This is a genomic window from Streptomyces sp. NPDC043726, assembly GCF_056436565.1.
This window is the reverse complement of record NZ_JBWKCI010000027.1, coordinates 1-54460: the sequence shown is the minus strand read 5'-3', so window position 1 is coordinate 54460 and position 54460 is coordinate 1. Positions and strand designations below refer to the sequence as shown.

General features: G+C 67.5%; 50 protein-coding genes and 3 pseudogenes. 15 read left to right on the top strand and 38 right to left on the bottom strand.

Features of this window, described 5'->3' with window-relative positions; translation table 11 throughout:
• Positions 1 to 797: 797 nt before the first annotated feature.
• The 4 genes and pseudogenes from AC068Z_RS42060 to AC068Z_RS42045 all read right to left on the bottom strand — a co-directional run bounded on the left by AC068Z_RS42060 (position 798) and on the right by AC068Z_RS42045 (position 5039).
• Positions 798 to 1661: a trypsin-like peptidase domain-containing protein gene (locus tag AC068Z_RS42060; protein WP_478569022.1), complete on the bottom strand. Its 864-nt coding sequence runs from the start codon at positions 1659 to 1661 to the stop codon at positions 798 to 800.
• A gap of 106 nt (positions 1662 to 1767) precedes the next feature.
• Positions 1768 to 2295, bottom strand: coding sequence for a hypothetical protein (locus tag AC068Z_RS42055; RefSeq protein ID WP_478569019.1), 528 nt, complete (start codon positions 2293 to 2295; stop codon positions 1768 to 1770).
• 47 nt (positions 2296 to 2342) lie between these two features.
• Positions 2343 to 2644, bottom strand: a pseudogene (locus AC068Z_RS42050) (DUF6233 domain-containing protein).
• On the bottom strand, positions 2625 to 5039 hold the full coding sequence (locus AC068Z_RS42045; RefSeq protein WP_478569016.1) for a helix-turn-helix domain-containing protein: 2415 nt from the start codon (positions 5037 to 5039) through the stop codon (positions 2625 to 2627). The pseudogene AC068Z_RS42050 and the gene AC068Z_RS42045 overlap by 20 nt, the downstream one beginning before the upstream one ends.
• A gap of 121 nt (positions 5040 to 5160) precedes the next feature.
• On the opposite strand from AC068Z_RS42045, the gene AC068Z_RS42040 reads away from it, so the two are divergent.
• Positions 5161 to 5352, top strand: a complete 192-nt coding sequence (locus tag AC068Z_RS42040; protein ID WP_478569013.1) for a hypothetical protein — start codon at positions 5161 to 5163, stop codon at positions 5350 to 5352.
• Between the two features lie 574 nt (positions 5353 to 5926).
• Here the strand turns inward: AC068Z_RS42040 and AC068Z_RS42035 are convergent.
• The 5 genes from AC068Z_RS42035 to AC068Z_RS42015 form a co-directional block, all read right to left on the bottom strand.
• Positions 5927 to 6253 (bottom strand): hypothetical protein, encoded by a 327-nt coding sequence (locus AC068Z_RS42035; protein WP_478569010.1) that lies wholly within the window; start codon positions 6251 to 6253, stop codon positions 5927 to 5929.
• A 46-nt stretch (positions 6254 to 6299) separates the two neighbouring features.
• Positions 6300 to 6545 carry a hypothetical protein gene (locus tag AC068Z_RS42030; RefSeq protein ID WP_478569007.1) on the bottom strand — a complete coding sequence of 82 codons (246 nt, stop codon included), beginning with the start codon at positions 6543 to 6545 and terminating at the stop codon, positions 6300 to 6302.
• Between the two features lie 128 nt (positions 6546 to 6673).
• Positions 6674 to 7273 (bottom strand): hypothetical protein, encoded by a 600-nt coding sequence (locus AC068Z_RS42025; RefSeq protein ID WP_478569004.1) that lies wholly within the window; start codon positions 7271 to 7273, stop codon positions 6674 to 6676.
• A 45-nt stretch (positions 7274 to 7318) separates the two neighbouring features.
• Positions 7319 to 7654, bottom strand: coding sequence for a hypothetical protein (locus AC068Z_RS42020; protein ID WP_478569001.1), 336 nt, complete (start codon positions 7652 to 7654; stop codon positions 7319 to 7321).
• A gap of 101 nt (positions 7655 to 7755) precedes the next feature.
• Entirely contained in the window at positions 7756 to 7926 is a 171-nt protein-coding gene (locus tag AC068Z_RS42015; protein WP_478568998.1) for a hypothetical protein, read from the bottom strand.
• A gap of 167 nt (positions 7927 to 8093) precedes the next feature.
• Here AC068Z_RS42015 and AC068Z_RS42010 point away from each other — a divergent pair, with 167 nt between their 5' ends.
• The 3 genes from AC068Z_RS42010 (at position 8094) to AC068Z_RS42000 (ending at position 10310) form a co-directional block, all read left to right on the top strand.
• Positions 8094 to 8621 (top strand): hypothetical protein, encoded by a 528-nt coding sequence (locus tag AC068Z_RS42010; protein WP_478568995.1) that lies wholly within the window; start codon positions 8094 to 8096, stop codon positions 8619 to 8621.
• Positions 8618 to 9202 (top strand): hypothetical protein, encoded by a 585-nt coding sequence (locus AC068Z_RS42005; protein WP_478568992.1) that lies wholly within the window; start codon positions 8618 to 8620, stop codon positions 9200 to 9202. The genes AC068Z_RS42010 and AC068Z_RS42005 overlap by 4 nt, the downstream gene beginning before the upstream one ends.
• 487 nt (positions 9203 to 9689) lie before the next feature.
• Positions 9690 to 10310 carry a hypothetical protein gene (locus AC068Z_RS42000; protein ID WP_478568989.1) on the top strand — a complete coding sequence of 207 codons (621 nt, stop codon included), beginning with the start codon at positions 9690 to 9692 and terminating at the stop codon, positions 10308 to 10310.
• A 73-nt stretch (positions 10311 to 10383) separates the two neighbouring features.
• On the opposite strand, the gene AC068Z_RS41995 is transcribed toward AC068Z_RS42000, so the two are convergent.
• From AC068Z_RS41995 to AC068Z_RS41960, 8 genes and pseudogenes are all read right to left on the bottom strand, one after another.
• Complete coding sequence (locus AC068Z_RS41995; protein WP_478568986.1) at positions 10384 to 10617, bottom strand: hypothetical protein; 234 nt, start codon at positions 10615 to 10617, stop codon at positions 10384 to 10386.
• Positions 10618 to 10721: 104 nt separating this feature from the next.
• Positions 10722 to 11114 carry a hypothetical protein gene (locus AC068Z_RS41990; protein ID WP_478568983.1) on the bottom strand — a complete coding sequence of 131 codons (393 nt, stop codon included), beginning with the start codon at positions 11112 to 11114 and terminating at the stop codon, positions 10722 to 10724.
• Positions 11111 to 11533 carry a hypothetical protein gene (locus tag AC068Z_RS41985; RefSeq protein ID WP_478568980.1) on the bottom strand — a complete coding sequence of 141 codons (423 nt, stop codon included), beginning with the start codon at positions 11531 to 11533 and terminating at the stop codon, positions 11111 to 11113. Before AC068Z_RS41985 ends, AC068Z_RS41990 begins: the two co-directional genes overlap by 4 nt.
• 1253 nt (positions 11534 to 12786) lie before the next feature.
• Complete coding sequence (locus AC068Z_RS41980) at positions 12787 to 12924, bottom strand: hypothetical protein (RefSeq protein WP_478568977.1); 138 nt, start codon at positions 12922 to 12924, stop codon at positions 12787 to 12789.
• Between the two features lie 435 nt (positions 12925 to 13359).
• A complete protein-coding gene (locus AC068Z_RS41975) occupies positions 13360 to 14784 on the bottom strand; it encodes a lipase family alpha/beta hydrolase (RefSeq protein ID WP_478568974.1) in 1425 nt (474 codons plus the stop codon).
• 52 nt (positions 14785 to 14836) lie between these two features.
• Positions 14837 to 19276: an ATP-binding protein gene (locus AC068Z_RS41970; RefSeq protein WP_478568971.1), complete on the bottom strand. Its 4440-nt coding sequence runs from the start codon at positions 19274 to 19276 to the stop codon at positions 14837 to 14839.
• Positions 19277 to 19368: 92 nt separating this feature from the next.
• Positions 19369 to 19677, bottom strand: a complete 309-nt coding sequence (locus tag AC068Z_RS41965) for a hypothetical protein (protein ID WP_478568968.1) — start codon at positions 19675 to 19677, stop codon at positions 19369 to 19371.
• Positions 19678 to 20092: 415 nt separating this feature from the next.
• Positions 20093 to 20673 (bottom strand): annotated as a pseudogene (locus tag AC068Z_RS41960) (transposase); the annotation flags it as partial.
• A 615-nt stretch (positions 20674 to 21288) separates the two neighbouring features.
• On the opposite strand from AC068Z_RS41960, the gene AC068Z_RS41955 reads away from it, so the two are divergent.
• The 3 genes from AC068Z_RS41955 (at position 21289) to AC068Z_RS41945 (ending at position 24871) form a co-directional block, all read left to right on the top strand.
• The gene (locus AC068Z_RS41955; RefSeq protein ID WP_478568965.1) at positions 21289 to 23355 is read left to right on the top strand and encodes a hypothetical protein; all 2067 of its coding nucleotides are present in this window, start codon (positions 21289 to 21291) and stop codon (positions 23353 to 23355) included.
• Between the two features lie 711 nt (positions 23356 to 24066).
• Complete coding sequence (locus AC068Z_RS41950) at positions 24067 to 24549, top strand: hypothetical protein (RefSeq protein WP_478568962.1); 483 nt, start codon at positions 24067 to 24069, stop codon at positions 24547 to 24549.
• Positions 24536 to 24871, top strand: a complete 336-nt coding sequence (locus AC068Z_RS41945) for a hypothetical protein (RefSeq protein WP_478568959.1) — start codon at positions 24536 to 24538, stop codon at positions 24869 to 24871. The genes AC068Z_RS41950 and AC068Z_RS41945 overlap by 14 nt, the downstream gene beginning before the upstream one ends.
• On the opposite strand, the gene AC068Z_RS41940 is transcribed toward AC068Z_RS41945, so the two are convergent.
• From AC068Z_RS41940 to AC068Z_RS41865, 16 genes and pseudogenes are all read right to left on the bottom strand, one after another.
• Positions 24839 to 26440 (bottom strand): ISL3 family transposase, encoded by a 1602-nt coding sequence (locus tag AC068Z_RS41940; protein ID WP_478568956.1) that lies wholly within the window; start codon positions 26438 to 26440, stop codon positions 24839 to 24841. The genes AC068Z_RS41945 and AC068Z_RS41940 overlap by 33 nt on opposite strands.
• A 1533-nt stretch (positions 26441 to 27973) precedes the next feature.
• Positions 27974 to 28673: pseudogene (locus tag AC068Z_RS41935) on the bottom strand (DUF2637 domain-containing protein); the annotation flags it as partial.
• Between the two features lie 103 nt (positions 28674 to 28776).
• Complete coding sequence (locus AC068Z_RS41930) at positions 28777 to 32241, bottom strand: LysM peptidoglycan-binding domain-containing protein (protein WP_478568953.1); 3465 nt, start codon at positions 32239 to 32241, stop codon at positions 28777 to 28779.
• Positions 32241 to 32693 carry a TadE/TadG family type IV pilus assembly protein gene (locus AC068Z_RS41925; protein WP_478568950.1) on the bottom strand — a complete coding sequence of 151 codons (453 nt, stop codon included), beginning with the start codon at positions 32691 to 32693 and terminating at the stop codon, positions 32241 to 32243. Before AC068Z_RS41925 ends, AC068Z_RS41930 begins: the two co-directional genes overlap by 1 nt.
• The gene (locus AC068Z_RS41920) at positions 32690 to 33154 is read right to left on the bottom strand and encodes a TadE/TadG family type IV pilus assembly protein (protein ID WP_478568948.1); all 465 of its coding nucleotides are present in this window, start codon (positions 33152 to 33154) and stop codon (positions 32690 to 32692) included. The genes AC068Z_RS41925 and AC068Z_RS41920 overlap by 4 nt, the downstream gene beginning before the upstream one ends.
• A complete protein-coding gene (locus AC068Z_RS41915) occupies positions 33151 to 33576 on the bottom strand; it encodes a TadE/TadG family type IV pilus assembly protein (protein WP_478568945.1) in 426 nt (141 codons plus the stop codon). Before AC068Z_RS41915 ends, AC068Z_RS41920 begins: the two co-directional genes overlap by 4 nt.
• Positions 33576 to 33896 carry a hypothetical protein gene (locus tag AC068Z_RS41910; protein ID WP_478568942.1) on the bottom strand — a complete coding sequence of 107 codons (321 nt, stop codon included), beginning with the start codon at positions 33894 to 33896 and terminating at the stop codon, positions 33576 to 33578. The genes AC068Z_RS41915 and AC068Z_RS41910 overlap by 1 nt, the downstream gene beginning before the upstream one ends.
• Positions 33897 to 33936: 40 nt before the next feature.
• The gene (locus AC068Z_RS41905) at positions 33937 to 34821 is read right to left on the bottom strand and encodes a type II secretion system F family protein (protein WP_478568939.1); all 885 of its coding nucleotides are present in this window, start codon (positions 34819 to 34821) and stop codon (positions 33937 to 33939) included.
• Positions 34818 to 35768, bottom strand: a complete 951-nt coding sequence (locus tag AC068Z_RS41900) for a type II secretion system F family protein (RefSeq protein WP_478568936.1) — start codon at positions 35766 to 35768, stop codon at positions 34818 to 34820. The genes AC068Z_RS41905 and AC068Z_RS41900 overlap by 4 nt, the downstream gene beginning before the upstream one ends.
• Positions 35765 to 37252 (bottom strand): CpaF family protein, encoded by a 1488-nt coding sequence (locus tag AC068Z_RS41895; protein ID WP_478568933.1) that lies wholly within the window; start codon positions 37250 to 37252, stop codon positions 35765 to 35767. Before AC068Z_RS41895 ends, AC068Z_RS41900 begins: the two co-directional genes overlap by 4 nt.
• Positions 37242 to 38069 carry a CpaE/TadZ family protein gene (locus AC068Z_RS41890; protein ID WP_478568930.1) on the bottom strand — a complete coding sequence of 276 codons (828 nt, stop codon included), beginning with the start codon at positions 38067 to 38069 and terminating at the stop codon, positions 37242 to 37244. The genes AC068Z_RS41895 and AC068Z_RS41890 overlap by 11 nt, the downstream gene beginning before the upstream one ends.
• A complete protein-coding gene (locus AC068Z_RS41885; RefSeq protein WP_478568927.1) occupies positions 38069 to 38659 on the bottom strand; it encodes an SAF domain-containing protein in 591 nt (196 codons plus the stop codon). The genes AC068Z_RS41890 and AC068Z_RS41885 overlap by 1 nt, the downstream gene beginning before the upstream one ends.
• Positions 38660 to 38791: 132 nt before the next feature.
• Positions 38792 to 39355: an ATP/GTP-binding protein gene (locus AC068Z_RS41880; RefSeq protein WP_478568924.1), complete on the bottom strand. Its 564-nt coding sequence runs from the start codon at positions 39353 to 39355 to the stop codon at positions 38792 to 38794.
• Positions 39356 to 39645: 290 nt separating this feature from the next.
• Positions 39646 to 40248 carry a hypothetical protein gene (locus AC068Z_RS41875; RefSeq protein WP_478568921.1) on the bottom strand — a complete coding sequence of 201 codons (603 nt, stop codon included), beginning with the start codon at positions 40246 to 40248 and terminating at the stop codon, positions 39646 to 39648.
• 160 nt (positions 40249 to 40408) lie between these two features.
• A complete protein-coding gene (locus tag AC068Z_RS41870; protein WP_478568918.1) occupies positions 40409 to 41284 on the bottom strand; it encodes a DUF8094 domain-containing protein in 876 nt (291 codons plus the stop codon).
• 426 nt (positions 41285 to 41710) lie between these two features.
• Positions 41711 to 41989: a hypothetical protein gene (locus tag AC068Z_RS41865; protein WP_478568915.1), complete on the bottom strand. Its 279-nt coding sequence runs from the start codon at positions 41987 to 41989 to the stop codon at positions 41711 to 41713.
• A gap of 766 nt (positions 41990 to 42755) precedes the next feature.
• Here AC068Z_RS41865 and AC068Z_RS41860 point away from each other — a divergent pair.
• From AC068Z_RS41860 to AC068Z_RS41850, 3 genes are read left to right on the top strand one after another with little or no spacing between them, the layout of a single operon-like run.
• On the top strand, positions 42756 to 43601 hold the full coding sequence (locus AC068Z_RS41860; protein WP_478569025.1) for a helix-turn-helix domain-containing protein: 846 nt from the start codon (positions 42756 to 42758) through the stop codon (positions 43599 to 43601).
• Positions 43598 to 44392, top strand: a complete 795-nt coding sequence (locus AC068Z_RS41855) for an SAM-dependent methyltransferase (RefSeq protein WP_478568912.1) — start codon at positions 43598 to 43600, stop codon at positions 44390 to 44392. The genes AC068Z_RS41860 and AC068Z_RS41855 overlap by 4 nt, the downstream gene beginning before the upstream one ends.
• Positions 44393 to 44433: 41 nt before the next feature.
• The gene (locus AC068Z_RS41850) at positions 44434 to 45834 is read left to right on the top strand and encodes a helix-turn-helix domain-containing protein (protein WP_478568909.1); all 1401 of its coding nucleotides are present in this window, start codon (positions 44434 to 44436) and stop codon (positions 45832 to 45834) included.
• A 67-nt stretch (positions 45835 to 45901) separates the two neighbouring features.
• Here the strand turns inward: AC068Z_RS41850 and AC068Z_RS41845 are convergent, their stop codons facing one another.
• From AC068Z_RS41845 to AC068Z_RS41830, 4 genes are read right to left on the bottom strand one after another with little or no spacing between them, the layout of a single operon-like run.
• Positions 45902 to 46090 (bottom strand): DUF397 domain-containing protein, encoded by a 189-nt coding sequence (locus AC068Z_RS41845; RefSeq protein ID WP_478568906.1) that lies wholly within the window; start codon positions 46088 to 46090, stop codon positions 45902 to 45904.
• Positions 46091 to 46101: 11 nt separating this feature from the next.
• Positions 46102 to 46956 (bottom strand): helix-turn-helix domain-containing protein, encoded by an 855-nt coding sequence (locus AC068Z_RS41840; RefSeq protein WP_478568903.1) that lies wholly within the window; start codon positions 46954 to 46956, stop codon positions 46102 to 46104.
• A 7-nt stretch (positions 46957 to 46963) separates the two neighbouring features.
• Positions 46964 to 47488: a DUF6879 family protein gene (locus AC068Z_RS41835; RefSeq protein ID WP_478568900.1), complete on the bottom strand. Its 525-nt coding sequence runs from the start codon at positions 47486 to 47488 to the stop codon at positions 46964 to 46966.
• On the bottom strand, positions 47448 to 47867 hold the full coding sequence (locus AC068Z_RS41830; RefSeq protein ID WP_478568897.1) for a hypothetical protein: 420 nt from the start codon (positions 47865 to 47867) through the stop codon (positions 47448 to 47450). The genes AC068Z_RS41835 and AC068Z_RS41830 overlap by 41 nt, the downstream gene beginning before the upstream one ends.
• 1026 nt (positions 47868 to 48893) lie before the next feature.
• Between AC068Z_RS41830 and AC068Z_RS41825 the strand changes: the two genes are divergently transcribed.
• From AC068Z_RS41825 to AC068Z_RS41815, 3 genes are all read left to right on the top strand, one after another.
• Positions 48894 to 49727, top strand: coding sequence for an ATP-binding protein (locus AC068Z_RS41825; protein ID WP_478568894.1), 834 nt, complete (start codon positions 48894 to 48896; stop codon positions 49725 to 49727).
• 83 nt (positions 49728 to 49810) lie between these two features.
• The gene (locus tag AC068Z_RS41820) at positions 49811 to 50260 is read left to right on the top strand and encodes a hypothetical protein (protein WP_478568891.1); all 450 of its coding nucleotides are present in this window, start codon (positions 49811 to 49813) and stop codon (positions 50258 to 50260) included.
• A 238-nt stretch (positions 50261 to 50498) separates the two neighbouring features.
• Positions 50499 to 51884, top strand: a complete 1386-nt coding sequence (locus tag AC068Z_RS41815) for a UDP-N-acetylmuramoyl-tripeptide--D-alanyl-D-alanine ligase (protein ID WP_478568888.1) — start codon at positions 50499 to 50501, stop codon at positions 51882 to 51884.
• Here AC068Z_RS41815 and AC068Z_RS41810 read toward each other — a convergent pair.
• Positions 51881 to 53335, bottom strand: a complete 1455-nt coding sequence (locus AC068Z_RS41810) for a UDP-N-acetylmuramate--L-alanine ligase (protein WP_478568885.1) — start codon at positions 53333 to 53335, stop codon at positions 51881 to 51883. The genes AC068Z_RS41815 and AC068Z_RS41810 overlap by 4 nt on opposite strands.
• A 143-nt stretch (positions 53336 to 53478) precedes the next feature.
• On the opposite strand from AC068Z_RS41810, the gene AC068Z_RS41805 reads away from it, so the two are divergent.
• Together AC068Z_RS41805 and AC068Z_RS41800 are read left to right on the top strand one after the other, a co-directional pair.
• A complete protein-coding gene (locus tag AC068Z_RS41805) occupies positions 53479 to 53904 on the top strand; it encodes a hypothetical protein (protein WP_478568882.1) in 426 nt (141 codons plus the stop codon).
• 343 nt (positions 53905 to 54247) lie between these two features.
• On the top strand, positions 54248 to 54460 hold a 213-nt coding region (locus AC068Z_RS41800), incomplete at its 3' end, for a hypothetical protein (protein WP_478568879.1).

The window sequence follows — 54460 nt, the reverse complement described above, 5'->3', positions numbered from 1 at the left end:
GTTCACAAACCCCGCAAAACACCATCGACGAAGCAGCAAACGAAGAAGTCAACCACCCCACGACCACGCCGCACAGGTTAAAGATCAAGCTAGGCCCCTCCTTTTCACCGGTTGCGACCTTGACGCCGCTGATCAGTGTTCGGTTTGCCCCCCGCTGTACGGGGCGAGGGGCTGTGGCCGGGCGGTGCCCTAGCCGGTCCTCGCGTGGCGGTGGTGGAGCGGCCGCGGGGCTGCGGCGGCGCTCACGGCGGGAAGCCTGTCCCGCATGGACGGCCGAAGCTGGCCGAGCGCGCGATGCGCGGCGGCGTCGGCCGCAGGGTGAACGAGAGGCCGGGCGAGCTCGGCGATTTCCCCCAGTTAACGCCACGGCTCCGCGCGCTCATGCGGTCGCGTCGCTCGGTTAAAGAGAGTTAAGCGTCAGGCATTCCTCGCAGCGACAGAACTCGTGGTCGTGCCCCATCAGGTCGGACCAGTTGGCCAAGAAGCGGCGGATCGCCCCGGCCTTCAGTTCATGGGCAACTGTGGAGACGGAGACGGTCACTTGATCAGTGACTGCCTCACACTTGCGACAGTACCCGCGCACCCTTTTACCAATTTCAGGCATGTGGTCCCCCTTACTCACGCCTTTACTAAGGATGAGTCCATATGCCGCAAGATCGGTAGATACGCACGAGCGGAACACTGATACTGGTCGTGCCATGCGTTCACCCTCACGCCGGGGCGGGCCCGCGCGCGATGGGTCCTGATCGCAGCACCCGGCCCGCCGTCCGATGGACCGGCGGGCCGTGGTGTGCACGCTACGCCGCTGGCCCCAAGCGATCAGCCTCGCTACTCGGCAGAGGCTTGATCTCCTTTCCGCCAGTCTCGATCACGGCGGCAAGCGTCTCCCTGATCGCCTGAGCGTTAAACGCTACGCCCAAGTTCAACTCCTGCGCGATCTGGATGTGCGGCGCGTTGGCCACCAGGAGGGGGAACTCTGACTGCCGCGTCATCGTGCCAGCGATGATGCCCACCAAGGCGAAGCGTGTGCGGAACGTCAGTCCGTCAGGGACGCTCTGCAAGCCTTCCTTCATCACGAAGACAGGGCTGCCGCTGCTACCACCGAAGACTGAACCGTCGATCCAAAACACAGGCTGTCCGCCCATGTCCATGTCCAGCGGTGTCGCAGTGATGCCTCGACGAGCAATGGGCGTGAAGTGTTTGGGATCGCGCAGGCCACTCGGATAGCCAACGAACGTGATCTCCTCGATCGCGTCCGAGTCGAACCCCGTCACGTCAGTCGACAGGATCGACATGGGCAACGCCCTGGTGAAGCAGTGCTTCATGAGAGTCTCCCACCCAGGGCCAAGGGGGATGCCTGCGATGTCGACGTTGTCACTCGGGTGCCCAACCCATGAATCCGCTGCCAGGGTCACGGTCACTTCGTTACCGAGGTTGGGCTCGTCAGCGTCCGGCTTCTTCCGCACAAAGTGAACGGTCAAGCGTGCGGCTCCAGCCACCACGTGCTTGTTCGTGATCAGTACGGGGCAGAGGTCGCCGCCCTCAACGTCCCCCATCATGAGAAATCCAGTACCGGTGGGCTCGCCGCCACCGGATGCCAGCAGGTTGTCAATGCGGGCAGTGCAGAAGAGGAGTTGCCTGCCGATTGTGTTCAGGTTCACGGGGCGCAGCATCGCACTCGCGGGGCAAGATCGTGGGTGATGTCGGGAATCACCCATGGGTAGAGACGCAGGTCACGCCGCGTCGATCTCCAGCACGCTGCCTGGTCTACTGGGGTCGCCGTGATTGGACACGCCCTTTGGTCCGGACAGCCACCTTGAGGAACTCTGTGTCAGGAAGCGGCTCACCTCTGAGGTGGTGGCCCAAGCACTGCTGGGCCTCACCAGCCATCGCTGTCATGAGGAGCCTGCCAGCCCGCAGCCCGACAGCCTCCTGGAGGATCTCCTGGTGGCCAAACTCGAAAAGCCACGCGGCCTCAAGCATGTCCCGTAGGTCTGCGTCCGACAGGCGCAGCATCGACAGTCGCATGGGCTTGAGGATGCTTGCCATGCCTGCCACCCACTCTTGCCCTTCCGGTCCGGACTGATCCTCCGGCCGCTTCCAGGAATGTTCGCGAAGGGCTTCGAGCTCCGTGATCAGCGATTCAACAGCTGTCTCCGAGAGCGCGATGAGGCGCCTCTTGTCCTCCTGCTTCGCTTGAGACTTCTGTTGGTACACCACCCCGGCGAATGCTGCCCCCGCACCCAGGAGCGCTCCACCAAGGCCAATCAGGCCGACGAGGACTTCCGTGCTCATGGCGGCATCGTTCCACTGATCCACGGACAGCGTCTTTTACATGACGGCTAGTCCAAGATGCCCAGCTCGGTGTCCGGCCGGCAGTGCGGACAGGCGTCCACCCTGTTTGCGAGAGCCCTAACGCCTCATCCCGCGTGACGCAATGCGACCGCTTGCTTGCCATGTGACAGCCTCCGATGTGCACGTACACCGGCGGCACGTCCCTGCTCAGGCTGTGCTCGATCAGCCAGTCCGGCCGCGGCGGCCGTCGCAGGTGTTTCGTGGGCGTGCTCGAGCTTATGCGCGCCGTGACCAGCACCGGGCCAACGAACCGCGAAGTGACAGCATGCCTATGGCGATGCAGCGGCATAGGGTGCGAGTGGGCTGTACGGGATATCCATCGTCGGTTGCCAGGGAGCCGTCGGAGTGCCGTCCGGGTCCATACCGTGTGGCCATCGCATGCGGAGCATCGATGCCCAGGCCGTGTGTTCGTATTCGACAGAGGCTCCGCCGTAGTCGGCGACTTCCCTGGCCAGCATTGTCGCGTTCGCCCGGTCCCCGGCAGACTCCCGCATCTCAGCCAGTTGGCGCAGGACGTCGGTGTCGCCGTGATCGGCGGCTTGCTGGGCCAGGGTTTCCGCGCTTGCCCGGTCCCCGGCAGACTCCCGCATCACCGCCAGTTGGGACAGGGCGATGGTGTCGCCGCGGTCGGCGGCCTGCTGGCTCAGGACTTCGGCGCCATCCCGGTCTCCGGCTTTCTCCCGCATCATCGCCAACTGACGCAAGGCATCGGTGTCGCCGTGGTCGGCGGCTTGCCGGGCCAGGGTTTCCGCGCTTGCCCGGTCCCCGGCAGACTCCCGCATCAGCGCCAGCCGGCACAGGGCGATGGCATCACCGTAGACGACGGTCTTCCGGGCAAGGGCTTCGGCACCATCTCGGTCTCCGGCGAGTTCGTGTGTCACCGCGAGTTGGTGCAGGGCGTCGGTGTCGCCGAGGCTGGCGGCTTGGCGAAGCAGGGCTTCGGCACCATCCCGGTCCCCGGCTTCCTCCCGCATCCTCGCCAACTGGCGCAGGGCGTCGGTGTCGCCGAGGCTGGCGGCCTCCTGGGCCAGGGCTTCGGCGCCCTCCCGGTCCCCGGCTTCCTCCCGCATCTCGGCCAGTTGGCGCAGGGCGTCGGTGTCGCCGAGGCCAGCGGCCTGCCGGGCTAAGACTTCGGCGCCGCCCGGGTCCCCGGCCTCCGCGTGCATCACCGCTAGTAAGGCCAGGGCTACAGGGCTTCCGTGGGCGGCGGCTTGGTGGCGTAAGTGGTGAGCCCACTGCAGCCGAAGGCGTTTCTCGGCTTCATCCGCGATGCGGTTCAGGTCCTCGGGGTGAGCGAGATGGGTAAGGGCGGCATGCCAGAAAGATGCAGGTGGGCACAGGTGACGGCGGCTGGTGCGGCCGTGTTGCTCGAGGTAGTCGGCGAGCCGGAACTGAGGTCCTCTCCCGGCCTCTGCACCCGTGGTGGTGGCGGTGGCGGAGGCAGGGGCGGGCGGGCGCCGCACGGGGCGGGGGGAGGTCTGTCGTAAAGGAGCCTGTTTGCCGTGGACAGGCTTGGCGAGTTCGGCGTATGCCTGTTCTGCCCAACCGTCGGCGAGCTGGTCGTAGTCGCTCTGGCTGAGGTAGTCAGTGGCGGCATCAGTGAGGAAAGCCTGCGGGAGGTGCAAGCCCACGCCGAGGCGGCGCGCGTCCATCGCGGCCTGCAGCACTGCCTTGGCGGCTGGGCCGGCATGCTGGTAGCGGTTGAGGAGCTCGGGAGCACCGGCCAGGTCCTGGGTGATCCGGCCGTCGGCGTGTGCACGGGTGAGGGCGTCGGCCAGCAGCCAGTCGCCATCCTTGGCGAGAGCCCTGGCCGCAGCCAGGGCCGGGGCGTCAAAAGCATCGGGTACTGCCAAGACGTGGCCGGCGAGTAACTCTCGTACTCGACTGTGCCGATCCGGCTCGGTCGGCATGGGCAGAGCCGTGTATTGGGTGGCGTACTCGGGCCAGAGCGTGCCCAGCACCAGCACGGGCCCGCGCTCCCGGCTGACCAGTAGACGGTGCACGGCTGCTGCGATCTGCTCACCTACTGCCCGGTCGCCGAGGTAATGCTGGGCCTCGTTCAGCCACACCACCGTACGGGGCCCGACGCGGTGCAGCTGCTCCAACGCGGCCTGCGCCCTGGTCGGGTCGAAGGGATGCCACAACCGCCACCCCTGATCGGCAAGGGGTTGGACGGCCTCCCAGCACGCCCGTGTCTTGCCCGTCGAGGAGGCGCCCACCAGCACCATGATCCGACTGCGGCCGGCCACGGTGTCGTCGACTGCTTTGTCCAGCACCCGGTCATGCTCGCGGCGCACATAGGCGGGCCAAGCCCGCTCTGCAGACCGGTCGGAGCCCGCGGCCGTCGGGCCGGGTCCGGCCCGGTGGACCTCCAAGTCATGCGGCGCCCACTCTCCAATGGGGCGGCCCGGCCCCTCTGTCGTACTCGTGCCCGTTTGCTGCCCCGCGGTGCGCTGCAACGCCAGCATTTCTGTCTCGGGCAGCCGCAGTGCACGTGACAGCGCCGCCACCGTCTCCGCGGACGGCACCGGCTTCTGAGGAGAGAGCGCCTCCGAGACGGTGGTCCGTCCCAGACCCGCCCGCTGGGCCAGCTGGGTCTGGCTCAACCGGGCCCGGGCCAACCCGTCGGCCAGTCTCCCGCGCAGTTCGGTGAGTTGCGGGCTGTGGCCCTTCCGCTCGTCCATGCACCTTCCCTGAGGCCCCGATGTGTTCGCCAGTGTTCATTCTCGTCCCGGCGAACCCCGGCGAACACCGGTTCCATGACCTTCGACCACGTCAACGCCCCACCACTTACCGGGAGTCCTCGTGGCCGTCGTCCTTCTGACCACCGCGCTCGTGATCGTCGTCGCACTGCTGGCCGCCGCCTGCGCGGGCAAACTCGCCCGCATGGAGGGCGCCCCGTACCCCACCGCACTCACCCGGGCCGCCGCCGCCTTCACAGCGGTCCTCACTCTCGCCGCGACCGTGACCGCGGCCCTCGCAGAACTGTTCGCTTGAATCACCACCACGCCGTCAGATCTGCGGCAGCAGAGCGTAGGCGGCCGCCACCCGATTGAGGAACGACCACGTCGTCTCGCCCACCACGGGCACCACACGCAGGATTGCCTCCACCGAACCGCCGTCCGCTCGCACCCGAGCGGACGGCGTCCCGCAGTACGCACGGGGTGCCGGCCGCTGATACCGGTACCCGGCGAACGAGCGTCACCGGTGCTCGGTACCGCCCTGGCACGCAGACCTCGAGAACACCTCTTGGCCGAGCCACCGCAAGGGCTGCGATCGGGGCTGTGCTGAGCCCTGTCGGGCCAGCCAGAGAATGATCCGCGTATCAGACCGACACGGTAGCCGCGCAGGCGCGCTGGAGCACAGACGGTCTGTGCCAGGCACACCTCAGCTGCGGGAAGCAGGGCAGAGCCACGTCACATCGAACACATGCAACGCCCTCACATCCCGCACCATGGGCGCCTCACGACTTCGCCCGGTCCGGCTGCTGCGCCTGTGTCAAGGCGCAGGGTGAGGGCGATGTGTTCGTGGCAGCCGGGGCATTCGACCGTGGTCTTACCGAGGGCGGCCATCAGAGGCCGAAGGCCAGCAGCTTGAGTTCGGCGTTGTCGACGTCGACTTGGAGCTGGCTGCCGTAGTCGCCGGTCGGGAGCGGGCCGAAGCGGCGCGTGGCTGCGGCGGCAATGCTCACGCGGCGGGGGGTGACGGGCTGGCCGTCGACGACGCCCGGGAAGCGGAAGGTGACGGTACGGGAGACGGCACCGCCGTTCCGGCCCTCGAGGAACATCTTCCCGCTGTTCGCGACGGTGTGGTCGTTGGTCGCGTCGCCGTTGGTTTCGGTGGAGGCGGCGACGCCGGCGCGGGTGATCTGGGTGGCGGGTACGGCTACGCGGGGCATGGCGCCCTCCTGTGTGTGGGTGACGCAGTGCGGCGTGGGGTGGTGGTCAGCCGGCCAGTTGCTGGCGTACGGCGGCCGTATTCTGGCGGGCGAGGCGTTCGGCGGCGGCGATCTGCTGCTGGCTGTAGATGCGTCGGCCTTGTTCGTCGACTGCGGCCTGGGCGCGGTTGAGGTGGCCGCGACGTCCCCAGCTGTAGATCGTCTGGATTCCGCGGCCGGTGAAGGCTGCGGCCTTGCGGATGGTGAACCAGAGGCGGGCGTCGGCTTCGCGGGGCTGGCTGATGTGGGGCATGTGATCACCCCCTCGAAACGCGAAAACCCCCGCTCAGGCGGGGGCTTGTGTGACGTGTGGGCACAAGTGCGCTGCTGACATGCTGATCGCCAGGGTGTCCAGCAGCGTGATCTTCTTACTGGACGCTCCTATAGCCCGGTGGGGTCAGCTGGGCCCGCCCAGGTTCGGGACGGGGTGTTGCGAGCGAACTCTCCATCCAGGCGCTCCCTGGCCATCTGCAGGTCGGTCAAACCGCTGGCGCGGTCCGCCCGCAAGGCTGATTCGATCACGAAGTGCCGAGCCCAGTCGTAGTCCTCCGTCTTGAGCTGTCGCAGCGCCTCGCCCTCCACATATGTGGGGCCGGCAGAGAGGCCGAAGGTCCGGGGAACGAGGATCTGGAACCGTTGCAGGCTGGGCTGGTCGATGCCGAGGACGATTGTGCGCAGTGCGTTCTGGGTGGCTTCGGCGATGGAGCTGAGCTTGTCGATGCGTCCGTTGCGGGGTTCTCCATCGCTGAACCCGATCATTGGGCGGTCGGACGCGTGCAGGGTGGGCCCGAACGCGAAGGGTTCATTGACCCGAAAAGGGCTTCCGCGGTAGATGCGAAGGAGCGCCTCGAAGGCGAGGGAGAGCCCGGCGGCTGTTATGGAGTAGTCACCGATGTCAGCGTGAGTCTGGGCATCACGCAGGTACTGCGCGACCTCGGCCTGGGTGACCAGGTCGATCATGTCGATCTGGTCGAAGTCCATGCCGAAGACTTTCGGGGTGACGGTACGGAAGAAGTCCACCAGCGCCTAGCGGGTCTGCTCAATCTGGTGGTCAGACGGGAACGTTCCGTTGTGTTTGAGGGCGATCCAAGCGTCATTCAGCCGCTTCATGGGAGTTTTCCCAGGTAGCTCTATCTCCGGCTTGAGCGCCTCCCAGTACTGGAGGAACTCCATCCGCGGCTTGAGTTCGACGCCGAGCTGCTCGGCCGTGAGGCCAATGAAGTTCTCGACGGCGTCGTGAAACGAGGTGATGGCGCGCGCCCGCATTGGCGACGGCTGGCGGCTTTGGTCGATGCCCTCTTGGTACAGGTACCTGACGTATGCGAGGCGTTGCACGGTGAGCGGGGACAGCGGCGCGGTCATGTCGACTCCTGAGCATGCGGGTACTGAGGAGTCTGTCCGGTGCGCTGGCCCGGATGCACCTGGTTTCCCCTGCTCGGTGCGGAGTTGTCAGTGACCGAACCCTACTGGTGGCCTGGATAGGTGTAGCCGTCGGGGACGTGGGTGACTGTGACCCGGCGGCGCCGGGCGGCGAGGTACACGGGTGTCCATAGGCCGACCGTGAGGATGAGCATCGGCCAGTAGAAGCCGATGGCCATCAACCCCATCTTGCGGAGCGTCTTGATCTTGGCCATGTGGCCCCTCGTCCTGTGACCTGGCGGCCAGAGTCGCAGTTGCTCAGGGGAGCTGTGCGGCTTGTGACATTGCTGTGACTGATCGTTACTCGTGCGAGGGATGCCAGGGATGGCGCGGGGATCTACGGTTCGCCTGTGAGTGCTGTGAATTGGGGCGATGTGCCCACGTGGGTGACGGGATTTTCGCAGGTGCGGCCGCCTTGTTCGCCTATCAGGCCATCAAGAGCCAGCGAAAGCAGATTGGTGAGCAGCGGGCCTTCATTGCGGAGCAGTCGACGAATCTTCGGCTGGAGCGGGAGGCTGTGTATGCCGCAGCGGAAGAGCGGAAGATCTCGCAGGTGCGCGAGGTCAGCGTGAAGGTGAGCGCGCGGTGGGCAGGCAGGCACCAGGGTGAGACTGAGCCCACCCATGTGTGGACCATCCTTCTGACCAACAACAGCGTCGACGTCCTACGCGATGTAACGGTGGAGTTCGGCCCCGGGGTAGCGGTCCTGGACGGCGCCGAGGAGAAGGCGGGACGGGCGTGTCAGGTCCCTGTCGAGGCCGTTCTGCCCCGGGAAACCTTCGAGTTCCGGTCTGAGCGGTATCAGCTGTCGTGGGAGGAGCTATGCCCGGCTGCCTTGTTCACAGACGCTGGGGGAGTGCGCTGGCGGCTGAAGCCGAACGGCAACCGGCAGGAGGTCGCCCAACCATGAGTGCGGCTGACTGGGGAGACGTGCCCACCTGGCTAGGGACGAGCTTCGCAGCGCTGGCAGCTGCAGCAGCCGTGTGGACGCTTAAGAGCCAGCGTGACCAGATCGACGAACAGCGCGTCTTCATCGGCGAACAGTCGGCGACTCTCGCCCTCGAGCGCGCCGAGCTGCGCGCTCTGGCAGAGGACAGGAAGTGGGGCCAGGCCCGGCTGGTTTCCATGCAGTCTCATCGGGTCAGTGACGGATCTGGCGGCTCCTACTGGCTGGTGCAGGTTGTGAATGGGAGTGACGCGCCCATTCATGATCTACATCTGCGGTTCGGAGACGCTTACTTGCCCACCGAGACTCACGAGGTCCGAGAGATCGTTACGAACGTCCTGCAGTCCCGGGTCGGTGAGACGTGGTTGCATCCCCTTCACTCGCTGGGGCCGGGGCGGGCCGTGCGGTTCACGTCGCAGGCGTGGTCACCTCCCGTCGCCCACAACAGCCGTCCGTCCCTGAAGTTCGTGGACGACAACGGGATCCGGTGGGGGCTCGACTCCCATGGAACCCTGGCTGAGACTGCCGATGATCCCCAATCGTGAGGGGCTCCGCCACGACGGGAGTTGGCGCGGCGGTTCCGCTCGTTGCGGATAGCGGTCAGTCCCGGTAGTTCGGGGCGCCCCGTCGGTATCCGCGTCGGCCCTCGAGGGCCTGGGCAGCGGTGGCTCCGTACCAGCGGTTGACGCCGTCGGTGGTGTTGTCGGGTTCGGGCCAACGGCGGCGGGTGAGGTCGGCGCGGATGGTACCGGCGGTGATGCCGATGCCCGCGGCCTCGGGTGATCTTGCCTGGTGTGGGCATCTTCCCTGTCATGAGGCTGGGGGAAACGGAGCGACACCGGGGGAGTGTCGTCTGCGAGGGCTGGGGGGCGCGTGGCGGGCAACGGCGCAGATCGACGAATGAGGCTTCGACTGGCGCGGCAACGGCCAAGGCCCCGCGCAGTCCGCGCGCGTGAGAGGGACGAACCGCAATCGCAAGTACCCGAGCCGGGAAGATGGCGGCGGCTGAATTGGTGGGTGCAAGTGGGAGCGGTGCTGGCAGCGCTGGCGACCTTGCTGGGTGCGGTTGCAGCCGTGGGCGGCATCGTATTCACCGCCATCGCCACGTTCTACAGCGCACGGGTTGCCGAGGATCAGCTGCAACAGTCTAAGGAGGACGCAGCCAAGGAGACCCGCGCTCAGGCTTCGAGGATCACCTTTTACGGGGATACGAATGGGATGCATCGGCACGGCGAGAAATTTAGCGTCGTGAACCGCTCGGCTGATCCCATTACGGAGGTCACCGCGTTTCTTACGGCGGCTCCACAAACGAAATTTCCGGAGAACGTATTGGAGTGGCCGCTTCTTAAGATCTCTCTAGGCTACATCCCGCCATGTTCGCGCATCGTGCTAGAAAGCTCCACCCTGGGGAGATTCAACGGGAAAGGTGATGTTGAGGCGCTCCCTGGTGGGGAATTATTCGCCATCGAAAGCCTGGTGTTCATCGATAGTGATGGGCGAATGTGGGGACGGACACCGACTGAATTGAAGGAAGTGGTGCTGCCGCCGTTTTACTGGCTTGAGGATCCGAACGTAAAAGACCCTTATCCTCTCGTGCTGAGTGGAGATAAACCTGTCGCCCCTAAGGCGGTGGAGCCTTGCGAGGGGACTTAGGTCAGCCTTTCTCATATTCACTCGCCCCACATGCTCCTGATCCGTGCCGACGCAAAGACCCAACGAAGCACCACTACGTGCGGTGCTTGCGGCTGGCTCGCCTGAGCTTCCACTGATTCCAGCGGTAGCCCCATTCCGGGACGTAGTTCTCGTACAGCCAGGCGCAGATGCCTCCCACCACGAGCACCACGACGATCGCACCGACCAACACCGCGCCCTTGCTCGCGCCGTCCCAGGGCAACGGGGTCTCCTCGTAGAGCGCGGTCGCCAAACCAAACGCAAGGAGAAGCCCGGCCAGCGTGAGCATGCTGCCGCATCCGCCTCGTCTACCGGCCACACGCGCCTCCTCGTTGCGGAATGGGCTGCGAGGCCCCGCCCAGACAACTCCGGTGCGGGGCCACTTCACGCCTCTCAAGGCGACGGATACGCCGACTCCACCGCATCCCGCCACGAATCCTCAAACAGCTGCTCAGCCTCCGGACTGTCCCACCACTCCCCGATCACCTCACCCATCAACCGCTCCACCTTCGCCTCATCCAACCCCATGCAAGCCGGAGGAGGCGCAGGCGTCGGCGCGTCCCTCCCAGCAGCCATGGCATCGTGCAGGCCTTCCCTCATCGCCTCCCTGCAGGCAACCGGATCTGCGATCTCCCCACCATCGCCGTCGGATTGAGAGACGTACAGGCCGGCCCCCACAATCGCGGCGATCAGAGCGGCTGCCGTCCAGATGATGATGGCGTTTGTCCGCTTCGGGCTCTGCGGGGACGGCGGCCCCCACCTAGGCCCCTGCTGCATGCCGCTCACGGCGTCTCGGTCAACGAGTCGAGCATCTTGTTCTTGTCGAAGGTGCCCTCGCTGTCCGTCCACTCCAGACCGTCGATTGCCTTGGCCATGAGCACCGCCATGTACTCGTCCTCCGACAGCGGCCCGCACGCATCCGGCCGCTTCTTCTCGGCCGGCTTGGTCTTCGCTTCGAGCATGTCGAACGCGTCCTCGGCAACGGTCTGATAGCCGTCCTGGACCATGCCGGCGAGGGTGTCGTCGAGGGCGTCGACCCGCTCGGTGGCCTCGTCGAGGGTTGGCGTGTCGTCGGAGCTGCTGCCGGTTGGCTCGGTGAGTGCAGTGGCGCAGTCCTCCGCGTTATCGGAGTCCGAGTTCGAGCAGCCGACCGCGGCCCCGGCGAGCAGCAGGCAGGCAAGTACGGCGGTGGTGGTGCGGCGCATGGATCCCCCCCAGGGTTGGTGATGCCGCCGGATCGTAGCGCTGGCCGCCGACAACCGCCCCGGAAACGCGGGAGGCCCACCGCGACGGGGGAACGCGGTGGGCCAAGGGGGGCTTCCAGTGTGGCAGGCGGTCGGCTCTCGCGCTGGCCCTCCAGCGGTGCGCCCGGTACCGGCTTGTCCTCGGCAGGGAAGTGCCCGCCGCGGGAGGGCTGGTAGACGGTCTCGTGCCCGTCCAAGCGGGGGTCGTCCTCGCGGGGGTTGGTCTTCCATCCGAGTGCCATGATGGCGATCTCCTGTCTCGTGTTGCGGGATGGGTGGACCGGGGCGGACCGCGCTCTTCTTGGCGGTTGGGAGCGGCCCGCTCCGGGTTCTAACGGCCGCGCACCCGGTGGTTGCGGACGGTCTCTGACGGGTCGTGAACGACAGCCCTCGCCAGGCCAACGGGCTCTACACGAAACCCCTTCTCCGATGTGTGTGCCAGGGCGGCGTTGTTGTCGTCGTCGGCAGCCTGACCTGCGCCGACAACGTCCGGAGAGGGGTATGCCTGGGCCGGGGTAGGGGCCTCGTCCCAGCGCTGATGCGGATCTCTGAAAACGACCAGGGTCGCTCGTCGCCCCACTCGGCACGGAGTTCAACGGAGTGGGGAGTTTCAACGAGCGTCGCGCGTTGTCGGCCGGGGCCGCCCGCTCGTGGAGTGTGCGGGACGCGCCGGCCGGTCAAGGGCGCCTTCGGCGGCGCTCCGCGCTGGCCTTCGGCCACCCTGGACAGTCCGCCCGTCCCTGGACCTGGCTGGCTATCGGGCGGCCCCTCCCTTGTGGCGCCCGTCCGCAGGTCAGGTGGTCTGTGGGTGGGGAGATCCACTGAGCAGGTGTGGGGTAACCCCCGAGCAGGGGGTGGGGAGGTTCAAATATCCCCATCAGCGCAGCCCGGCCGAGGATGAACGGCTCCCATGCGGACGTCCTTCACGGCCCACCCATCTGCTGGGCAGCGGCGCGCACCGCATCAGTGGTCGCACTGAGGTGCTCCGCCAGTGGCGTCAACTGCGCGTGCGGGGGGCCGATATCGCGGACCGCGGCGACGAGTGCAACCGGGGAAACGCGCGGTGGGCTGGCGGGGGTGTGCTCGGCGACGGGCTCGGGCTGGCCCTCGTCGGCGGCCGGCTCCGGCTCGGTGGGACGCTGCTTCGGCTCCCAGCCGTCCCGGCCGCACCGGTTCGCCGCGCCCCCCCACACCCCGGCCGCACCCTACAGAAGTCAGGGCGCTCCACCGTCGGCGACCCGCTCGTACAGGCCGGCCGCGACCGCGCCAACGACCTTGCGCAGGAACGCGGCAGCACCCAGGAGCACGGCCACGCTTAAGCCGAGGCCGGCGCCTTCGGCGAGCCAGCCCATGGCCCAGCGCCACACTGCGCGTGCGTGATGTACGGCTCCGCGTGCGAGGTGGGTGGCGAGGTGGCCGGATCCGGTGACGGTCCGCTGTCCGGCCTGACGGAGCCACTGCATCGTCGAAGGGGCGCTCTTACGATCTCGCCCTTCGCGATGCCGTCGAGTGCCCATGCGCCGAGTCCGTTGACGCCCTCGGTACACAGGAGCCAGCCCCGCCTCATCCCTTCTGCAGGCTGGCGCAGCGTTCGCCGCCACTGAGACCCTGGCACTGGCTGCTCTCACCCTTGTCACAGTGCTATGAACAGATAGCTGTCCACCCCGGGCGTTGGCCGGCGCCACGGCTGTGGCCGTGGGATCGTGGGTCGCGCGGTGCGCTGCCGTCGCTTAGTGACGGCAGTGAGGGTTTTTGGGGAGGAAACCACCATGTCCTGCGCCCGAATGTCATAGGAGCCGCAGGCGCTGGAAGTCAGGCATGTTGCCTGAGTCGAGTTCCTTTTCGAGCTGGGCGATCCGGTCTGTGCTGGGGGGATCGAAGTCGAGGTAGCCGGGGTCGTCGGGGGTGCGTGGCGTGGGCAGTTGCGGTATGGCCAGGGCGTGGGGCTGGTCGCCGGCTTCGGCGAGGTGATGGTCAAGGGCGGCTGCTGAGCTGGTGGCCAGCTGGAGCGGTTTGTCGGCCAGGGCGCTCCAGACGTCGTTCTGGACGGCTGTGTCGTCGGGGAGTCTGCCGTGTTCGGTGTGGGTGTAGCGGAGGTCGCCGACGAACGGGAGCTGGGCGGAGGCGAGGGGAACTCGTCCGTCGCTCTCTCCGTGCGCATTGTGGGGAGTTCGCGCGGTGGTCCGTTCCATGTGGTGCCACAGAAAGCCCAGGCGCCGGTTGTAGGCGAGGCGGAAGAGCGTCTTGTAGCCGGTGCCTGCGATGACGGTCATGCGGTCGCGTTGGTTCTGGTCGAGTGCATGGTGCCAGTCGTCGAGGTCGCGGTGGTGCTGTGCGGCTGCGCTGAGGATGTCCTGGAGGGCGAGTTCCTGGCTGGTGGACAGGTTGAGGTGCCAGGCGTGTGCGTCGTAGAGGTCGAAGTTCGCGCAGGGGTGGTCGTATTCGGTTCCCGGCAGTCCTTCTTCGGTGCCGGGGTACACGCCGGCTGGTGCAGGGAGCAGGCTCATGACGCCGTGGAGGGAGCGGAAGGTGTCCCTGCTGAGGTAGCGGGCGAGGAGGATGAGTTTCTCGTAGCCCCACAGGTGGTTCTTGAGGTACCCGGCGATGGACGGGGACCCGTAGTGGGGAGTGCCCAGGAAGACGATTTTTCCGATGTGGTTCCACAGGTCCGGGTGCCGCATCAGGGCTGTGCGTATGACGAGGCCGCCCATGCTGTGTGCTACGAGGTGGATCGGCCGCCCTTCGTAGCCTTCAGTGCGGGTTTCGGTGACGCAGCTGTACAGATGGTCGGCGCTGACGTGCAGGGGCTTGCGCCAGTCGTAGGCGAAGGCGCGGTGACTGAGGTTGGGGCGGCGCATGGCCGCGGCCAGAAAGCCTGTGTAGGAAGGGGTGACGGTGACCGGTTCGATCTGGAAGCGGGAATCGATGTCGGTCAGCCCGTCTGGGGCGAGTGCCAGATCGTCGATGCGGCTGCGGCTGGGGTATTCGATCCACCACATGCCGCCCAGTGATGTACTGGCCAGGTAGCTGCCCATGACGCCTGGGACGAAGATGAGATTGACGGGCCCGTCGTCGGCAAGGTGATCGCCTTGCGCTGGGCCGGCGATCTCCTGCAGTTCCTCGAAGGCGGCTGTCCCCAGCAGCGTGCGCAGCGCGTCGGCGGCGGCGGGATCGCGTGCGAGGTCGAGGCGGGTTGCGGTGTCGCCGTGCATGAATCGAAGGGCGAAGCTGTCGTGGAATGACGGCGCTGTCATGGGCGGAGCCTTACGTGGCCGGGAGCAGGGAGACGGCGGGTGCTTGGTGCATGGCTTCGATTTCGGCGGGGCCGGCGACGAAGAGTTGGTAGTCGTTGACGTAGCTGTAGAACAGGCCGCCGATGCTGCGGTACTCGTCCCAGAAGAACTTGCGGCTCTGGCTCATGGCTTCGCCCGCGGAGGTGGGGGTGTCGGCTGAGATGCGGTTGTAGAGGAAGTGGAAGAAGACGGCTGCGAAACGGGCGGCGAAGGCTGTGGGGACCTTGCATTCGCCACCGACGTAGGCGCGGCTTCCGCGTTCCATGAAGCTGTGCTGCAGCGTGTTGCTGAAGGGGTGGTCGACGGCGGAACTTTCGCAGGCGTTGATGAAAACCAGTGGCTGGTCCTCCAGTGCGGAGACGCCCATGTCCGACAGGGCCAGGATGTCCTCGGGCTTGTTGGTGCGGCCGAAGCGCAGGGGTTTGTCCGCATCGTTGGTGCCCTGGCAGAAGATGTAAACGAGTGAGACCGGTGGCGGCTTGGGCGAACACAGGAACTGCGATAACTGCGCACGTCTGTTGTGCTCTCCTGACGGCAGGAAGAGCGGTGACCACGGGGACAGTTCCTTCTTGTGCTCGTCGACGGCTTCGGCCGTTCGGTCGCCCTGGCCCCAGTACAACAGGTGGGCTCGCGTGGCATTCCGGTCCAGCGCGCGTGAGGTCTCTCCGATGTTGTAGGTGAGGTTCGACAAACGCAGCCGCAGCCCGAGGAAGTTGTCGGCGTCGACGGTCTGCCCGAAGCCTGGCGGTTCATTCCGGTACAGCAAGCCCCAGGGCACGTGGAAGAGCTTCTGGTCCCGGCTGCGCCAGTCGACATGGAGTTTGGAGCCGGGCCGAAGATCCGTGATGAGCTGGTGCAGTTTGCTTCCTGGAGGAAACAGGGCGCGGAACAGCCTGTGGCCGGCGAAAGCAAGCTCTCGCATGGCTTCCTCTGCCGCCAGATTGATCCAGAAGGCTTCGTCGTGCTGCGAGAAGTGCTGCCCGTTGCCGTGCCAGTTTGCGCTGGGCGCGAACCGCTTGAGGCGGTCGGAGATGTCCGCCGAGGTGATGTCGTTGTAGCGCGGGCCGCACAACTGCCTCACCGCGTCCAAGGCGTGCTGGGCCTTGGTGACCCACTCTCCGGTCTCCGCTCCGGGTTGCCAGTCGCACCACTGGCTGGCATCGGGGCGACCGTTGGCCTCCAGGTGCCATTTGGCTTGGGGCGGCATGAGCGTGAGGGTCAGAATGCTGGGAGGGCGCTGCCAGGCGTGGGGGAGCGAGAGAGCCGTCTGGCCCAGCGGCAGATAGTCACGGGTCTTCGTGCGCAGCCCTCTCCGGGCAACTGCGGCCGGGCGGGTGCTGTCCGTGCCCTCGGCGGCGGTCTCGCTCTGTTGGACAGCGGGTCTCTGGCGTGGGAAATCGTTCGCAGGTGTGTCTGAGGCCGGGCTCTGTTGCGGCTCGGGTGGTGCGGCGGTCGGCCCCGAGTCGGGCGGGTCTTCCGCGCAGATTTCGATGCTCAACTGACGGTAGCGGTCCTGCCCGACGTACAGCTCCGCCGTGATCTGCACGTCGCCCTGCGCCTGAGGCGTGACGGTGATCAGCCGTTCCTCTGACTGCCCCACGGTCGGAATGACGAGGTCGAATTCCACGATCCACTGGGGCCGGTCACCTGCCTGCGTCGCGTACGCCTGGGCCAGGAAGCCGGCATCTGCGGGTACGGCCAGTGCCGCGGTAGTGGAGTGGACGACCCACCGGGTCGGCAGCCCTGAGGCCGGGATATCGCTGCTGGGCACAAAGCGTTCACCTACCGCGCGGTTTCGCGGGTCGTCGGCTCCCGCTTGGAAGCTTCCCTGATAGGAGCGGCCCACCTGTAGCGCCGTGTCGTCGCCTACCTCGGGATCGCTGAACCAGAAATTGAGGTGCTGTCCGGCCACAGCCTCCCGCTCCGCGGCGGACAGTACGCGTGCGCCGCCTTCTTGGCCGTCCGCGTCCTTCACCGTCTTCGGCTCGCCAGAGGTGCGCGAGTCCCGGCCGACGGGCTCTTCGTCGTTTTCGTCGAAGGGATCGGTGGGGCCGGCCGGAGGCCTTGGACCTCCGCCGCCCTCCCCAGAACCCTCTGCGGGGGTGCTGTCGGCGGGGGCAAGGGCGGCCGGATGATGCAGGACGGTGCCGGGCAACGTCACCCAGGTTGGCCCCCCGTATCCGGGCTGTTCCGAGACGGAGGAGGCGCGTTGTGCCGTGCTCAGCCGCTCGGACAGTTGCCGTAGCTGATCGGTCCAGTCCGCTGGCAACAGCTTCGTCACCGGGTCGGCCGGAGAGGCTGCCGCGTTGAGATACGCCACCTGGGCCCGTTCCAGCAGGGTCAACGCATCCCGCACGCGGCCTGCCGTCACCTGCACCGCGCCGGACTCGTACAGAGAGTTCGCCTCGTCCAAAACAGTGCCCAGCTCGCGGAAGAGCGAAGACGCCCGCGCCAGATGGCCCGCCGCCTCTTCGGTATGCCCTGCCAGATGATCAGCCAGCCCGAGCCCGTACAGGGCGCGTGCTTCACCGCCCCGCGTGCCCTGATCCCGGTGCAGGGCCAGTGCCCGGTTCATCCGTTCCTTGGCTGCATCAGGCTCGCCGGCCTCCACCGCCACCAGGCCCAGCTGGTAGTGGAACAACGCTTCCGCAGCGTGCTGGCCTTGGTCAGCCGCGTGCTGCGCCGACTGTGACAGAAGCTCACGTGCCTGCTCGAGGCCTTCGTTGCCCTCCCGCAGCAAGAAGGCGGTCAATAGTTCGGCGAGCGCTGCGGAGGCCTGTCCCGTTTCCACGCGTGCTGCCGCGGCCAGGTTTTCCGCCTCTAGCCGCAGCCAGGCGGCTGCGTCGGCTGCGTCTTGCAGGTGGGGCGCCTGATCCGGCATCGCCGCACCGGACTCGCCCGACCCAAGGGCGTAGGCTCTGGCAGCGGTCTCTCGGTAGAAGTGCACCAGCCGTTTCGTGGCTGCACGGTGTGCGTGATCGCCCTGGGCTGCCTCGGTCTGACGTTCAACGAACGCCTGGACCAACTCGTGCATCCTGAAGCGCCCCGGTGTCACCTCGGAGAGCAGACTGCGTACGTAGAGAGAGTTGAGGTGCTCACGCGCGTGGTCAACGCTGGTTTCAGCCAGCACTGCTGCCGCGTGCGGCTCGAGTTCGGTCCCCGGATGCAGAGACAGCCTTTGCAGGAATTCCTGCTGCTGCGGTTCAAGCCGCCGGTACGAGGTCCGGAAGACGGCTCCCACTGTTACGGGCCCTGCGCGCAAAGCCCCCAAAAAGCCTGAGGGGAGGGCCAGTTCACGCACCAGATCGGCGGCACGCCAGGTGGGATGCCTGAGCAGCTCGCTTGCTGCGGCGGTAATCGCCACGGGCAGGTGGCCACACAAGCGGGCCACTGTTCGTGCAGCCGACTTGTCCACCGTTGTTCTTTGCGAAGTGATCAAGAGCTCGAACATGTCCGCTGCCGGCTCCGGCTCAAGCGGTCCGAGATCAATGGAGCGGGATAACATGGGGGTATCGAGGCGAAGCCTGCTGGTGACGACCGTGAGTGAAGGGGAATCACCCGGCAACAAGGGTTCGACCTGTTCCAAGTCACCGGCATCGTCGAGAATCAGCAGCACCTTGCGTGACGAGAGCCAGCTGCGCCACATGGAAGCCCGCCCGTCGACGCTGTGCGGAAGGGCAGATCGCGGCACCCCGGCCGTCTTCAACAGCGTCGCCAGTACCAGGGAAGGTGCCAGCGCACCGTCCTGACGCAGGCTGTGCGCAGCCAGATTGATGAAGATCTGACCGTCGGGAACGTCGTCGATCAGCCGGTGCGCGACGTGCACGGCCAGCGCGGTCTTGCCTGAACCCGGCATGCCGTGCACCAGGCACACAGGTGCCCCAGGCGCACGCAGAACCGAGAGCAAGTCGGACAGCTCCCGGTCCCGTCCGGCCAGCGAGACGTCCCGGGGCAGTGTACGAGCACGCGCAAGTCGTGTTCCCGCCGGAAGTGCCTGAGCCGGTGAAGGAAGGTCGCTCGACGTGAGCGCTTCCGTCAGGCGTCCTGCGGCAAAGAGATCGGATTGCGGCGGCGGCAGGATCAGCTCCCCCGCTCGCATCTGACCACGTGCGCTCAGCAGGAGCCGAAAGATCAGCTCCTGCTGTGAAGGCGCGTCGAGTGTGTCGACCTTGCTGAGAACCGTGTGCAGACGGTTGAGCCAGCGAATGGTCAGTTCTTGTTCACGACGGCTGTCGCCGGCTGTCCGGGCGGCGATGACCTGATGCCGCGTCTGCTCCAGCTCCACCGCAACGCTCTGGGCCTGCTCCGGACGAACGCTACGCACCAGCGACACGACACTGTCACGGACCTGCCGCCACGCTTCTGTGGTGAGGGAAGACATCAATGACGAAGAGATGACCGCGAGAACCACTGGATCCATAGTTCCCCCACCCCATCGTCCAGCAGCTTCCACTGTACGAGCAACCAGGCCCCGCAGGGCCCGTGTTGACAGGTCGAACTCTTTCACAGGCCTGTCCAATCCCCCGTCTTCATACCCACAGACCGCCCTTCGTTCATCCTCCGTCCGGCGGTCACCCTCCGTGGTGGCCACACAACCAGCACGTCAACCATGGCCGCGCCCATGATGGTGAGCAAAAGACTACTGCGCGTAATGATCCCTTTCAGGCTGTTGCCGATGAACGACGCAATGTCACCGGAATGTGCTAATGCGATGCCGCCCTCCGACGGATCGCGGGTCTTTTCCTCTCGGTGTGCGAAGCGCGAGACGGGGTGCTGTACCGCGCCGTGGGTATTGACGATGTGGTCCAGCATGGCGACGACTGCAGCAGGGGCTTTGCCCTTCGCAAGCTCGGTCCGCGTGCTGTGTCCGTTGCCTGATAAGGCGTTTGGTGCTGTGGGCTGCGGCCAGGGTGAGCACGACCGCGAGGCTTCCCAGGTACTCGGCGGCAGCCGCGCTGAGGATGTTCACCGGCCGGCTTCCGGCAGGGGATCGGACGAGTTCGCCGGGGGAGTGTGGTGCCGTCCCAGCCTTTTGAGTTTACGGCTCACCCGAAGTCCGAATGCGTTCGGATCGTCGGCGCCTCCCAGCGCTGCGACCTGGGCCCATGTCATGCGCTGCGTGCTGTAGGCCATGGCTACGGCCTTCTCCGCGGGTGCCAGGTGGGCGAGCACGGCAAGGATGCGGGAGTTCTCGACCTCCCCGAGCAGTATGTCGTCCTCGGGGCGCCGGTGATCGGTGATCAGATCTCGCAGTGACGAGGATGTCCGCGTCGCCCGGCCGCCACTGCCCGACGTGCACAAGCCGGGTGACCACCTCGCGCAGCTGGGTGGCGGTCACCGCGGTGGCGTCGTCGGCCGACCCGAGCCGAACCGCGTCCACCACGGCCGTCCAGGACGTGCGTCCCGTCTCTAGCGCGGCGACAAGGAGTAGGGCCAGCCGGGGATGAACTGATCCGCGCTGCGGCCCCGCCCGTAGACGTGGCAGAACAGCAACTCCGGGCTGGTCGGGGCATCGGGACGCAGCCAGTTGCTCACATCCACCGCGAGCACGATCCGCCCGTCGGCGGCGCGCGGCAGCGGCGTGGAGGCCAGCAGTCTGCGCAGGCGGCGCGGCTCCAGCCAGCCGTGGTTGACCGCGTCGTACATCGCCCCGTGCCCCCGCCGGTGCTCGGCCGTGAGCGTCAGCTCGACCAGCGACGTCACCGGGCCGTCCGAGCACAGCACCGCGTCGGTGAGCTCGAAGAGCGCATCCGCCCGAGTGTAAAGGCAGTCGTAGAACTCGACACGAAAGTGGGACAGGACGCCCAACGCGGCGTCAGCGGGCTGTTCAGCGGCGAGACTCTTCACCAGCGGCCGTTCCTTCACGCGACGTTGCTCGACACCTCGAAGCGTGAAGAACGGCCGTCCTGCTGTCCCGAGAACGAACCAAGATCAGCGGGCCAGGTGAACGGCCGAGGTTAAACGCCAAGCTGACACTATGTCACTCCGCGGTAAGGTCGGCTGGTCAGGATGCCCCGCCCAGGTTGCCGAGTCGCAACGCCTTGGCCTTGAAGCCACTCGGTCGGGTGCCCGGGTGCCGCACCAGCGCGGTGCACACCTCGTACCGTTGTCGGCGTACTTACTTCTCTGGCCCTGGCAAGATTTCCGTGACGCCTGGCTGTGCCACCGTGCGCCGGTGACGCTCCGTCACCGGTAGCGGCATGGTCGACGAGTGCGACGACCTCGTACGAACTGTGTCTCCAGAGGAATGCCTCCGGTCTCTGGGGCGTGCCGGGCTAGCTCGGTGAGCGGGTCCCAGTTCTCATTCTGGGGTTTTCCCAGTATTGAGGGCCACGGTTAGAGCATTATCAGCGCATGCCGGATGGGGGAGGGCGGCGTGATCGCCGTCAGCGTTTAAGTGTCGCAGTGCTCACGTTCTGTACGGTGCTGGCGACCGTATGGGGCCTGGTGGTGGGGGTGAGCGCACGGCTTTCGATGCCTGACCTGGCCGCGGTTATTGGCGTGCCCGTCGGGTTCCTCGGACTTGTGCTGGCCGTATTGTCGCGCGGATCGACCGAGCCCGTGGAACAGTTGGTCGAGAACCTGGTGCCTGTATCTAAGGAGAGGTGGGCGCATCAGCGAGGCCAGTTGCTTGGCGGTAAGCTTCGAGCTCACCGCCCGATTAACCTCCGCTTCTCTGTTATTGATGCCCCACACCGAGTCCAGGCAGGTCCTAGCCAGGACGGTGAGATGGCAGGCATCGCCGCCTTCTACCGCGCTCGGCAGCCGCGCAGGCTGGTCATCACTGGCCTGCCCGGCGCCGGCAAGACCTTCATGGCCATCGACCTTGTCCTGGGCCTGCTGCGGGAGCGCGCTGCCGAGGATCCGGTGCCGATTCGGCTGACCCTCACTGACTGGGACACCGGCATCGACTTCAAGATGTGGCTGGCTAAACGCATCGCTGCCGAGTACGGCGTTTCCCTGCGCAGCGCTCGAGTGCTCGTTGCCCAGGACCGGATCATGCCGGTTCTGGACGGGCTCGATGAAATGGACGCAGGTGGCGACCCTCGTGCGGCCACGCTGCGCGCGGTGGCCGTGATCGACGCTCTCAACGCCCACGTCGACGGCGCACCCGCCGTTCTCACATGCCGTTCCTCTCGCTACAGCGCGCTGGTCGACTCCGGCCACCGCGTGATCGAGGCCACCCAGCTCCGGATCTCCCCAGTCACCGCTGGCCAGGCACGCACCTACCTGGAGCGAGATACTGCATCTCCCGATCGCTGTGCGTTCCTCCTGGACGCCATAGGGCAGATTGACGATGCTGCACCAGTGGTGTGGCTGTCCACACCATGGCGGTTGACCATGGTCGCCACCGTGCTCGCCGGTGGCAGAGACCCTTTGGAGCTCATCAGCCATGCCCGGCGTGGCACGGTCAATGAACATCTCCTTGGCCTCTATGTGCCGACGGCGGTGGACATGCACCCCTTCGACACGCGTGGCCGATACGGCCACCGTGATGCCGAGCGATGGCTTGGCGAATTGGCTCGGTACCTGCGCGACACCGGAAGGCAGTCGATCGTGCTCCACGAGCTGTGGGGCCTAGGGACGAGGCGGTCCGCCCAAGCGATCGCCGCAGTAGTGGGAACGATATTAGGGGCGTTGATGTTGGCGCCCAGCGTCTACGTCAACACACAGGCCGCCGACCCCTGGTTGACTGGGTCTCCCCTGTGGAATGTGCTCCTTAGCATCGGCGAAGGCACGTTGCTGGGAGCCTTCGTTGCTCTTGACGTGGCCGGGCCCCGTACTCTGCGCTTCGATCGCGTGGAGCGACACTCGGAGACCGTTGCCGAATTTAGTGCCACCCTTCGTGATTTCCTACAGGCACTGGCCTGGAGCATCGCTGCAGTGGGCGCCGCCATCCTAGTCCTGCATACTTGGCCAGACTTATATGACGCCGTGCGCCGAGCGGCCACCGACGAATCGCCACCGTTTTGGCCGGACGGGCTCTCCTTGGTGATTGCCGGTACGCTCATGATCTTGTCGGCAACGACGCTCATTCCGCGGTTCGCCAACACAATCGTGAGTGCCTGGGCCGTCGTGACCGACAGGCGGCTGCAACTCACCACTGCACACTCCCCTTCCTCAGTCCTTGGCGGCCCCCATGCACCGCTGCGCCGCGCTCTGCTGGCAGGGGTACCAGCCGGGTTTGCGTTGATCGCGCTCTACACGCTCCACGCCGGGCTCAGCCTTCACGGCTGGCCTGGCATCGTGACAGTGATGTTGACGTTGCTGTGCTACGTAGTCCTTGCGGAACCTGCTCGGTGGCTTGCTTGGTTTGTGGCCTTTCGCATCTGGACCCGTGGCCGGCTTCCCTGGCGAACCGGTGCATTTCTTGACTGGGCTTATGAAGCGGGCGTGCTGCGCATCTCGGGACCTGCCTACGAGTTCCGTCACCGCGAACTCCAGGAGTGGCTGATGACGCGACTGGCCCTCTCAGCATCCGCGGACTAGAGGGCGTCTGATAAGCTTTTTAGAGGTCGTTTTTTCCGAATCTGTTGTGTGGATTCCGCTGGTCAGGCGTGGGTTCGCAGGTGTTGCGGAAGTCTCGGTTCGTTGTTGGCCGAGATGTTGTGTGGGTGGCGGATGCCGTCGATGGGGGCGGTGTTGGAAGCCCGGCGGAAGGCCGCCGTGGTGCGGGTGGAGGACTCGAAGCCGAACTGGACTTAGCGGACGCGGAAGAGGTCCTCAGACGCCGGGTGATCGGTCTCGAGCAGTATCTGGAGGCGCTGGCCGAGGGCCCGGGCCAAGAACGACGAGGGTGGCAACCAAGCAGGCCAACGCCGCCCTGCACCGCCTCGTGTTCACCCGGCTGCGCTTCGAATCCCCGCAACCAGGGTCAATACGAACGCCGCACCCAGGAGGGCGAGACCCGCCGTGAGGTCATCCGATGCCTCAAGCGATATGCCGCCCGAGAGGTCTTCGACATGGAGAACGGCAACGGAGCAAGGCATCACCAGCTCACTACAGAAGAGCCGCACCCAACACCGAACGCGCGTTTTCCCTCATTGACATCAAGCAGGAGACGGACCCACCGACACGACGGGCAGGAACCGTGCCTGAAGGGCTGCTTGCGGTTGTAGTAGCTCGGGGCGAAGCAATCCGTCAGCTGCTGTGGCCGGAGATTTGGTCGATTGCGGGGATCCCTAGGAAGAGGGGGGAGTCGTGGCGTTTCTTTCGGGCATCAAGTTGCGTGATCTTCTCTTCCGCAGCCGCGAGGCTGACGCGGAGACCGTCGGCTTCGCCGAGCCAGCCTTCGCGTTCGGCTTCGGCAATCCGGTCGCGCAGGTTGTTCCGGATCTCTTCGAGACGAGGCCGTTCAGCCGGGTTCACAATGAGTACGGGACAGCGCACGCTTGCGTTCGTTGCTCGCTTCTCCGGCCGGACCCGGCCCAGCGCGGCCGGTTGGAGGAGATCCGCGACACTCTCGTCGCCCGCATCGCCGAGGCCGAGTGCGAGGGCTGGCTCGGGGAGGTCGAAGGGCTCAGGATCAGCCTGGCCGGCGCCGAAGACAAGCTCGTTCACATGGACCGACGAGCTTCCGGCGGTACGGCGATCGACCTCGGCATGCCACGCATAGCCCCAGCTCAAATTACACAGGTGGAGGGAACGGCTTCGCTGACACAATCACTGGATGACCAGCAATGACATCCGGTTCGACTGTCAGCACCGTGGCGACGGCGGCCCGTTCGTGATCGTCCCCCGCATCGACGGAACACCACTCACCGAGCTGATCGACGGGTTCGAGATCGCTGCCGGGATGCAGCCCGCAGGCGACGCCTACGGCGGTCTGATTCCGGAGTTCTTCTGGTTCGGCCCGATGCAGGATCACTTCCTCGGACGGTCCACCAATGTCGGCGTCGTGCGAAAAGTGGTTCTGGATCACTTTCCGTGCCGGGGCCACGGAGGGTCACCACGCCCGCGATCATGGACGGCCTCACGCCGCGAGGAGAACTCGCTTGCGGAGTAGGTCGAAGTTGGCGCGGCCGAACATCTGTCGCTTGAGCATCTTGATCTTGTTGTTGTGGCCTTCGACTGCGCCGGAGCTGTAGGGCAGGCTGAGTCCGGCGACGACGGCGTCGAGATCCTGGCCGAGGCCGGTGACGAAGGTGTGCAGGGCGGGCAAGGCATCAGCCTGGACGCGGTCGATCCATTGGTCCAGCTGCTGTCCTTGGCGGTTGTTCATCAACTCGGCGAAGGAACGTACGTGTTCGGCGGTGCGGTCGAGTTGAGGGCAGCGGGCGAGGATCGTCTTGAGTCGCTGAGCCTGGTCGTCGTCGAGGCGGTCGGGGCGGCGGGTGATCCAGCTGGTCACGTCTCGCACGGAAGGGTGCTTGCGGGGCGGATCGTCGTGCGGGAACGCTTCACGGAGCTGCTGCACGTATCTCTTCACGACGCTCTCGCCGCCGGGGTAGCCGCGCTGGCGCAGCTCCTCGAACAGGCGGCGGGCGACGGTGCAGCCCTCGGCCCACCGCTGATGCAGATAGGGCTTGTAGGGATCGAGGATGCTGCTGCGGCCGGTCCACTGTCCCACCAGCAGTTCGTCCGCGGTGGCCGCGCGGGCCAGGCGGCGCACGGTGTTGCGGGCGAGGCCGAGCCGACGGGCGATCGGCCGTAGCCCGAGTCCTTCGTCGAGCAGGGTGTGGACGGCTGCGTGCTGTTCGCGCACCCGGTCCGACAGGCGGCCGGAGTGTCGCGGTTCGCCCGATGGACGCCGTGCGAGCTCCGTGGTGTTCATGGGTGTGTTGAGGCGGACTGGGCTGGTCTCTTCTGGCTCGCGCAGCAGGGCACGGTGCTGGGTGACCGTCTTCTCGACGGCCTCGACGAGGTTTTTCCAGATGTGCCACCGGTCCGCGACGTGGACCGCCTCAGGGGCGCCGAGTCGTCCGGCCTCGGCGTATGCGGTAAAGCGGTCACGGCAGATCACCTCGACGCCGGGGTGGTCGGAGAGCCAGGCGGACACCGTGGCCGTGGTGCGGTCAGGCAGCAGATCAACCGGACGACGCGTGTCGATGTCCACCAGGATCGTGCCGTAGTTGTGTCCCTTGCGCAGGGCGAACTCATCCACTCCCAGCACCCGTGGCGTGTGCACTTCAGGCTCCGGCAGGCGGCGTATCAGCCGCAGCAGTGTCGACCGGCTCGCCCGGACCGCGAGTGTGTCCGCCAGGCGGGCGCTGGCCCGGCCCGCCAGCATCACGGCCACCTGTTGCAGCACCGTCTGCAGCCCGGTGCTTCGCCTCCCGTGCCGGAAGGTCAGACCCTCGACCTGCTCCGCGAACGTGGCCTGCCTGCAGCCGCGGTCGCGGCAGCGGAACCTCCGGACCTGTAACTCGATCACCACGGGACGCCCGGCGACCGCGGTGTCGGCGAGGCGGCGTACGTATCGGCTGTGTACCCGGCCCGACATCGTCCCGCAGGCATGACACGCGGCCTGGTCCGCCGATGCACGGGCCCGCACGAGTACCAACTCGCCATCGAGCACTGCCTTTTCGATCACAACGCCTTCGGCCTGGCGGAACCACAGGTCCTGGAGGAACACATCACCCACGGCCGTCCATGATCGCGGGCGTGGTGACCCTCCGTGGCCCCGGCACGGAAAGTGATCCAGAACCACGATTCACGCGTCGCCGACACTTCCTCATGTCGTGGCCCCTGGGTCGCCCTCGCCTCGGATCTGCCCTTTGCCTTCCGCACTGACTCGGTCAGGGGCGCCATGAGGCCCAGAACTCGGCCCGGCTGCTGTCAGTCCATGTCGGCGCTGGCGCACCGTCGATCAGGACATGGAGGAGCCGTCCGGACTTTCGGGTGGCTCTCCGGCACGCGATTCGAGAACCTTCCGGACGACATCACGGTGCCAACGTCAGTAGGGCCGGTTACCGCCGTCCGCCGGCGTGGTGACGGAGGAATGCCTGCCAGCGCCGCTCGAAATCGGCGGCCTGGTCGGCGAGGTAGTCGGTGTTGAGGGGTTTGTTGTATTGCGCGGTGATTCCCTGGGCTGCGCACTCCTGGGCAACGGCATCGAGCGACGGTGCATCGCTGCGCACTCGTTGTTCGGCCCAGATGCTGTACACGCGAAAGGGCAGGAGGTAGCGGCGCAGGGTGGCTGGGCTGACCGGTCTGTTGCTGCGGCCGCGTAATCCCTTGCTGGCCAGATAGGTGGAGAGTTCCTCGGCTTCCCGGGTCGAGGATTGCGGGCGGTCTCCGTTGTGTGTCTGGTACTCCATCCATGCCAGGTAGTAGTGGTCGACGGTGGTGAGGCCGGCGGGCCCGTCGGGTGATACCTCGTCGATGGCGGCTTTCACTCGCGGGGTGTGCTGCTCGTCGGCGGCCTGCGTGCCGGCGCCGGTGGTAGCTGCCTTGCGCTTCCCTTCCGGCATGGGTTGTGCAGCGGCACCCTCACTGGGAGCGGCGCGAGGTCGTGGCGACGGCTGGCCACCGGTCTCGTTCAAGGCCGGCTGGTGGCTGCCGTTTTCGTGCTCCTGGAAGCTCGCGACGAATGCTGCCAGATCATTGCCGGTGGGGGGACGGCTGCCGACTGCGGTGACGGAGTCTCGTTGGTTGATGTACTCGGCCAGGGCGGCTGGATCCGGGTACGCGCAGTGCTGCTGATGTGTACGCCAGGCACTGTGGAGGTAGTCGTACCACCGCCCGGCCGGTTCGGGTTCTTCGGTGACGGCGGACTCCTGTGGATCAGGCCCGTGGCGCGCCTGGAGGGCGTGGAGGAGCGGCTGCACGTGGCCCTCAAAGTCCGGGTCACTGGTTCCCGTCCAGATGCCGTGGGTGTCGCGGAGCCAGTGGGCCCACTGCGCCGGGGTCGGCTCAGCCTGGAAGCGGGTGAGGAAAGCCTGGTATGCCTCAGCGAAGCGCTCAGCGGCTTGTGCGGTCGGCTCGTGAGGATTGTGCGTCCGCTCGGTCCTCTCAGTCGGAGTGGGGAAGGGGGCTGGGACTGCTTCCGCTCCTGTGGTTTTCAGCTCGGCCGCTGGCTGCTTGTGCTGCGCCGCGGTGTCGAGTGCGGAGCCTTGCGGCGGTGCGGGGGCGGGGAGGCGTTCGACGTTCTGGCTCGGCGGTTCCTTGATACCAGTCGCGGCGAGGCCAGCAGGCGCGGTCTCCGTTAGGGGGACGCCGTACTTGGCCAGGCGCAGCGGCATCAGGGACTCCACCGGGGCCTTGCGGCGCCAGGACCGGCCGTAGCGGGAGCGCAGGCGGGCCTGGTAGACCAGGCGTTCCTGCTCCAGCTTGATGACCTGCTCGTAGGAGCGCAGCTCCCACAGCTTCATCCGGCGCCACAGCAGGAGCGTCGGCACCGGGCTCAGCAGCCAGCGGGTGAGGCGGACGCCCTCCATGTGCTTGTCCGCCGTGATGTCCGCGATACGGCCGATCGCGTGCCGGGCGGCTTCCACCGCCACCACGAACAGGACCGGGATCACCGCGTGCATGGCGACGCCCAGCGGGTCCGGCCAGGTGGCCGCGCCGTTGAAGGCGATGGTCGCCGCGGTGAGCAGCCATGCCGTCTGGCGCAGCAGGGGGAGGGGGATTGTGATCCAGGTCAGGAGCAGGTCCAGGGCGAGCAGGACGCAGATCCCTGCGTCGACGCCGATCGGGAAGACGTAACTGAAGTCCCCGAAGCCCTTTTTGATGGCCAGCTCGCGGACTGCCGCGTAGGAACCGGCGAAGCCGATACCGGCGATGATCACCGTGCCGAGCGCCACCACGCCGATGAGAACGCGGTGTGCTCGGGTCAGATGGGGTATCTCGCTCGTCCTCGCAGTCACGTTCCGCCCCCTGTGTGTCCCGCAACTGATCTGCTCTCCACGTCTGCAGCGTGACTGTCGTCAGCGCTGGTGCTCGTGCAGATTGCTCGGACGGTTCTCGTGATCATGCTGAGTGGGTGGTACCGAGGAGCTGGTGGATCAGTTGCTCGGTCTCGGGTTCAAGGGAGCAGTCGAGTGCCCGATTGACCTGCTGCACGCGACTGATCGCGGCATGCAGGCCGGCCCGATTCCCGGCTGCTTGTTCGATGCGCATCCAGTCCCGGTAAAGCAACTCGGAGGTTTCGTCAACGTCGTGACCGGTTGCGACGGCCTGGCGGGCTGCCATGAGGTCGTGGTGCGGGCCCGGCTCGCTCCGGTAGGTGGCTACGGTGTGGGCGACATCGATGATCCGGGTGATCATTTCTTGAGCGGAGGGCTCAGCCCAGGGCAGCGGCCGGCCGCCGAACGGTTTGCCCCGGACCAGAGCCAGTGCCTTCTCCAAGTCGGTCAAGCCGGACGTGCCCAGCGGCAGCGCGCGTTCGACGAGTTGGAGAAAACGGGTCCAATCGCAGCGCACGCCGGGAGCGAGCCGGTAGGGGTCCTCGCCGGCCTTGCGGCGCGGGACGTAGGGGTTGCCGACCGGGTCGCTGCCCAGGGAGCTACGCAGGCCCCGCATGCGGGCGTTGAGGGTGTTGGTCGACCACTGGCTGAGGGGATCCATGTCGGCGCACAGCACGTCCGCGCTGCGGCCGGGCCGGAAGTACAACAAGGCGGCCAGCTGGGCCATCCTGGGGCCGTGGCCGGTGCTCTCCACGCCCGTCACCTCCACCGGCCCCAGCACCCGGATCTCCGGGGCGTGTAGGTCCTGCGCCGCGCATTCTTCCCCCTCGCGCACCGCGGGCTCCTTGAGGGCGGCTCCCGGGGCCTGAGCTTTCCCGGCTTTCGCTGTGTCGGTGGAGTCCGCAGCGTCGGGGGATGCCGGGCCCGCAGACACTGCTGTTTTGGTGCCCGGTTCAGTTGCGTCGCGGGCTGGGGTCGGCGATGCGGTGGGGGAGGAGAGAGGGAGCCCGGAGGGATCGGCGGTGGCGGCGAGCAGGGCCGGGAACACCTCGCTGCCCATGTCCGTTGCCGCCGCTGGTGACGGGAGCGGGGCAGCAGTGATTGCGGGCGCCGACTCCCCCGGCGGTGCCTGTTCGGGCTGCTGCGCGCTGTCGAGTTCGTCCGGGACATCTTCCCAAGGGCCTTCGGCTGGATGGGACGGCTGCCCGGACACCTTCAGTGCGGTGGTGATCTGTTGGTAGGCGGCGTGTTCCAGGCGCTGCACGGTGATGTCGGTGCCGGTGTAGTCGAGGGGCTGCGGCGTGCTGAGGGAGGCATTGAGGATCTCCGCTTCAGGGAATCGGGCGGCCGCTGTGCTCGCGGGGGCGATCAGTGTGACGGGGACCTCGCCCGCCCGGGAGATGACGTCGGCGAACTGCCAGGCGGTGTCCTCGTCCAGGACGGTTGCGCACAGCATCAGATACGGCTCATGCTGCGTGTTGGTCATCTGGTGTGCTTCCAGCAGGCGTTCGCTCAGGTCGCGCAGCGCGTGCGTGGGCTGGCGCATGTGGGCGATCCGCGCGGTGGGCAGCAGTTGCGGCAGGTCTTCGCCGAATCCGATCGTCACGACCTCGACTTCACTGGCCCACGGGCTCATCCCGAGTTCCAGGGCGAGCGAGGTGCACACCTCGGTGATGTGGACCGGGTTGCCGTCCAGCAGCAGTGCGGGCAAGTGCGCGAGGTTGAGCAGCACAAGCTCACCAGCGTCGGTGCTGCCGACCGTGACCAGCGCTGGGTAGGGCGCCGGCACCTCGCGGGCGGCCTCGTCGTCCAGGAGGACTGCGTCCGGGGCCAGGGCCCACCAACCGCCCTTGCCGGGGACGAAGGGCGCCTGCGCTTCCTGGGTGAGATCTTCGGGCAGCACTTCCACCGCGCGGGCCCCGATCCGTGCAGCCCGCAGCGGCGGCACGAGCACGTTGTCGTCCTCCCGTGCCGTGTTATGGGCCAGGGTTCGCAGCGCCACATCCAGGCGCGCAGCGCCGCTCGGCTCGGCGGCTGCCGCCAACTGCGCCTCCGCCGGGGAGGTTTCCGCTGCGATGGCGATTTTCTCGCCGGGCTTGCGGCGGCGGCGCTGCAGCGTTCTGCGCAGGGCGAGGGCTCCGGTGATGGCGGCGGCCAGGAGCGCGCCGGCGCCGAGAACGGTACGCAGGCTCAGCGGGCTGCTGGCCGGGGCCGTTGCCGGGGTCTCGGTCGCCGTGGTGGTGGGTGAGGAGTTGGCGGAGCCGGATGACTCAGCTGACGGTGAGACGGCAGAGGGCGAGACGCTCGCGCTGGGCCGGGGCGTCGCGGAGGCCGATGCGGATGGAGAGGCCTGATCTGGTTTCCCCTCCTGGGCAGGGCGGCTCGCCGGTGTGCTGGGGGCCGAAGTCTCGGGTGCAGGTGCTGCGGTGTGGCTGGGCGGGGGCGCTTGTTCCTCGTCCGTGCGCTCGCCCGGCGACTGCTCACCGTCGGGTTTCTGGGTGGCTGGGGGAGTGGTCTCTTTGCTGCCCGACCCGTCCCCACCGTGACGGTCCTGGGGCGGTGGGGCGGGCTGGGTGCCGGGCACAGTGACCTGCTGCCCCGGGCGGATGAGGTCCGGGTCGGTGATGGCGGGCAGGCCGTCGGGCTGCGGCTTGCCCCGGCTGGCCTCGAACAGCTCAGGCCATTCGTTGCCATCGCCGAGTTCCTTCTCTGCGATCTTTGACAGGTAGTCGCCGGACTTCACTGTGACGGCGTGCTCGCCCTTCTCGCCAGCAGCAGCCGGGGAGTCTCCCCACAACTGCGTACGGATGCCTCCCGCGGCGTCGGCGGACTCGGGCATCTCCAACTGCCAGCCAGGCTGGAGAAAGCTGTTCGCGCGGAAGACCTGGCCATCCACCATGGTCCGGCCCTCGTTCAGGTCGGCGATCTCCCGCCACCGCTCGCCGTCCCCCAATTCCCGTTCGGCGATGCCCCACAGGCTCTCCGCCGGCCGCGCCTCGCGCACCGTATACGCCATCTCAGTCGGCGAGGTGCTCGCGGTGGACGCTGGGGGCTGATGGGCTTGGGTGGCTTGCGGAGCCTGCGGCGACTGGCCGGGGATGAGGGCTGCGGCCGTGGCCGGCGCTGCCTGCGCGTCGGAGGCCAGAGCCGAGCTGGTGGGCAGCAGGACCAGGATGCTGCCGATCAGAAGAGCGGCGGCTCGCTGAGAGGCACCCAGTCCGCGCGGGGCATGCCAGGTCCGGCCCCGCAGCTGTGCGATCAGCTCGCGGACGGCGCAGAACGCGAACTGCGCCCACCCGATCCAGCCCACCGCGACGAGGACGAGCAGGAACACCGCTCCCGTGTCCTGCCGGTCCAGCAGGTGCGTGAGGTCGGCGTGGGTGGAATCCCAGATGGCCGGGGTGGCCCAGGCCAGAAGCAGCGGCAGCCCAGCGACCGCGGCGGCCAGGACGGTCAAGCTCAGCACGGCCGTGAGGACGCGGGCCAGGGTGCGGCCGGCCGTCGCGGCGGGGGGGTCGGGGGTGCGCATCAGGTTCCTTCAGGAGCGGTGACGCCGTGCAGGAGGGTGGCTGTGCCATGGCCGCTCACCGACAACGAGCCGATCCCGACCACTGACAGGAACTTCGTGTCGTAGGAGCCGGTGACGTTGACGGTGAGGGTTTTGCCGTCGCCGGAAACGCTGACCGTGCCGGTGGCACCAGCGGTGGCGAGGTAGGCCTGAGCGGCGGCGGCTGCGTCCTGCGGGTCCACGACGATCGCAGTTCCGCTGATGGCCTTGGCAGGATCGATGGCCTGGCCGCCCGCCCGGGCGGCTTCGCCGGCTATGTAGTCGGCGCGTTCCACGGCACGCATTTTGCTGCCGCCGTCGACGGCTACGCCGATGATCCCGATCAGCGCCAGGACGCACACGGCGACGAACACGGTGATGCCTCCCCGGTCGTCCAGCCGTGCTCGCCGCAGGCCTGAAGGGCGGAAGATCATCCCTCACCCCGCTGCCTGTACTGGTCCACGACGGAGGTGGCGGTCGAGGTGAGGGTCTTCGCTCCGGGAACTCCGGGAAGCAGCAGATCGGAGAGATTGACCGTGCAGGTCACGGTCGCGGTGACCGTGGCTACCTGTCCCACCGGCACGTTCAGACCGCCCGTGTTGATGGTGACGCTGGTGGACGCGCAGGTGATGCCCTGGTCGTTCAGGGACTCGGCGGCTGCTGCCTGCGCGGCGCCCTGGGCGGCCCCCGCTGTGCGGTGAATGGAGGCCTCCCTCGCCGCGTCCTCAGCTGCCGCGTCGATCTTCGCCCCGGAGGTGACGATGCGTCCGCCAGCAATGGCCATGCAGATGAACATGATCAGCGCAGGGAGGACGATGGCAGCCTCGATCGCGGCGCTGCCCTCGTCGCTGCTCAGCCTGCGAGCCCATCTGGCCGTGTATCGCACGTGGTTCACTCCCCCGGTACGGTCCAGCGCTCCACCGGTCCGGACGCCGACTGGGTGACCTGCAGCCCTGGCAGGCCCGGGATCATCGACAGGGCCGCGCCGGAGACCTCAACCCGTACCCGCTGCCCGTCGCTGCTGGCGGCAACGGTGTAGCCGCGCAGGCTGTCACCCGCAGTGCGCCCCAGCACGGCCCGGGCCTGGGCCGCACCGTCGCCCGGGCTCGACTCGTAGGCGCGGGCAGCGGTGAGGCCCTCGCGGGCCGCGGTCAGGGCGATCTGCCGTGCGTAGAACCACATCGAGGCCTGGATGACGGCCACCGTGGCGAGCAGCACGAACGGGAAGACGATCGCCATCTGAATGGAGGTGTCACCTCGATCGTCGCGCCATCTTCGCCCCTGCCACCAGCCCTTCAGCCGGTCCTGAGCCGACATCACAGACCGGTGAGCTGGCCGTTGTACTTGGCGATCACGACGGCGATGGTCCCGGCGATCAGGAGGGCGCCGGTGACGGCGGCCACCCAGATGATGACGGTGGTGGTGGAGATGTCGCCGCGGTCCGGACGGCGCGTGGCCTCCTGAAGGCCTTCCTGCAGGCGCGTGGTCAGGCGGAGGACCGCACCGTTGGCGTGGGCCCAGGCACGCGCTCCTCGGCCGCCACGCCCCGGTCCGCCGGACGCGGTGCAGGAGCCGGTGCGCGGGTGCGTGGTCGCCCGGCGCACAGCACGGCGGGCGCGGGCTGCGGTGTGCCTCATGTTCCATACCTCTCTGGTGCGTTGAATGAGTTGCTGGTCTTTAGACGGTCAACATGCGGATCACCGCGGGGAAAGCCATCAGCAGCATCACCAGGACGGCCAGAAGGGCTCCCGGGGCGGTCATCTTCTCGCTGGCGCCGTTGGCCTCGGCGGCCTGATCGGCCAGCAGTTCGGCGTTGAGTGCCGCGGTGCGGGCCCGCAGTGCCTTGTAGACGGCGGCGCCGTCGGTGGCGCTGCTGCGCATGATGTCGGCGATGTCGTCCAGGACGGGCAGGTCGTACTCGTGGGCGAGCTGCATCAGCGCCTCATAGGGCGGGATTTTCTCCAGCCGGGCCCGGCGCAGAGCGCCCTGCAGATACAGGAAGGGCCAGCCAATGCCGACTTCGGCGGCCTTCTCCAAGGCCTCGGCGGGGCCGGCGTCGGCGGCCCGCTTGAGGGCGACCAGGTCGAGGTAGGCGGACAGGGCGTGCGCGAACTCCTCCCTGGCCCGCTTGGCCTGGTCCCGTACCGCGAGGTCTGGGGTGATGAACAGCAGCCCCGCGATGAGGAGTCCGGCGCCGGCGGGCACGTAGAACGGCAGCCAGATGCCCGCGATGATCCACGGGATCGTCGCGATCACCGGGCAGAGCAGGCCGAAACCGGCGAGGGCGGTCTTCTTCAGCATGAACTGGCCCTGGCCCTGCCCAAGCAGGGCCAGGTTGGTGGTGGGGATGCGGACACCGGGCAGACGCTCGAGGCGGGCCAGCAGCCAGCGGCCCCACCTCTCCTCACGGTCCAGTTCCGGCTCGGGCATGGTCAACGTGGCCGGGGCGGTGCGGGCGAGAGCTGGCCCCAAGGCGGGCTGGGGGCGCAGGAGTTCCCGCACCAGCAGTGCGAAGCCGGCGCCGACCGTGCCACCGGTCAGGACGACGGGAAGCACGTTCATGGGGTGACTCCTTGCGGCTCACGGCCGGCGGCCGGCAGGTCCGGCTCCGCGGCAGGTGCGGGCAGCCGGACGGTGCTGGAAGGGTCGGTGATCAGGAAGCGGGGGATGCGGCGGAAGGAGCCCAGCTGCCGCATCAGAGCGAGCACCCCGATGAACGCGGCGGTCAGGAAGGCCAGCACCAGCTGGCCGAGCAGCGTGGAGTAGGGCTGGGTGTAGGAGGGCACGAAGAACCCGGCCACCACGATGCCCACGGTGATGAGGGTCATCCACCGCACGGTCGTGCGCGGCTTCGCCCGGTCCGCCTCAATGGCGCGCTTCTTGGCAACCTCCTCGCGGACCGTCCCCGCCAAATCCTCCAGCGCCTGAGCCAGGCCCGGGCCGCGGTCGCTGACGGACAGGATGAGCGAGGCGACCACCTTGTCCGAGGTGACGTCGTCGAGTTCCTCAGCGAACGCGCGCAAGGCTCCGTCCGGGCGCCAGCCCAGACGCAGCCGGTCGGACAGGTTGACGATCTGCGGGGCGAGCTCGGCCGGCGCCCCCTGACGGCTGGTGATCATTGCCTGTTCCAGGCCCATGCCCAACCGGAGCAAGCCCGCCAGCCGCTGAGTCCACTCACTCAAGCCTTCCAGCTGGCCGATGCGCTCCTGCGCCATCTGCGCTGGGGCGATCAGCCACGGAACCCCGATGACAGCCGCGCCGAGCAGGGCGCCGCCCACGAAGTTCCCCGAGACCAGCCACACGGCCACGAAAACAGCGGCCGCCAAGACTGCGAGTGTCCGGCGCCGCAGCCGCACGTCCTCGCTCGGCTCCTTTCCGGCGCGCAGGACCTTCCACCGCTGCCGTAGCGGAGCCCGGCGCGGCACGGAGGTACCCACGACACCGGCCACGAAGCCGATCAGCCCGCCGATGACGGCCATGCCGCACAGCAGCCCCCCAAGCAGCGTCATCGGCGCACCTCCACCATCAAAGGCAGCGGCGCATGCCAGGCCCCCTGCAGCTGCTGTAGCAGGGAGGAGTCGAAGCCGACGCGGCGCAGGTCGTCGATGCAGCCCGGGTCCATCCTCGGCACGGCCCGCAGGTCCCCGAACTCGGTTCCGGGGGAGAACACCGTGTTCGTGGCAGGACGGCCGTTCTCGCCGATCCCGGTGAGCTCCAGGACGTGGGAGACGTAGCGATGGCGGCGGCCGCCGATCTGCGTCTCGTCCGTCATGTCGACGTACACGATGAAGTCCAGGCCGTTGGCCGTCTGCCGGTACGCCAGCTGCTCGGACAGGTTTTCCTGGGCGAGCGCGTACAGCTCGGCGATCCGGTCGAAAATGATGTCCGGGCGCCGGGCGTGGATCGTGCACAGATTGCCGCCCGAGCCGTTTGTCAACGCCTGCATCATCGCGACAACCTCCGGCCCGCGGACCTCACCGACCACGATCCGCTCCAGCGACATCCGCAGCGCGGGATGCATCAGGTCCAGCAGCGTGACCTCGCCCGCGCCGCGCCCGGTGACGTCCTTCTCGCCGTTGGACTCGCGGCCCACCAGAGAGACGACCTGGCGGTGGTAGCCGTTGGCGTGGGCGAACAGCTCATCCTCGGTCTGGATGGTCGCGAAACGGCACTCCGGATCGAACTCCTTGAGCAGCGCCCGCATCAGGGTCGTCTTCCCGGCCTTCTGCTTCCCCGCGATCATGATGTTCTTCTCGGCGCGCACGCACGCGCCGAGGAACTCGCGCAGGATCGGGTCGATCGTCCCCAGCCGCACCAGGTCGTCGAGATCGGCGTGGGAGACCCGGTGCCGGCGGATGACCGCATACGTCATCGGCCCGAGCCCGGTGATGGCCTGCAGACGGGAGCCATCCTGCAATGACAGCGCGAGGGTGGGGTTCGCAGCGGAGATCGTGCGCTCGCTGTGCCCGGAACCCCGAGCCAACTCCCTGAGCAGCTCCAATAATTCCACTTCCGACTCGGCGATCGGCCCTACCTTGCGGCGTTCGCCGTCGCCGTAGTCGAGCCACACCTCGTGCGGGCCCTGGATGATGATGTCCTCGACCCGGTCATCGTCCAGATACGGCTGGAGCCTGCCAGCCCGGAAAAGCAGGTCGTACACGGCGCGGCGCAGCGCCTCGTCCTGCTGCGGCGTCATCGCCTGAGCGTCAGACCACAATGCGACGGCCTCAGCGATCCAGTTCAGGCAGCGCTGTTCCCCGCTCTCCCGGTCCATGTCGGGCTTGGTCTTGAGCAGTTCCTCGCGCTGCCTGGCGACCTGGGACGCGATGTCGCGGGCCACCCGGTAGTCGACGGTGACCTGCGGGGCCGCGGTGCCGAGCACCTGTGGACTCGAGGCGGCACCGGAAAATGGAGGTGCGCCGTTGGTCTGCTGCGTCCACTGCTGGGGCAGCGGTGCCACCGTGGGGTCGGGGTGCAGAGGCCTAGCCTGCATAGGTCACCTCCCCGCCTGTTGCGCGCAGACCGCGTGGATCGAGGCGGGCCCGGCGCATGGCTGCCCGCTGGAGAATGGGCGTGCTGCCTGTGCGGGCGGCTTTCATCAGCGCCGACTTGGTGAAGCGGCGGGGCTGCTCGGCGCCATCGGACAGCACGCGGGCGTCGTCCGGCGCGTACGGCAGTGTGGCGATCACCGGCACCTGCAGCACGCGCTGCACCTCGCCCGCCGGATACGGGCCCTCGTCGATCAGCAGGATGCTGACGTCCCCGACGCGTTCTTCCAGCGCGCGCACTCGGCCCTCCGCTGCTTGCAGGCAGCGCAGGGTGCTGCGGACCACCACGAGCACGGCGTCAGCCTGCTCGGCCAGGACCCCGGAGGGCCCGTACGCCCCGCGGCGGCCGAGGTCGATGAGAACGTCGTGGCCGCTTTCGGCCTCGATGCCGCGGAACATCTGCGCCAGGATCTTCCACACCGAGCCCAGGCTCGCCGCCTGTGCGGGGTCAGTGATGCCGGGCAGCAGCAGCCGGTCGCGTGGCGGTTCCCGTTTGCCGTCCTCATGGCTGAGGTCGATCAGCTGGCGCCAGAAGGCGTCGCTGAACTCGCCCTTGCGGGCGGCTACGGAGAGGTTGCGCAGCCCGTACCGGTCGCCGAGCGAACCCTGCAGCAGACCGTGCAGGACGGCTCCGCCGTCCGGGTCGCACTCAGCAAGGATCATCCGTCGGCCCGGCTCCAGCGGCCAGGCCAGCAGCAGGGCGAGAGCGCTCGTGGTCACACCGGGCGCGCCGCTGCACCCGGCGAGCGCGATCACGGCCATCAGGTGCCGTCCGCAGCAGCGAGGACCAGGCGCAGGGTGCCGGCCGACACCCACGCGGCGGCACGCGGGCCGTCCGCCGCGGTGGTGGCGACGTCGACGACCACGATCCCGGTGCCGGGAGCGGCGCTGGAGGCCTTCACCACCCGCCCGTCGATGGTCTCTGGCACAGAGCTCGATGCCTCGCTGGTGTCCGCCTGGCCCTGGGCGGGCACGTGGACCAGCTGCACCTTCTGACCGGGCACAAGCGCCGTCGCGGGGATCTGCTCCGGCTTGAGGCCGATCGGCACCAGTTGCTCGCCGGCTTTCACCAGCGAGTCCTTCGTCACCTGGGCGGGGGCGAGCAGGGAGCCAGGCTTGAGTTCCACTGCGGCCCGCTTGCCCACGACCGAATCCATGTCATCGCCGCGGACCGCCTTGACGGACGGGTCCAGGGCGATGGAGGCCCTGCCCAGGTCGTTTTCGGTCAGGACCTGGCCGACCTGGACGTCGCGGACCACGGTCAGCACCTCGGTCCGGTTGCCGACCTGCAGCAACAGGACCGCGACACCAGCACCCCCGGCCGCGATCAATGCCAGCGACAAGGCGATCACGCCCGGCCGGCGCCTGCGGGCGGAAACTCGCGGGGGAGCCACCGCGCGGGCGGAAGGCCCCTGCGGCGGAACCCCGTTCGCGGCAGCTGTACGCTCCTTCGTTCTGCTCAACGCTCTGTCCTTCCGGACGCTCTACCTGACGACCTGCAGCTCGCCGATCGCCACCTGAGCCTCGGACTGCCTGAACTCCGTGAACTGCCCCGTCTCGCCCCCGCCGTCGACCGCCCAGTCCACGGTCCACGTGGCGGTTGCGGTGACGGTGAATCTGCCGCCGTCCCGGCTGCCTGACGCCTTGACGTACACATGGCCGCAGTCCGGGGATCGCGCCTTGCCCATCGACGGCTCGTACTTCATACCGGGCCCGTCGCACACCACGGCGCCGCTGCCGTCTCCCATGTCCCAGCTGATGGAAGTCACCTTTGCGGTGGCGGAGACGGTGACACCGCCTGCCGTCGCACTGGTCGTCTGGGGCCCATAGGTCGTCGGACTTTGGTCCACCCACAGCCACATCGGCATGCCGACCACGTACCGACCGGTGACGCGCGGGCTTGCGATGGCCGGGCCCGAGAGCTTCATCTTGCTCACAGCCTGCTGGGCCAGCACCACAGGATCTATCGCTGGGACGTCCGCGCCGTCTGCGGCAGTGAAGTAGCTGTAGACCGGGGTGCCGCCCTCACCGTTGCGGCATGTGCGCATGTAGACCACACCATCCGGGTCATCCTCAGTGCGGCCCCAGAACATGCTCCCCGGCGGCGGTTGGGGATTCATCCTCTCCACGGTGCACACCGGGTTGCCGCCCGAAGAGCCGCGGGAGGAGCCAGCGGGGGACGCGCCTGATCCGGGCGCTGCTGTGTCGTTGTCTGCCTCACACACCACCCACATGCCGGCCCCGCCGCAGCTCCCGTCCGCCGGAGGGCCTGCGACGGCAGGCGGCACCGTGGCCAGCGATAACGCCACGACCGTGGCCAGGCCAAGGCCGGTGCTGGTCAGCAGGCCTTTTGCTGCGGCGTGACTTTGACGATCTTCCACTGCTTCCCCCACTTCTCTGCCTCGACCTTCGTCACGTAGCGCAGGAGCCGCTCTTCGGGCATGTCCAGGCGCTTGCCGGTCTTGCTGTGGATGAACGTCCAGTCCGTGCTGTCGAGACAGTCGGACAACTTCGCGGACGGCACCTTTCCCGACTCGATGACCTCGACCGTGGTCTCGTGATCAGGCGCACCCTTCGTCACGATCCCTTTGGACCGCAGCGCAGCAAGATCGTCCTTCGTACTGGCCAGAGCTACGGCGGCGGCATACCGGTCGAAGTCGGTTCCCTGGGTGGAGCCCTTGGCGTACGCCTTGGCCTGCTCGTCCCAGAAGCGCTGATAGGCGGCGAGAACAGCCTTCTCCGCAGCTGCCTCAGGCGTGTCCGCGACGGGCGGTGACGGTGTTGGTGGTGCGTCAGTTGGCGGCTGCGCTGAGTCTGTGCTCTCGCTGCCAGAGGAGTTGCACGACGTAAGGGCGAGCAGGCTGGCCGCCACGAGCGCGGCCGTGTACGTCCAAGGACGGACATCAGTGAGCTGCAGTGCCCTGTGCTGCTTGGTTGCCACGTGGAAACCCCCTAATGACATGCGGCTAACGGGCGGTCGGACCGTTTGTATGGAGGCGGAGGTGCTGGTGTCTGCTCGTGTCCCGCCGTGAGCAGTCGGGGCGTGCTGCGGTGTCTGGCATGCGTGTCGGCGAGGATGCTGAGGGCCCGCTGGGGTGCCGTCATCGGGAGTCCACGTGCAGGAGGTCTATCTCGGTGATGCGGGCCCCCGTGGGAGACAGCGTCGCCAGGCCCTGGCCCTGGAACTCGTCGGTGAGCACGGCAGTCTGGCCAGCGCCCACGCCAAGTGCTTTCAGCCGTTCGGTGGGTACGAGGTGGTGGCTGCTGCGGTAGGCGGGCTTCAGCAGTGCCTCTCGGGTGTGCGCGGCGGGAAACGCCGCGAGGACCCCGCCGTTCGCTGTGCGGAGTGCGTACACCTTGGAGTGGGCGGGCTTCCCGGCGAAGAACTTCAGGGTGGCCATGCCGTTGGCCGTCCCGTTCTTCTCGCTGTTGAGGTAGGTCTTGACCGCGTCCTTGGTGACGGCAGTGGAGGCGAGCTCCTTGCCCTCGTTCTCGCCCCCGGAGATGTAAAGGTCCTGGACGGCGGCGGTCAGATCCTCCGGAGCGAGCGATCCGACTGACCTCGACGGATCCGCGACCTGCACGAACCCGTCCCTGTCCACGGACAGCCGGGGAATCGACGCATCGTTGCCGGTGTAGAGGGACGTCACCATCTTGTAGGTGCCGCCCACCTTGTCGAAGAACATCAGCGCCGTAGGGCGTTTGCCGTAGCTGGACTTTGCTCTCACGGCAAACCAGGTCGCCTCTCCCCGCCGGGGGATGAAGTAGGCGCGTTCCTGGTAGTAGAAGGCGGTGCGGTAGGCCTTCTGCTCATCCTTCGGCCAGGTCTTCAGGGTGGCGTAGTCGGCCTTGGACTGCTCGTGGACTTGGCCGCCCTCGACCGTGCCCAGGAGGTTTTCGTCCTGGGCCTTGTTGGCGCGGTTGTTAACTCTCTCGTAGGCGTCCACCACCCGCTTGGCGGCCGCCTGAGTCACCACGCCCCGAGGCATAGAAGGCGCGCTTGCCCTGGCGTCGCCGGTACTCGGCGGCCCCTCGTCCGTGCCTGCCCCGCAAGCGGTGAGCGTGGCAGCGGTCAGACCTAGCGCCAGACTCGTCAAGATGCGCCTATGCCGAGTCCGGGCCGAGTGCTGTCGGGACATCATCAGACTCTTCGCTCCTCGCGAGGGTGAACAGAATGGAGGCGCGGGGGCCCGGGCGCGCTCCGGGCCCCCGCCAGGCTGAGGCCGGGACCGCATCGAGGGGTCGTGGTCCGGCACTGTCCGGCAATACAGTGGCGCCCCAGCCTGGGTCCGGCCATTGACGATTCGCCTCTGACCGGAGTCTGTGGGTGGACGGTGTGAGATGGCCCGCCTTGGTCCGCAGCGCGGGCCCCGAGTGAGTAGGGCAGCGCTGCGCGAGCGGGTTCAACGACGCTGTGTGCGCTCCGTCTGCCGCGCGGTTCTGTCGGTCGGCCAGATGACCAGGACGTCGTCGTCGACTGTCACCAGCCGCCTGGGGTGGCAGGCACGAATGTCTGCGAGCGTGGTCGCGCTGAAGGCGCCATGCAAAACGACCGCCGAGCCGATGGCGTCTGCGCGGTGTGTGAACGGCTGGGAGATGACGTCCAGGAGCACGCAGGTGCCGCGGTGCGACTCCACAGGGCAGGCAAACGCCGCGATGGCCGGTCGTTCACGCTTTGCCATGTCATTCTTCCCCGCGTGCGGGGGCGGCGGACGGTTGTCCGCCGAGCGGGACGGTGCCTGGGGGAGGCCACGAGGACAGAGCGGTGGGAGAGGCACCGCGAGTCTGCGGCGTGGCCTGGGTTCCTTTCTCGGGGGCTGTATGCGAGGTGGCAGCGTTGTGGTGTTCGAGGAGGGAGGGCGGCGAGGCTGAGCGGGCGCGCAGACGGGCCCGGTTGCTGAGTTTGCGCAGGTCACGGCGGGTTTGGTTCAGGCTCCGGGAGAGGGTTTCGATGACCACGGAGGCCTCGGGTAATGCGGCCGTGCCGGAGGCTGCGGGCGTCCAAGTCCCGTTCGGGGCGTGCTGCGCGGCAACGGACGCGCAGACGCTCAGCAGTTCTGTGATCACTCTGTTGAGCTGGAGGGCATCGCTTTCGGTGAAGGCGGGGGAGGTTATCGACGGCGTGGTCACTTGGCTCTCCTGTAGTGAGGTCGGCCATCGGGCGTGTGATGCCTGGCCGTGGTCCATGGGGGTGCTGGTGGCTTTGGACATGGGTGCTCGTCAGGCGGCGGTCAGATCACCTGAAGGCTTCGATGGATCAGCGACCTGCGCGAACCCGTCCCTGTCCACGGACAGCCTTCGGCGGCCGGCCGCCATTTCGTGGCCCGTCACCCGCAACTGCGTTGTGACTTATGCGGGTTAGACATACTCAAGGGGTTGTGAACGCAGATTGCAAGGTACAGAGTTTGCACTATCAGCAGATTGCAGAAACTGCCGGAAGGGGACGCTGTGGCTCGCGAGAGGTCTGGTAGGACCGTCGCGCACCTGGTTTTAGCCACGCGACTCAAAACTCTTCGTGAGGCGGCAGGAATGTCCCGGAACGAGGCCGCCAAGGCACTGGGGGCCCACCCAGCGACCGTCCGCCGCATCGAGCAGGCCGAGACATCCCTGGATGAGGGGCAAGTCCACACCCTGCTCACGGCATACGGCGCGGGCCCTGCTGAAATCGAAGCGTTCCTCGGGCAGCTCGCGGTCGCCAACCTCCCGGGGTGGTGGCACCCGTGGCGGTCTGTCATGGACCCCTGGCAGCTGGACCTCATGAGCGTGGAATCCGCGGCCCGGTACATCCGCGTGTGGGAGCCAGCACTTGTTCCCGCCCTGCTGCGCACACCGTCCTATGCCCGCGCCGTTGACAGCGTCCGCAGACCCGACCTGTCCTCCGCGGACAGAGACCGGCGGACGGAGCTGCTCATAGAGCGCCAGAAGCGGTTACGTCATCAGAACACGACCATCTGGGCCATCATGTCCGCCGCCGCGCTGCATACGTTCGTAGGCGACAAGGATGTGATGGCCGAGCAGCGGCAGGCGCTGCGGGCAGCCGTTGAGCGCCCCGATGTGACTCTGCAAATTCACCCTCTCAACGGTCCTTGCCACCCCATGACTGGCATGCCGACCGTGACCTTGTACCGGGTCGATGTGGAGGACATACCCGACCACGTCGTCCGTGAAGGAGATCCACGCGGAACCGCTGACGTCTTCAATAGCCTGCACGCGGTGTCGGCATATCACGTGTTGATGGACCACACCTGCGTCATCGCACCTCATCCCGATGAATCGAAAGAAGTGCTGACATGACCGAACCCACCCGCCCGCATGAGCCGATCGACACGTCCGTCGCCCATAGCGCGCGCGTCTGGAACTACTGGCTGGGCGGAAAAGACCATTACCCGGCCGACCAGGCCGCCGGCGACGCCTACAGCAGCAAGTACCCGCGCATAGTCCCATTCGCCAAGGAGTCGCGGGACTTTCTCCGGCGCACCACCGCTTACCTCGCCAAAGCAGGGATCCGGCAGTTCATCGACCTGGGTGCCGGGCTGCCGACCAGCAACAACACCCATGAAGTCGCACAGCGGATCTCGCCCGACTGCCGAGTGGTCTACATAGACCACGACCCGATCGTGCTGCTGCATGTCCATGCCCTGCTCACCAGCACCGCCGAGGGCGCCACCGCCTATGTGCAGGCGGACATGCGGGACACGGACGCCGTCTTAACGGGCGCGGCCAAGACACTGGACATGACCAAGCCGACCGCTCTGGTGATCAACGATGTGCTGGGCCATATCGAAGACTGGGACGAAGCCAAGGGCCTGGTGCGCCGACTGGTCGACCAGCTTCCCTCGGGCAGCTACCTGTCACTAAGCCACTCCACTGCTGCAGACAGCGACCACCAAAAGGTGCAGGACGAATACAACAGCAGCGGGGCGATTCCCTACATCTTCCGTGAGCCGTCGGTGGCCGTCGAGCTCTTCGAGGGCACTGAGCTGGTCGAACCCGGGTTCACGAGCTGGCCGCGCTGGCGCCCCGACGCGAACACCGGGACCCTCACGGACCGGGCTGGCTGGGGCGGGGTGGCTCGGATCTCATGACGACGGGCAGCGCGGGGCCCGTGCCTGCGCGCCCTGTAAAGGTGACCCGGCAGCAGGTGGTGCGACGACTCACCCGTGCAGCGGCCCATTCGGACGCCCAGCTGATTGCCGAAGCCGCAGCCCTGGCCGAGGGCTGGGCGGTCCTGGCGGACCCCATGGGCGGCGTCGTCTGTAGCACCCCAGACACCGCCGGACCTGAGGGGGTGCGTGCCGCCGCGCACCCCCAGCTCTACCCGCACCTGACGATCCGCAGCATGGCGGGTGCCGTCCTCGTGATCCGTCCCGGCACGGCATCGCCCGCCCCCCGCATCGACCTGATCGCGCGGACCTGCGTTGACTTGCTCCGAATGCGGGCGCGGATCCGTCGAGAGGAGGACACCCACCGCACTGAGCAGAGACTGCACACCGCCGTCTTGCATCTCCTGCTAAGCGGCCAGTCTCACCTGGCAACCGAAGTGCTGAGAACCTCCGCCACGCATGCCACGGTGTTCCGGCTGGCCGGCCAGTCGGTGCATGCCGCCTATCAGTCCCATTGGCGAGAAGTGCAGCCCAGCGTGTCTCCCCAAGCCCACCGCATGCTGGTGTGCCTGCAAGGAGGCGAGTTGGTGGTCATCGCCCTCCACGGCCTCAACCATGACCGCCACGTGGCGCGCCCACTCGTCGCGCGCATCGCATACCGACATCAACTGACAGGCGGCGTCTCAGACCCGTTGCCGCTCGACATGGTCGCCACGGCGTGGGCCGAGGCAGGAACCGCGCGGCATGGCGCCAAGCCGGGCTGCCTGGCATCCGCGACCTTCCTGGGGTCGCACGGACTGCTCCGCGTCGTGCCCACCGAACGGCTCGCCCTTTGGTCCGCTGCAATCCTCAAGCCCCTCAACCGCGAGCAGCGCCGGACGCTGGAGGCCTACCTGCGGTCCGGGTCCGCTCAGGCCGCCGCAGCAGTGCTCGACGTGTCCGAAGGCACCGTCCGTGCGCGCCTGCGCGGAATCGGCACTCAGCTGGCCGCCGAACTCGACAACCCCACTGTGCAGGCGCAGCTCTTGCTGGCTTTGCGAGCCCCGGCTCCCTCCCTCCGAGTCGGCACATCCGCACGTGTTGGCCCCCATCCTCCGCTGCCCACCGGTCTGCTCGACCCCGACGACGCCCACCACTGGGCCTCCGCCTTCCTCAGACCATTGGACAAACCGTTGCGCATCGCCCTTCGCTGTTGGCTCCGCCACCGTGGCCGCACGGCACCCGCTGCCTCCGAGCTAGGCCTGAGCCGCAGTACGCTCACCAACTGGCTGAGCAAGTGCGGCAGGGCGCTGTCCCTCGACCTGTCGTCCGCGACGGTACGGGCGGAACTCCACCTGGCCGCCGAGACGCTCGCGACCCCCGAGGACAACCCGGCCCGGTTGCCGCGGCGAGGAGGCAGAACCTATCGGGGACACCAGTCCTGAGCGTTATCGGCCCATCGGGGGCCGGGTTCATCAGGCGGTCCGGGTGGGGGACGCCCGGTGAACGCCGTCACGGCTGTCTCTGCTTGGTGTGTTCCACGAAGGCCGTCCACGTGGCTCGCTGGATTTTGATGATGGCCCGGCCGGGTGTTTTGGTGTCCCGGACCATGACTGTGGTGGGGGCGTTGTCTGCTATCTCGACGCAGTTCTGCGTTTCGGTGTAGGAGCTGGTCCGCCAGTTCGGGGTTATCGGCTGCATGGTGCGCTCTCCTAGTCGTCCGGGATGTGGTCGTAGTGCTGGATCGCCGTGGAGATGAGGTCTCTTACGGCGGTGCCGTAGACCGCTGACTGCTGCAGGAGGGCGAACGCCTTGGTGTAGAGCTCGACTTCGCGTGGCTGGGAGACGGAGAGCTCCGCCGAGTATGTCTCGACGAGGACGAGCCGGCTGTCGAACATCGAGAATGCGTTGCCCGGCCAGATGAGGGTCGGGGCGGACTTGGGGACGATGCCCAGGCTGAGGCGGGGCAGGCGCATGACCGCCAGGAGGCGGTCGAGCTGTCCTTTCATCACCTGTGGGCCACCGAAGTTGGTGTAGAGAGCCTGTTCGCCGAGGAGGACGTTGAAGATGCGTTCGCCCTGGTACAGGTACTGCTGGCGCTGGAGTCGCTTTGCCACGGCCGCTTCGGTGTCGTTGGGTATCTCGTAGTAGCTGACGCCCTGCTGGAAGACTTCGGCGGCGTAATCCGCGGTCTGGAGGGTTCCCCAGATGAGGGTGGGGTGCCAGATGCGGAAGACCTTGGTCTTGGCGTACATCTGGATGGCCTGGCGCTGTCGTTTCTCGACGCCGGTGTTCAGTTGCCGGCGCCATTCGAGCCACAGCTCGTCGACGTGGCGGACGATTGCGACCAGATCGCCCAGTTGATCGCTCTGGCCGGTCGTCTCGCACCAGACGCGGATGTCGTCCTCGCTCGGGCGCTGCCTGCCGTTCTCGATGCGGGAGACCTTCGACTCCTGCCAGGCGGTGGCGCGCGCGAATGCCCGGCCGCTGGCGAATCCGGCGTCCTTGCGGAAACCGCGCAGCCGGGCACCGAGTGCCTGCAGCGCTTCTTGTGCTTGGTTGCTCACGGGTCGGTCAGGGCTTGTACTCGGGGTGCGGGATGGCGGCGGACCACAGCAGGTCCCGCAGGCGTACGCACTCGGCCACGGTGTCCGCATCCTCTATCAGTTCTGATCCGAGCGCCCGGCCGCCGGTATCGAAGTGGCCCACGGCGAGCAGGCGGTCGTCGTACAGCCACCAGTCGTTGCCTTCCACGGGGAAGGTGACGCCCTCGGGCAGCCGGTGCCGCGGCAGCCAGCGGATCTCTTCGCCGGCCTCCTCGTTGAGGCGGGTGGTGGCGTGCTCCCACTGGATGTACGGGGTGTGCGGCTCGGTGACGACGCGGACGCGTCGAACGGTTTTCCCTGCGGCGGTGACGCGGCGGATGAGCTGTGTCCACGGGTCCATGTAGGAGTAATCGACGTTCTCACCGCGCAGCCAGCTCGTGAACGGGCTGTCCTCGTCGTGGACGCAGTAGTCGTCCTTGAGCTCCAGATGGAATGCGTCCTGCGCGAAGCTCTCAAAGAGCTGGTTGCGCTCGGCGCTGGAGATCAGCTCCACGCGGTTCCTCCAGTAGGGCGGTGATCGCGGCCTTGGGGACCTCGACCACGGTCTCGTAGTCCGGAATCTCCATCTGGGCCAGCACCTTGGGGTCGGTCACCTCGCGGCCCTGGATGACGAACGTGCCGTTCGGCGTAAGGATCATGATCGGGTCCGCAACGCGCCTGATGTACCCCGTCGGTAGGCCGTCCTTCGTGAGGTGCTCGAACAGCTCTGCGGGCACCTCCACCGCTGTCTCCCTCTCGCCGATGTCGAGTTGCAGGAGCAGGTCGTTCGCGAAAATCTTCCAGCCCTGGACGAGGTAGGTGTTCCGGTCTGTGGCGTACAGGGTCGGGCAGTCGCCGACCGTGGAGTTCTTACCAAGGAACCGTAGCTTCATGGTCGTTCTCCTGTCTGCTGCCTTGCTTGGGTTTGCGCCGTATGCCGATGGTCGGGGGACTGTTGTGCGCCGTCAATCGGCTTGCTGCAAACTCGCGCAATCTTCTTGGGGCGTGGGTTGCGGCCGCTCTACGTTCGTCTGTGAACCCGAGCAAACCGGGCAGTCGCCGCAGGTTGCGGCAGTGAGGGAAGTAGCGTGGTGAGCACCGTGAAGGACAGACGAAGGGCTCCTGTCGCCGACAACCAGCCCGTCGACGGGGAGTTGATCGCGGACAGCACCAGCACCGCCCTGAGGAGGACGCTGAGTAGCCGACCCGCGCGGGCACCGACGTCCAGACCACGGCCGTCATCGAGCAGCTGAACCGGCTTCTCGGTATGGAGGCGGGGGCGTCACGAGGACCCCGACATCCAGGATCTGGTCAGTCGGGCGAACACGCTGCTCGAGCTGCCAAAGCGTCCTGCGCGGGGGAATCAGCCGTCAGCGCCTGCTGCTTCCTGCTCGACGTCGCCAGGGTGACACGCCGATGGCTGTGGGTCTGTTCGCAGGCAGGAGGCCACGCGCCCTGATCACCCGGTGCTCCGTCACGTCTCTCGCACGCTGGGTGCGAGTGGAGTCACGCGGACGTACTACGCATCCGCTGTGCTGCGCAGCTGGCCGTGCCTGGGCTGTCCGACAGGCACCGCGATCACGTCCGTGTCCACGCCGGCCGCTGCGCCGGTCTTCATCGACCGTCCCTGGACCGACGTGCACAGAGCTGGCGGGACGCTGTCCGAGCCCTGCACCCGGGCGCATTTCACGCTGCCACTCGCAGCAGGGCCGTACTCCTTCGTGCGGCATGCGCGCCCTGTCACCTTTCTGCCCCCCTTGTCTGTGAGCGTCGCCCAACCAGGGAGTCTCCCAGTGAACCCGCCCACGTATCGCAGCCCCCTTTCCCTTCAGTTCCGAACCGTCCCCCACGCTGTCCGCTGCGCTGGACATCCGGAACACCTCGAGACACCATCCGCCCCACAGCCACAAGACATCCAGATGGCCCTTGAGGTGTCTATCGAGCGTCGACCGGCCCTCGATGGCGATGGCTTGTCCGCTTCGGATGCTGTCTGGCCGCGGCGGTTGCGCCGCATTGTCCGTGCGAGCCTCATCTACTGGGGCCGTCCGTACCTGGTGGAAGCTGCGGAACTGCTCGTCTCCGAGTTGGCGACCAATGCCCTCTGCCACGCTGGCGGCCTTGACGTCGGTGTGCGCATGTACCTCCAGGCTGACCACCTGAAGATCGAAGTCGACGACGGCTCTCCGTTGCGTCCCGTTCCCCGCTGCGCCGCCCCCCACGACGAGAGTGGCCGTGGGCTCTTCCTTGTCGCCTGCTTGGCCGGGGACTGGGGCGTCAGCGAGGACGGCACATCGACCTGGTGCATCCTTCCCCTGGCCAAAGGACCTTCCGACATGGAACCCGCCGCGGTGACCGCGCCGGTACAGCGCCGCATCCCCTGTGACATTCCTTCCGATTCCAACGCCGGAGTGTTAGCCCGCCTCCAGGCGCGCACCCTCCTTACCGTTCTGAGCTGGAGGGGTGATTACGACTTACCGCCCGAGGTAGTGCATGTCCTCGTCGACAACGCGATGCGCCACACCGGGAAGATCCTCGAGGTCAGCTTCAGCATCACTGAGGCCCACGAACTGATCATCGACGTCACGGACCCCGACCCCACCTTCCCCGAGTTCGACAAGGCCATTGCCGGTGTACTGGGAGGGAGCCTCGGGGAAATCACGAAGCGAGGTGTGATCCTCTGCTGGTTCGTCGGCAGCGGGTTCGCCAGCAAGACCGTCCGCGCGGTGGTGCGACCCGGGCCGGTGAACCGGTGAGCGCCGCGGCCATGCTGACCGGGGCCGAAGTGATGCAGCACCTGGTCGCATCCGCAGACGAACCCCGGGAGCCCGCCGCTGACATGGCAGACCTCGCCGAGGTGATCCGCACTCTCTTGGCCGTCGAGGCCCGCCGCGACACCCGGGTACGTCTCGGCGGCAACCTCTTCGACGTCGTCATCACAAGCTCCGGTGTCCAGGCACGCGGAGCGGTCGCGCTCATGGACGAGATCCAGGGCGGATGCGGACCCGTCATCGAGGACCCCGAAAGCGGCTGGTTCTACTGGCTGGTCCCGCCCGGTTCCGCCGACCGGTGGACGCCGCACGCCCACGCCGTGTGCCTGGGCGCGCCCCACACGATCACCCTGCCCGCCCTGAACCGGAGCGCACCGCCGGGCCCGTACTGGTTCCGCCCCTCGGCAAGCGACCGCCTCGTCCCCGCGACGCCGCTTGCCGAGGCCCTTGCGCAGCTGCGCCCGGAGCCGACGCCGCACACCGCGCTCGCGGCCCGGCTCGGCAGCACCCCCTCATAGACGCCTGCCCGATGGCCGGATGGACCCGGTTTCGGCCACTGGGCAGGTCCCATGCTCCGCCGGTACGCCAACGGCGTTCAGCGCGGGCGGAGGTGGCGCTGGGGCGCCAGTCCCCCTCACGCGCCCCAGCGCCACACCGGGCCGGATGTCGTTCACGCCTGCCAGGGGGCCGCGTTTTGCCCGATAGCGTCACGACCAACCACTTTGAGCAGGGAGAATCACGTTGCACCCCACTACCTTGACCACGATCGCCGCCGTCGTCGGCGGCCGTCTCGTCGACGTCCTCGACCCCGAGGCCGAGGTCACGCAGCCAGCCGTGTTCGACTCTCGCGAAGCCCTGCCTGGATCCCTGTTCCTCGCGCTCAAGGGGGAACACACGGACGGCCACGCCTACGCGGAGGCTGCCGTCAACAAGGGCGCAGCCGCAGCCCTGGTCACCCGGCCTGTCGGCGGCGTCCCTTCCATCGTGGTCGACGACGTCCTGACCGCGGCCGGACGTCTCGGCCGGTTCCTCCTCCACGGTGCGCTCGGCACGGCCAAGGTCGTAGCCGTCACCGGCTCGGCCGGCAAGACGAGCACAAAGGACCTCATCGCGCAGGTGCTCCCCGGCAACGTGGTCGCGACACCGCAGTCGTACAACAACGAGATCGGTCTCCCGCTGACCATCACCATGGCCGACAAGGGCACCGACTACCTCGTCCTGGAGATGGGGGCCCGCCACATCGGCGACATCCAAGCCCTCACGCGGATCGCACAGCCGGACATCAGCATCGTCACCAACGTCGGCACGGCGCACATCGGAGAATTCGGCGGACGCGCGAACATTGCCCAGGCCAAGGGCGAGATCGTCGAGGCGCTCGAGCCGGGCGGGCTCGCCGTTCTCAACGTCGAAGACGAGTTCGCGGCGGCGATGCAGCAGCGCACCCGGGCGCGCACCGTCACCTACGGACTCGGGGAGCAGGCCACCATCCGCGCCGTTGACGTCACCGTCGACGGACAGGGGCGCGCCTCCTACACCCTCAGCACTCCCGAGGGCAGTGCCCGCGTTCACCTTCAATTCGTCGGCAAAGTCCAGGTCTACAACAGCCTGGCCGCAGCCGCCGTCGGCCGTGAGGCCGGGCTCGGCGTCGACGACATCGCCGCTCGCCTGTCCGCGGCCCTTCCGCGTTCTCGCTGGCGGATGGAGACCATCGTCCGTGCCGACGGCGTCACGATCGTCAATGACACCTACAACGCGAACCCCAACTCGATGGAGCACTCCCTGGACGCCCTGGTCGCCATGACCGGTGGCCGCGACCAGCGGTCTGTGGCCGTCCTCGGCCGGATGAACGAGCTCGGCGACGACGTGCGCGCCGCACACGAGGGCCTTGGCCGGTATGCCGCCGGTCTGGGCCTGGACCAGATCATCCTGGTGGGAGGGGAAGAAGCCGGATGGATGCTGGACGGGGTGGTCAGCGCTGGCGCGACGGCCGTTCATCTTCCCGACCAGGATGCCGCCTTGGACGTGCTGCGCAGGACGCTCGGGTCCGGCGACGTCGTCCTGGTCAAGGCAAGCCGAGGGGTCCAGCTGCAGCAGCTCGCCGAGGCGCTGCTGCAGCCGGACCCGGGCCCTGCGGACGCCTAAGCGGCCGGGGCGACCAGTTCGCCGAGCGCGGCCAGCAGCGCCGGCCCGGAATCGACGAGGTCACCGGAGCCCATCAGCACGACCACGTCGCCCGGCCCCGCCGCCGCTGCCGCCCGTGTGGCGGCCTTGGCGCGGTCCTGTTCCGTCTGCAGGACGTGTCCGCCCGCGGCGGCCACATGGGCGGCGATCGACTCCAGGGCGGACGACGTCACCCCGCTCGTGCTGTCGGTGAGCACGACCTGATCGCAGGCGGCCAGCGCCGTCCCGAACTCCGCGCCGAAGGAGTCCAGGCGGGACTGGTCGGAGGGCTGGAACACGGCGATCACCTGACGCCCCGGCTCGACGAGGGAGCGCGCGGCCGCGAGATCCGCCCTCACCTCGTTGGGGTGGTGGGCGTACGAGTCGAAGACCCGCACCCCGGCCGCCTCGCCGGCCGGGGTCATGCGCCGCGCGACCCCGTCGAAGTAGGCCAACTGCTCCACCGCGAGCTCGCAGTCCTGGCCCACGGCGTGGAGCGCGCCGATCGAGGCCGCGGCGTTCAGGAGCTGGTGGACGCCCGGAACCCTGAGCACGAGGTTGAACTCCTGGCCGTGCGGTCCGCGCAGCACCGCCGTACTACGGCCTCCCGCTGTGGCGGTATCCGTCAGCCGCCAGTCCGCCGACGACGACGTGCCGAACGTCCCCACTCGCGGCCCGCCTTCGGCCATGGCGAAGCGGGAGGCCAGCTCGCGGCAGCCGGCAGAGTCGGCGTTGAGCAGCACAACGCCGCCCTCGTGCAGGCCGATCCGGACGCACCGCTCATACGAGTCGACGTGGTCGGCCTCCGCGAAGTAGTTCTCCGGGTGGTCGTGCGCAATGTTCGTGATCACCGCGACGCGCATGTGCGCGCCGATATGCGAGCGGTCCGACTCGTCGACCTCGGCGACGAAGAAACCGCCCTTCCCGGCGCGGCCGCCGCTCCCCGGACCGTCGATGTCGGCGCCGACGACGAACGACGGGCTCTGATCCATGCGGGCGAGCGCGACCGCCAGCATGCCCGACGTGCTCGACTTGCCGTGCGTGCCCATCACGGCGACGGGCGTGTGCCGTCCGGCCATGAGGGTGCTGAGCACGGTCGAACGGTGCACCAAGGGGATGCCGCGCCGCCGCGCCTCCACAATCTCCGGATTGTGCTCGCTGACGGCGTGGGTGAACACGACCGCGGTCGCGTCCTCCGGCACATTTGTGGACGCGTGCCCGATGCAGAGGTCGACCCCGAGGCATGCCAACTTCGCCAGTCCCGCCGTTGGCCGGGCATCGCTGCCGGAGACGGTGAAGCCTTGCTCGGCGCACACCCGCGCCACCGGCAGCATGCCCGTGCCGGCGATGCCGACGAAGTGCACACGGGCCAAGTCGACCGGGCCAGCGGCCGACACGTCCGGGGTGATCCTGGGCACTGCGGTTTCTGCCATGAAACAGCCTCCTTCAAGGCGGCTCGGGCCGCCTCAACTGGCAACCGGCGCGCTTTTGTTCGGCGCACAGAAACCGTCGCGCTTCGCTCCGTAACCCGTCTACGACCTGCGGTGTTGCGAACGCATTTGCAACGAGGCACGTCATGAAGGCCCCGAACTACGCCCTCGCGCTCGCTCTCGCTGAGGCGCGATGGAACAACAGTGAGACGGCCCGGCGCATCAACAGCCTGGCCCTGCAACGGGGGCACCACGCTGTCGCCGTTGATCGCTCTCGCGTCAGCCGCTGGATACGCCACGGCGAGAAACCCCGCCCGCCGGTACCCGATCTCCTGGCGGAACTCCTCACGGAGCGTCTGTGCCGCCTCTACACCCCGCAGCTTCTTGGTATCGGCCCGGCCCGCAGTGTGCTCGTCCTCTTGGAACCGGACGAGCACCTGGCCCTCGAGGCGAAAGCCGCTGCCGCGAACGTGCCACTAGAGCACTACGCACATGCGCTGATCCGAGACGCCCTCACGGATAGAGGTTTCCTGGCCCAGGTGCGTACCGGTCCAACAGATCACGGTGGTTGACGTTCCGGACGTGAAGGGGTTGCACTTTATGTCGACCTCGGCAGCGCTTCGGAGGAACGGCGCGGCGACTATCGCGATGGCTCCCCTCTCGTCAGACCATCTGTGCGGGGACTGGCCGCCCGGGGACTGACGGGGCCAGGGGGGCGGGAGAGTGGCGGCCCGCCACCCGCGTGCACCGTCCACGGCAAGGTCGTCCGAGTGCCTGTGAATCCCCGCCTGGGCGGCGGTCCGGAGGGAGAAGGCCCGAAAGTCGCATCGCCACGTGCAGGAGCCCTCTTCACAGTTCGGTCCATGGGCGGGGTTTGCCGCCGGTGAGTGGTGCCCACACGTCGGAGGTGGGGCTGTGTTCTTCGAGGTCGTCCAGGCCGACTGCTCCGAGGGGTACTTCGTGGGCGAGGTCGGCTACGTATGGGTGGTGGGCGGTCATGGCTTTGAGGTCGTGGATGCGGTGGTTCATGGCTTGGTGGCCGGCGCCGGTCAGGACGATGAGGACCCGGGGATAGACCGGGTACCAGCGAAGCCATCCCGGCTGTTCGGGATGGTGGCGCCGGCCGGC

What these genes read in the sequence shown, in the direction of transcription:
- AC068Z_RS42055 (WP_478569019.1), bottom strand. Translation starts at nt 2,295, where the DNA reads ATGAGCACGGAAGTCCTCGTCGGCCTGATTGGCCTTGGTGGAGCGCTC.
- AC068Z_RS42045 (WP_478569016.1), bottom strand. Translation starts at nt 5,039, where the DNA reads ATGGACGAGCGGAAGGGCCACAGCCCGCAACTCACCGAACTGCGCGGG.
- AC068Z_RS42035 (WP_478569010.1), bottom strand. Translation starts at nt 6,253, where the DNA reads ATGCCCCGCGTAGCCGTACCCGCCACCCAGATCACCCGCGCCGGCGTC.
- AC068Z_RS42030 (WP_478569007.1), bottom strand. Translation starts at nt 6,545, where the DNA reads ATGCCCCACATCAGCCAGCCCCGCGAAGCCGACGCCCGCCTCTGGTTC.
- AC068Z_RS42025 (WP_478569004.1), bottom strand. Translation starts at nt 7,273, where the DNA reads ATGGACTTCGACCAGATCGACATGATCGACCTGGTCACCCAGGCCGAG.
- AC068Z_RS42020 (WP_478569001.1), bottom strand. Translation starts at nt 7,654, where the DNA reads ATGACCGCGCCGCTGTCCCCGCTCACCGTGCAACGCCTCGCATACGTC.
- AC068Z_RS42015 (WP_478568998.1), bottom strand. Translation starts at nt 7,926, where the DNA reads ATGGCCAAGATCAAGACGCTCCGCAAGATGGGGTTGATGGCCATCGGC.
- AC068Z_RS42005 (WP_478568992.1), top strand. Translation starts at nt 8,618, where the DNA reads ATGAGTGCGGCTGACTGGGGAGACGTGCCCACCTGGCTAGGGACGAGC.
- AC068Z_RS41995 (WP_478568986.1), bottom strand. Translation starts at nt 10,617, where the DNA reads ATGCTCACGCTGGCCGGGCTTCTCCTTGCGTTTGGTTTGGCGACCGCG.
- AC068Z_RS41985 (WP_478568980.1), bottom strand. Translation starts at nt 11,533, where the DNA reads ATGCGCCGCACCACCACCGCCGTACTTGCCTGCCTGCTGCTCGCCGGG.
- AC068Z_RS41980 (WP_478568977.1), bottom strand. Translation starts at nt 12,924, where the DNA reads ATGGGCTGGCTCGCCGAAGGCGCCGGCCTCGGCTTAAGCGTGGCCGTG.
- AC068Z_RS41975 (WP_478568974.1), bottom strand. Translation starts at nt 14,784, where the DNA reads ATGCACGGCGACACCGCAACCCGCCTCGACCTCGCACGCGATCCCGCC.
- AC068Z_RS41965 (WP_478568968.1), bottom strand. Translation starts at nt 19,677, where the DNA reads ATGCTGGACCACATCGTCAATACCCACGGCGCGGTACAGCACCCCGTC.
- AC068Z_RS41945 (WP_478568959.1), top strand. Translation starts at nt 24,536, where the DNA reads ATGACCAGCAATGACATCCGGTTCGACTGTCAGCACCGTGGCGACGGC.
- AC068Z_RS41930 (WP_478568953.1), bottom strand. Translation starts at nt 32,241, where the DNA reads ATGCGCACCCCCGACCCCCCCGCCGCGACGGCCGGCCGCACCCTGGCC.
- AC068Z_RS41925 (WP_478568950.1), bottom strand. Translation starts at nt 32,693, where the DNA reads ATGATCTTCCGCCCTTCAGGCCTGCGGCGAGCACGGCTGGACGACCGG.
- AC068Z_RS41915 (WP_478568945.1), bottom strand. Translation starts at nt 33,576, where the DNA reads ATGTCGGCTCAGGACCGGCTGAAGGGCTGGTGGCAGGGGCGAAGATGG.
- AC068Z_RS41910 (WP_478568942.1), bottom strand. Translation starts at nt 33,896, where the DNA reads ATGAGGCACACCGCAGCCCGCGCCCGCCGTGCTGTGCGCCGGGCGACC.
- AC068Z_RS41905 (WP_478568939.1), bottom strand. Translation starts at nt 34,821, where the DNA reads ATGAACGTGCTTCCCGTCGTCCTGACCGGTGGCACGGTCGGCGCCGGC.
- AC068Z_RS41900 (WP_478568936.1), bottom strand. Translation starts at nt 35,768, where the DNA reads ATGACGCTGCTTGGGGGGCTGCTGTGCGGCATGGCCGTCATCGGCGGG.
- AC068Z_RS41895 (WP_478568933.1), bottom strand. Translation starts at nt 37,252, where the DNA reads ATGCAGGCTAGGCCTCTGCACCCCGACCCCACGGTGGCACCGCTGCCC.
- AC068Z_RS41890 (WP_478568930.1), bottom strand. Translation starts at nt 38,069, where the DNA reads ATGGCCGTGATCGCGCTCGCCGGGTGCAGCGGCGCGCCCGGTGTGACC.
- AC068Z_RS41880 (WP_478568924.1), bottom strand. Translation starts at nt 39,355, where the DNA reads ATGCGCACATGCCGCAACGGTGAGGGCGGCACCCCGGTCTACAGCTAC.
- AC068Z_RS41865 (WP_478568915.1), bottom strand. Translation starts at nt 41,989, where the DNA reads ATGGCAAAGCGTGAACGACCGGCCATCGCGGCGTTTGCCTGCCCTGTG.
- AC068Z_RS41855 (WP_478568912.1), top strand. Translation starts at nt 43,598, where the DNA reads ATGACCGAACCCACCCGCCCGCATGAGCCGATCGACACGTCCGTCGCC.
- AC068Z_RS41845 (WP_478568906.1), bottom strand. Translation starts at nt 46,090, where the DNA reads ATGCAGCCGATAACCCCGAACTGGCGGACCAGCTCCTACACCGAAACG.
- AC068Z_RS41830 (WP_478568897.1), bottom strand. Translation starts at nt 47,867, where the DNA reads ATGAAGCTACGGTTCCTTGGTAAGAACTCCACGGTCGGCGACTGCCCG.
- AC068Z_RS41825 (WP_478568894.1), top strand. Translation starts at nt 48,894, where the DNA reads ATGGCCCTTGAGGTGTCTATCGAGCGTCGACCGGCCCTCGATGGCGAT.
- AC068Z_RS41820 (WP_478568891.1), top strand. Translation starts at nt 49,811, where the DNA reads ATGGCAGACCTCGCCGAGGTGATCCGCACTCTCTTGGCCGTCGAGGCC.
- AC068Z_RS41810 (WP_478568885.1), bottom strand. Translation starts at nt 53,335, where the DNA reads ATGGCAGAAACCGCAGTGCCCAGGATCACCCCGGACGTGTCGGCCGCT.
- AC068Z_RS41805 (WP_478568882.1), top strand. Translation starts at nt 53,479, where the DNA reads ATGAAGGCCCCGAACTACGCCCTCGCGCTCGCTCTCGCTGAGGCGCGA.